Origin of the sequence: Microcoleus sp. PH2017_08_TRC_O_A, from assembly GCF_020738665.1 — a bacterium.
Classification (GTDB): Bacteria; Cyanobacteriota; Cyanobacteriia; order Cyanobacteriales; family Microcoleaceae; genus Microcoleus.
The window spans coordinates 1-57671 of record NZ_JAEQCE010000003.1 but is presented as its reverse complement, the minus strand read 5'-3'; the positions used below and the strand labels follow the sequence as shown (position 1 = coordinate 57671).

The 57671-nt window shown below is 45.2% G+C and carries 46 protein-coding genes, 1 tRNA gene and 2 pseudogenes (1 of these 49 running past the window's edge); 20 read left to right on the top strand and 29 right to left on the bottom strand.

The features are described from left to right. Positions 1-651: the 3' portion of a peptidoglycan-binding protein gene (locus JGK22_RS01535; RefSeq protein WP_293312200.1), read on the top strand. The gene continues 174 nt to the left of window position 1, outside the view; the window shows 651 of its 825 coding nt (coding positions 175-825); the start codon falls outside the window, past its left edge; the stop codon is at positions 649-651. A gap of 756 nt (positions 652-1407) precedes the next feature. On the opposite strand, the gene JGK22_RS01530 is transcribed toward JGK22_RS01535, so the two are convergent. From JGK22_RS01530 to JGK22_RS01520, 3 genes and pseudogenes are all read right to left on the bottom strand, one after another. Continuing rightward, positions 1408-3093, bottom strand: coding sequence for a DUF1565 domain-containing protein (locus tag JGK22_RS01530; RefSeq protein ID WP_293312198.1), 1686 nt, complete (start codon positions 3091-3093; stop codon positions 1408-1410). A gap of 269 nt (positions 3094-3362) precedes the next feature. Then, on the bottom strand, positions 3363-3497 hold the full coding sequence (locus JGK22_RS01525; RefSeq protein ID WP_293197830.1) for a hypothetical protein: 135 nt from the start codon (positions 3495-3497) through the stop codon (positions 3363-3365). A gap of 39 nt (positions 3498-3536) precedes the next feature. Continuing rightward, positions 3537-4720, bottom strand: a pseudogene (locus JGK22_RS01520) (RNA-guided endonuclease TnpB family protein). 100 nt (positions 4721-4820) lie between these two features. On the opposite strand from JGK22_RS01520, the gene JGK22_RS01515 reads away from it, so the two are divergent. Together JGK22_RS01515 and thiS are read left to right on the top strand one after the other, a co-directional pair. Then, positions 4821-5903: a thiamine phosphate synthase gene (locus JGK22_RS01515; protein ID WP_293175730.1), complete on the top strand. Its 1083-nt coding sequence runs from the start codon at positions 4821-4823 to the stop codon at positions 5901-5903. 99 nt (positions 5904-6002) lie between these two features. Further along, positions 6003-6215, top strand: a complete 213-nt coding sequence (thiS, locus tag JGK22_RS01510; RefSeq protein WP_293204540.1) for a sulfur carrier protein ThiS — start codon at positions 6003-6005, stop codon at positions 6213-6215. 56 nt (positions 6216-6271) lie between these two features. On the opposite strand, the gene JGK22_RS01505 is transcribed toward thiS, so the two are convergent. The 3 genes from JGK22_RS01505 to rplU form a co-directional block, all read right to left on the bottom strand. Further along, positions 6272-6442, bottom strand: coding sequence for a hypothetical protein (locus JGK22_RS01505; RefSeq protein WP_293204538.1), 171 nt, complete (start codon positions 6440-6442; stop codon positions 6272-6274). 187 nt (positions 6443-6629) lie between these two features. Further along, positions 6630-6908, bottom strand: coding sequence for a 50S ribosomal protein L27 (gene rpmA / locus JGK22_RS01500; RefSeq protein ID WP_293144521.1), 279 nt, complete (start codon positions 6906-6908; stop codon positions 6630-6632). 27 nt (positions 6909-6935) lie between these two features. Further along, a complete protein-coding gene (rplU, locus tag JGK22_RS01495; protein ID WP_293189767.1) occupies positions 6936-7328 on the bottom strand; it encodes a 50S ribosomal protein L21 in 393 nt (130 codons plus the stop codon). A 417-nt stretch (positions 7329-7745) separates the two neighbouring features. On the opposite strand from rplU, the gene JGK22_RS01490 reads away from it, so the two are divergent. Next, positions 7746-10661, top strand: a complete 2916-nt coding sequence (locus JGK22_RS01490) for a pentapeptide repeat-containing protein (RefSeq protein WP_293175724.1) — start codon at positions 7746-7748, stop codon at positions 10659-10661. 185 nt (positions 10662-10846) lie between these two features. Here JGK22_RS01490 and JGK22_RS01485 read toward each other — a convergent pair whose 3' ends face one another. From JGK22_RS01485 to glpK, 4 genes are all read right to left on the bottom strand, one after another. Beyond that, the gene (locus tag JGK22_RS01485) at positions 10847-11065 is read right to left on the bottom strand and encodes a hypothetical protein (protein ID WP_293175722.1); all 219 of its coding nucleotides are present in this window, start codon (positions 11063-11065) and stop codon (positions 10847-10849) included. A 191-nt stretch (positions 11066-11256) separates the two neighbouring features. Beyond that, positions 11257-11757: a DUF3122 domain-containing protein gene (locus JGK22_RS01480; protein WP_293175719.1), complete on the bottom strand. Its 501-nt coding sequence runs from the start codon at positions 11755-11757 to the stop codon at positions 11257-11259. A 51-nt stretch (positions 11758-11808) separates the two neighbouring features. Continuing rightward, positions 11809-12186 carry a c-type cytochrome gene (locus JGK22_RS01475; RefSeq protein ID WP_293175717.1) on the bottom strand — a complete coding sequence of 126 codons (378 nt, stop codon included), beginning with the start codon at positions 12184-12186 and terminating at the stop codon, positions 11809-11811. Between the two features lie 143 nt (positions 12187-12329). Continuing rightward, on the bottom strand, positions 12330-13817 hold the full coding sequence (gene glpK, locus JGK22_RS01470) for a glycerol kinase GlpK (protein WP_293312196.1): 1488 nt from the start codon (positions 13815-13817) through the stop codon (positions 12330-12332). Positions 13818-14153: 336 nt separating this feature from the next. Between glpK and JGK22_RS01465 the strand changes: the two genes are divergently transcribed. Further along, entirely contained in the window at positions 14154-14738 is a 585-nt protein-coding gene (locus tag JGK22_RS01465) for a DUF99 family protein (protein ID WP_293175713.1), read from the top strand. A 346-nt stretch (positions 14739-15084) separates the two neighbouring features. On the opposite strand, the gene JGK22_RS01460 is transcribed toward JGK22_RS01465, so the two are convergent. Continuing rightward, positions 15085-16293 (bottom strand): hypothetical protein, encoded by a 1209-nt coding sequence (locus tag JGK22_RS01460; protein ID WP_293276650.1) that lies wholly within the window; start codon positions 16291-16293, stop codon positions 15085-15087. 811 nt (positions 16294-17104) lie between these two features. Here JGK22_RS01460 and apcA point away from each other — a divergent pair. The 4 genes from apcA to JGK22_RS01440 all read left to right on the top strand — a co-directional run bounded on the left by apcA (position 17105) and on the right by JGK22_RS01440 (position 20443). After that, entirely contained in the window at positions 17105-17590 is a 486-nt protein-coding gene (gene apcA, locus JGK22_RS01455; RefSeq protein WP_265234273.1) for an allophycocyanin subunit alpha, read from the top strand. Between the two features lie 176 nt (positions 17591-17766). Continuing rightward, complete coding sequence (gene apcB / locus JGK22_RS01450) at positions 17767-18252, top strand: allophycocyanin subunit beta (protein WP_293144548.1); 486 nt, start codon at positions 17767-17769, stop codon at positions 18250-18252. A gap of 327 nt (positions 18253-18579) precedes the next feature. Beyond that, positions 18580-18783 (top strand): phycobilisome linker polypeptide, encoded by a 204-nt coding sequence (locus JGK22_RS01445; RefSeq protein ID WP_006634929.1) that lies wholly within the window; start codon positions 18580-18582, stop codon positions 18781-18783. A 439-nt stretch (positions 18784-19222) separates the two neighbouring features. Next, positions 19223-20443: an FtsW/RodA/SpoVE family cell cycle protein gene (locus JGK22_RS01440; protein ID WP_293211158.1), complete on the top strand. Its 1221-nt coding sequence runs from the start codon at positions 19223-19225 to the stop codon at positions 20441-20443. A gap of 73 nt (positions 20444-20516) precedes the next feature. Here JGK22_RS01440 and JGK22_RS01435 read toward each other — a convergent pair whose 3' ends face one another. Together JGK22_RS01435 and JGK22_RS01430 are read right to left on the bottom strand one after the other, a co-directional pair. Further along, positions 20517-20735, bottom strand: a complete 219-nt coding sequence (locus tag JGK22_RS01435) for a hypothetical protein (RefSeq protein WP_293175705.1) — start codon at positions 20733-20735, stop codon at positions 20517-20519. Positions 20736-20806: 71 nt separating this feature from the next. Further along, positions 20807-21460: a Crp/Fnr family transcriptional regulator gene (locus JGK22_RS01430; protein WP_293175703.1), complete on the bottom strand. Its 654-nt coding sequence runs from the start codon at positions 21458-21460 to the stop codon at positions 20807-20809. 535 nt (positions 21461-21995) lie between these two features. Here JGK22_RS01430 and JGK22_RS01425 point away from each other — a divergent pair. The 3 genes from JGK22_RS01425 (at position 21996) to JGK22_RS01415 (ending at position 25571) form a co-directional block, all read left to right on the top strand. Then, positions 21996-22154, top strand: a complete 159-nt coding sequence (locus tag JGK22_RS01425) for a hypothetical protein (protein WP_293175701.1) — start codon at positions 21996-21998, stop codon at positions 22152-22154. Positions 22155-22325: 171 nt separating this feature from the next. Then, positions 22326-23225: an Hsp33 family molecular chaperone HslO gene (gene hslO / locus JGK22_RS01420; RefSeq protein ID WP_293175699.1), complete on the top strand. Its 900-nt coding sequence runs from the start codon at positions 22326-22328 to the stop codon at positions 23223-23225. 276 nt (positions 23226-23501) lie between these two features. Continuing rightward, a complete protein-coding gene (locus tag JGK22_RS01415; protein WP_293312193.1) occupies positions 23502-25571 on the top strand; it encodes a hypothetical protein in 2070 nt (689 codons plus the stop codon). A gap of 29 nt (positions 25572-25600) precedes the next feature. On the opposite strand, the pseudogene JGK22_RS01410 reads toward JGK22_RS01415, so the two are convergent. The 3 genes and pseudogenes from JGK22_RS01410 to JGK22_RS01400 all read right to left on the bottom strand — a co-directional run bounded on the left by JGK22_RS01410 (position 25601) and on the right by JGK22_RS01400 (position 28650). Beyond that, positions 25601-26882 (bottom strand): annotated as a pseudogene (locus tag JGK22_RS01410) (transposase). Between the two features lie 346 nt (positions 26883-27228). After that, the gene (locus JGK22_RS01405; RefSeq protein ID WP_293175689.1) at positions 27229-27702 is read right to left on the bottom strand and encodes a TspO/MBR family protein; all 474 of its coding nucleotides are present in this window, start codon (positions 27700-27702) and stop codon (positions 27229-27231) included. 366 nt (positions 27703-28068) lie between these two features. Beyond that, positions 28069-28650, bottom strand: a complete 582-nt coding sequence (locus JGK22_RS01400; RefSeq protein ID WP_293175687.1) for a hypothetical protein — start codon at positions 28648-28650, stop codon at positions 28069-28071. Positions 28651-29002: 352 nt separating this feature from the next. Here JGK22_RS01400 and JGK22_RS01395 point away from each other — a divergent pair, with 352 nt between their 5' ends. After that, positions 29003-29317 carry a zinc ribbon domain-containing protein gene (locus JGK22_RS01395; RefSeq protein ID WP_293175685.1) on the top strand — a complete coding sequence of 105 codons (315 nt, stop codon included), beginning with the start codon at positions 29003-29005 and terminating at the stop codon, positions 29315-29317. 190 nt (positions 29318-29507) lie between these two features. On the opposite strand, the gene JGK22_RS01390 is transcribed toward JGK22_RS01395, so the two are convergent. Then, a complete protein-coding gene (locus JGK22_RS01390; RefSeq protein ID WP_293175683.1) occupies positions 29508-30362 on the bottom strand; it encodes a DUF1232 domain-containing protein in 855 nt (284 codons plus the stop codon). A 111-nt stretch (positions 30363-30473) separates the two neighbouring features. Here JGK22_RS01390 and JGK22_RS01385 point away from each other — a divergent pair, with 111 nt between their 5' ends. Then, positions 30474-31301 carry an SDR family oxidoreductase gene (locus JGK22_RS01385; protein WP_293204519.1) on the top strand — a complete coding sequence of 276 codons (828 nt, stop codon included), beginning with the start codon at positions 30474-30476 and terminating at the stop codon, positions 31299-31301. 175 nt (positions 31302-31476) lie between these two features. On the opposite strand, the gene JGK22_RS01380 is transcribed toward JGK22_RS01385, so the two are convergent. The 6 genes from JGK22_RS01380 to JGK22_RS01355 form a co-directional block, all read right to left on the bottom strand. Next, entirely contained in the window at positions 31477-32109 is a 633-nt protein-coding gene (locus tag JGK22_RS01380; RefSeq protein ID WP_293204516.1) for a Uma2 family endonuclease, read from the bottom strand. A 115-nt stretch (positions 32110-32224) separates the two neighbouring features. Further along, a complete protein-coding gene (locus JGK22_RS01375) occupies positions 32225-32653 on the bottom strand; it encodes an Imm1 family immunity protein (protein WP_293204513.1) in 429 nt (142 codons plus the stop codon). After that, entirely contained in the window at positions 32653-33048 is a 396-nt protein-coding gene (locus JGK22_RS01370) for a deaminase (protein WP_293204510.1), read from the bottom strand. The genes JGK22_RS01375 and JGK22_RS01370 overlap by 1 nt, the downstream gene beginning before the upstream one ends. Before the next feature lie 133 nt (positions 33049-33181). Then, entirely contained in the window at positions 33182-34444 is a 1263-nt protein-coding gene (locus tag JGK22_RS01365; RefSeq protein WP_293175675.1) for a SufS family cysteine desulfurase, read from the bottom strand. A 430-nt stretch (positions 34445-34874) separates the two neighbouring features. Then, entirely contained in the window at positions 34875-36428 is a 1554-nt protein-coding gene (gene lysS / locus JGK22_RS01360; RefSeq protein WP_293312191.1) for a lysine--tRNA ligase, read from the bottom strand. A 398-nt stretch (positions 36429-36826) separates the two neighbouring features. Next, on the bottom strand, positions 36827-37009 hold the full coding sequence (locus JGK22_RS01355; RefSeq protein ID WP_293312189.1) for a hypothetical protein: 183 nt from the start codon (positions 37007-37009) through the stop codon (positions 36827-36829). 163 nt (positions 37010-37172) lie between these two features. On the opposite strand from JGK22_RS01355, the gene tkt reads away from it, so the two are divergent. From tkt to JGK22_RS01330, 5 genes are all read left to right on the top strand, one after another. Next, on the top strand, positions 37173-39188 hold the full coding sequence (gene tkt / locus JGK22_RS01350; RefSeq protein ID WP_293312187.1) for a transketolase: 2016 nt from the start codon (positions 37173-37175) through the stop codon (positions 39186-39188). A gap of 417 nt (positions 39189-39605) precedes the next feature. Beyond that, complete coding sequence (locus JGK22_RS01345) at positions 39606-42302, top strand: PAS domain S-box protein (RefSeq protein ID WP_293312185.1); 2697 nt, start codon at positions 39606-39608, stop codon at positions 42300-42302. 50 nt (positions 42303-42352) lie between these two features. Next, positions 42353-42799, top strand: coding sequence for a response regulator (locus JGK22_RS01340; protein ID WP_293155910.1), 447 nt, complete (start codon positions 42353-42355; stop codon positions 42797-42799). A gap of 1031 nt (positions 42800-43830) precedes the next feature. Beyond that, positions 43831-45330, top strand: a complete 1500-nt coding sequence (locus tag JGK22_RS01335; protein WP_293175663.1) for an ATP-binding protein — start codon at positions 43831-43833, stop codon at positions 45328-45330. A 505-nt stretch (positions 45331-45835) separates the two neighbouring features. Further along, positions 45836-46924: a response regulator gene (locus tag JGK22_RS01330; protein WP_293175659.1), complete on the top strand. Its 1089-nt coding sequence runs from the start codon at positions 45836-45838 to the stop codon at positions 46922-46924. A 348-nt stretch (positions 46925-47272) separates the two neighbouring features. Here JGK22_RS01330 and JGK22_RS01325 read toward each other — a convergent pair whose 3' ends face one another. The 4 genes from JGK22_RS01325 to JGK22_RS01310 all read right to left on the bottom strand — a co-directional run bounded on the left by JGK22_RS01325 (position 47273) and on the right by JGK22_RS01310 (position 54689). Next, positions 47273-49879 carry a PAS domain S-box protein gene (locus tag JGK22_RS01325; RefSeq protein ID WP_293189780.1) on the bottom strand — a complete coding sequence of 869 codons (2607 nt, stop codon included), beginning with the start codon at positions 49877-49879 and terminating at the stop codon, positions 47273-47275. After that, entirely contained in the window at positions 49876-50271 is a 396-nt protein-coding gene (locus tag JGK22_RS01320; RefSeq protein ID WP_293175655.1) for a response regulator, read from the bottom strand. The genes JGK22_RS01325 and JGK22_RS01320 overlap by 4 nt, the downstream gene beginning before the upstream one ends. A 124-nt stretch (positions 50272-50395) precedes the next feature. Beyond that, positions 50396-51832 carry a response regulator gene (locus JGK22_RS01315; RefSeq protein WP_293175653.1) on the bottom strand — a complete coding sequence of 479 codons (1437 nt, stop codon included), beginning with the start codon at positions 51830-51832 and terminating at the stop codon, positions 50396-50398. Further along, positions 51825-54689, bottom strand: a complete 2865-nt coding sequence (locus tag JGK22_RS01310; protein ID WP_293204496.1) for a hybrid sensor histidine kinase/response regulator — start codon at positions 54687-54689, stop codon at positions 51825-51827. The genes JGK22_RS01315 and JGK22_RS01310 overlap by 8 nt, the downstream gene beginning before the upstream one ends. Positions 54690-55056: 367 nt before the next feature. On the opposite strand from JGK22_RS01310, the gene JGK22_RS01305 reads away from it, so the two are divergent. Beyond that, a tRNA-Arg gene (locus tag JGK22_RS01305) sits at positions 55057-55129 on the top strand. A gap of 273 nt (positions 55130-55402) precedes the next feature. On the opposite strand, the gene kaiC is transcribed toward JGK22_RS01305, so the two are convergent. Next, positions 55403-56965, bottom strand: a complete 1563-nt coding sequence (kaiC, locus tag JGK22_RS01300; RefSeq protein ID WP_293175649.1) for a circadian clock protein KaiC — start codon at positions 56963-56965, stop codon at positions 55403-55405. Between the two features lie 143 nt (positions 56966-57108). Further along, positions 57109-57423, bottom strand: a complete 315-nt coding sequence (gene kaiB / locus JGK22_RS01295) for a circadian clock protein KaiB (protein ID WP_265233654.1) — start codon at positions 57421-57423, stop codon at positions 57109-57111. Positions 57424-57671: the final 248 nt, after the last annotated feature.

Below are 57671 nucleotides of genomic sequence, written 5' to 3'. Positions count from 1 at the left end.
AAAGCCCGCGAAGTTCCGAGTTTACTCCTCGGCTGGAGTTTGTGCGGTTTATTGGCACTGGGCGCGATCGCCTCTACTCCTGCTAATGCACAGCTACCAACATCTGAACCAGGCAATAATAACAGCCCGATCGCCCAAACAGGTGCGATCGTCCGCCCCGCGCTCAAAATCGGCAGTCGCGGCTCAGATGTTACCGAACTCCAAGCTGCTCTTAAATTATTGGGATTTTATAACGGCGAGGTAGACGGGATTTTCTCGCAAAGCACCGCTAAAGCTGTGTCTCAGTTTCAGGAAGCAGCAGGCATCGCCCCAGACGGCATAGTCGGTAAAGATACTTGGAACCGGCTGTTTCCAGCGACTCCAGAGGCTAGCGTTGAAAAGCCGATCGCCAACGCTCCTGCAACCCCCGAAAACTCGGAGATTAGCCCTCAACCGCAGCCCACCAATTTTCCTGTTTTGAGAAGACGAATGCGGGGGCCGGCAGTCAGAGAGTTGCAAGAGCGACTGAGGGCCAAGGGATTTTTGCGCGCGAGTGCTGACGGCGTGTTCGGGCGCGAAACTGAAGTTGCTGTCAAGGCTGCTCAACGAAAATATCAACTACCAGCAGACGGCATTGTCGGCCGCGCTACTTGGGAAGCCCTGCTGCGTTGAGAGCAAACAAATCTTGCCGGATATGCACATTGGGAGATCTGGCGATCGTACAAATTGTTAATAATTGCTTTGGGAATTATTTCGGCGCATCAAAAACTGTCAACTTTAGTAAACAAAGTATTCTTAGGCGGGGAGTTGGTGTTAGTTTAAATACATGAGGGGCAGAAACCAAGCAGCACAAAAAACTTGGATAAAAAATTTGAATTAGAGAGTTTGTCCCGCTCGGCTCTAGTTCGCAGGCAACGCCTGAATCGTGTAGTTTATTAGCAGATAAAAGAAAGGTTGATATTGCGCTCGGAATTTGTGAAATAGCTTGAGGCGATTTGAGAAATCGACAGTTATCAAGTTAAAATTGCGATCGCACAATCAAACACAGAAGTCTGAATAGGCTCCGCTAATAGCTAGCTCCCTCGCAGAGCAGTTGCCAAAAAGTTCACCTTAGTAGTAGTTGTTTGCTGAATTTCAGCAGAGCTAAAAACCCACTTGAATCAATTTAACTCACAAATGTTTTAGGGTCTGGCATCCGATATGCTAGGCCCTAAAATAGTTGACAGTTGACAGTTGACAGTTGACAGTTGGTAGTGGACAGTTGACAAACTAATAGACCTCTTGCAAAAGTTCTTTTAATAAAATTTTGGAACGGGCAAGATGCCCGTTTCACAAGAAAAAACATTTTTTTTGGAACGGGCATCTTGCCCGTCCTAGTTATTTTTGGAAGATATCAACTGACAACTGACAACTGTCAACTGTCAACTGTCATTTGATATCTTCGATCCGAGCATTCAAGCCATTAGCGGTGAGAATTTGTAGCAATTCTTCAGCTTTTTCGCGTTCTTGAAAAACACCAGCTTGAATCACCGATCGCCCGTTGGTAAAAGTCCGAAAAGCATCGGGAACCAAAGATAGCATTTTTTGTCGATCGCCCGAACTCTCGGCATCCACCACAACTCGATACCGGAAACCTAAAGCAGAAGCTCGATCGACTGACGGCGAATTTTCGGAATCGGGCAGAGAATTCCCCCCTAAACCAGCGGGTACGTAGCCACCCCTTCCTAGAGGAATGTTGCGGCCCGGAACCGGCAATTTACCCTCGGAAGTAATCGCACTCGAACTATCAAAATTGGGCGGAATCATTGGTTGTTGTACCGAACTTTCTCGAACGGATCTAGCATCTGGATCGGGTACAGGAATTGCGATCGCCCCTGTTCCTTCAGCAGCAGCATCGGCGTTTCTCGGAGGAAGCAGAGGCCGCAACTGAGTGCTGGCGGGTGCCGGTCGCCTGGAAACTGGCGCTGGTGGCGCAATTGGCGCTCTTTCAACCCTGGGAGTTAATCGCCCGGGAGTGTAAGCAGGGAGAGAAGTTTCTGGGCCGCCGATACTCGAAGGTCGATCGACCCTTAGCTGCAAAGCAGTTCCCGCAATGGGTGGAGGCGGGCTAAAAGTTCCCGCCACATCAACCGATCCCGTTGTCCGATTGCTCAACAATTGATTGCCGTAAGCGGGGATTACTTGACCTTTCGCCGCATTGTTTATATCGTACTGGCCGTTATTGCGAATCACATTCCCCCCCGGTTCCGCCGAAGTTCCCAAATCTGGCAGAGCTCTGGATATCGCCACAATTCCATCTCGGCGATTGCTTTCGATATAATTGTTGCGAAGTATCGGTCTGGCATCAGCTTGCACCACCACGCCGTCTTTATTCCGAGTAATTTTGTTGCCGATTAACAAAGGCGAAGCGTTCTGGGCGACATTCACCCCAAATCCGGTGTCTTCAAACACATTATCTCGAACTTCCGGGCGAGACTCCCCAAAAATCGTAATCCCGTTAGCTCCATTTTTCGAGAAAAAATTCCCGCCAATCGTCGGCCTTCCAGTACCAACTACCGAAATGCCGTCGTGAGTGCTACCTGAAAAAGTATTGTTAACAACCGTCGGAGAACTCGATTCGATCCACAAAGCGTAACCGCGATAGTTGGTATTTGTTACCGTCACCCCGCTGAGTCCTGCCCCGTCTGCGCCTAAAATCGCGATATTTTGACCAGCCGAAGTCGGACTGATAAACTCTCCTCCGCCTTTGATGACAATATTTTGGCCGCGAGTGTTGGGATTTCCTTGAACAGTCACGCTGGGCCTGAGCATTAATGGAAATTTTTCGCCGCTTTGAGCGCTGTAAGTACCGGGCGCTAGTAAAATCGCGGTTTTCGGCGGGGCGACGCTGAGGGCGTAGGTGAGGGTTTTGAACGGCGCTCCATCGCTGCCATTACCTGCTGTGTCGCTGCCACCGCTGGAACTCACGTAGAGTATGTTAATGTCGCTGTCTGGCGCTTGGGAAAGTAGCTGCACGGAGCCAGTCTCGACAGCGATCGCCGAGGATTGAGGGTGGCAAAAAGCCGTGCTGGCAAAGACGAGGAGCAGGCAAGAACTTAAACTCTTGCTTGGCAATCGACTTTTTTTGCACTTGCTCTGTTTGGAATTTAGGATCATAAAAAAACACAATTTATCTTTGAGCCAAATTTCGCATCCCGTGTTTCGTGTCGGGTTTGCGCGATCGCAGTTTAATGTCACCCACCTGCTGGGGTTTTCTGCTGTTAATCTTTTGTTTTGTCCTGCTAACCTAACGGCTTTCCTCCGAAGTGTGGTATGCAGCTTCACGATTCCACTCTGATCAAGTTTGCTCTATTATGCTTTGTTTTCTTGAAATGCCATAAAACTTAAAAATTTGTCAAATTTAGATCGGTTGATGGCAGAATTAGGTCGATCGCCTTCACCACAATCTTGAGGGCATGGGAGAATGTAGCAGTTTGACCGCTAGCACTTAGTTTAATCAAGGTGGTTCTGATTGACATCCTCCCCGCCTTCTTAACGGCGAGGATTCCTAAGCATCACTACTTAGGTTTCTGCTTCTTCCCTTTGAGGGGTTTCGCACCAGCCTTAACAGATTTACTCTGTTCGGGTCTGACGGTCGCTCCACAGACTGATACGGCAAGTCCTGCCGCCAAAATGTTTTTTGCCGCATTGATATCTCGATCGTGGTGCGTTTTACACTGAGGGCAATCCCACTCCCTGATATTCAACGGCAGATTTTCAACGATGTGACCGCAATTGCCACACCGTTTTGAACTCGGAAACCATCTGTCAATCTTGATTAAAGTACGACCGTACCAATCGCACTTGTATTCAAGTTGCCTGACCAATTCACCCCAACTTGCATCGCTTATAGCTAGGGCTAGTTTCCGGTTCTTGACCATATTCTTCACAGCTAAATTCTCGACGGCGATGGTTTGGTTCTCGCGCACCAACCGCGTTGTTAACTTGTGAAGGTTATCTTTTCTTGCATCGGCGATTTCTTGATGCACTCTCGCTACTTTAATCCGTGCTTTGTCTCGGTTGTTTGACCCTTTGAGCTTTCGGTTTAAAGCTTTATGCGCTCTTCTCAACTTGCGATATTTTACCTTGAATCCTTTGGGATTGGCAATCTTTTCGCCCGTACTAAGAGCAAGTAAACTTGTAATGCCCAAGTCAATACCAACTTGATTGCCTGAAGGAGGTAACGCCTCAATCTCAACATCCACCAATAGAGAAACCGACCACCTGCCAGACGGGGAAAGCTTTACGGTGATAGTTGATGGTGTCGCACTCGTCGGCAATGTTCGGCTCCAGCGAATAGGCAATGCTTGCGCGCATTTTGCTAAATAGACTTGTCCATTCTTGAACTTAAATGCCGACTTGGTGAACTCTGCACTACCACCGTTTCGTTTTTTTTTAAGTTAGGATACTTTGCCCGCCCATCAAAAAAGTTAGTGTAAGCAGTTTGTAAGTGACGCAAACACTGCTGTAACGGTACGCAACTAACTTCGTTGAGAAAATCTAGTTCTTCAGTTTTCTTCCATTCTGTTAGCATACTAGAAGTCTCAGCATACCCTACTCGTTTTTGGTCTTTGTACCATGCCTCGGTTCTTACAGCCAAGGCACGGTTATATACTAAACGAGCGCAACCCATTGTCCGTCGCAACAAACTTTCTTGTTCCGGCGTTGGGTAGAATCGATAGCTGAAGGCTTTTAGTGTCATATTTACAGTCTAGCATTTCGATTGTGATATTACGCTAGACTCAATGTAAAATCTTTGTAAAGCCGTCGTAGAACGACGGGGTTTCTACCAATTTTTCTGAATGACCGAGAAACAAAACAGAACTTTACCGGCACAGCCAGCCCTCTGCCGGATTTTAGATGCAAATCTAGATCGATCGCGCGAAGGGTTGAGAATTATTGAAGAATGGTGCAGGTTTGGTCTCAACAGCGCCGATTTAGCCCTCGTGTGCAAGCAATTGCGCCAGGAATTGGCTTTTTGGCACACCCCAGAATTACGCAGCGCTAGGGATACGCCGGCAGATCCGGGTACGGAGTTGACTCACCCGCAGGAAGAACAGCGTGGCAGCATTCAGCAGCTACTGGCGGCGAATTTTTGTCGGGTGGAGGAAGCTTTGCGGGTACTGGAAGAGTACGGTAAAGTTTACGATCCGAATATGGGCAAGGCTTTTAAGCAGATGCGCTATCGAGTGTATACTCTCGAAAGTGATTTGCTGGCTTACCGGCGCTACCAACAGTTACTTCGATCGCAGTTATACCTTGTAACCTCCCCCAAATACAACTTTTTAACAATCGTGGAAGCTGCTTTGCAAGGCGGAGTGACGTTGGTGCAGTACCGCGACAAAGCCTCAGACGACGGGGTAAAGCTGGCGAATGTGCGGCAGCTTTGCGAACTTTGTCACCGCTACGATGCTTTGTTGATTGTGAACGATCGCGTGGATTTGGCGATCGCCGCGGATGCTGACGGCGTACACTTAGGACAGCAAGATTTGTCTGTAGCGGAAGCGCGCAAGTTGCTCGGCCCGGGACGGATCATCGGTAGTTCCACGACGAATGGCGAAGAAATGCAGCGAGCGATTGATGCGGGAGCAGATTATATTGGAGTTGGGCCAGTGTACGAAACTCCAACGAAGGCAAACAAGCCGGCGACGGGTTTGGACTACGTGCGGTATGCTGCTAGTAAGTCGCCTGTTCCTTGGTTTGCGATCGGCGGAATAGACATCAACAACCTCGATGAAGTATTGAATGCCGGAGCTCAAAGAGTTGCCACAGTGCGATCGATTATGGATGCAGAACAGCCTACTTTAGTCACGCAATTTTTCATCTCGCAGTTGATTCGGATGCAGAATTTGAAAGCTCAGAAAGCTTTGCAGGCGACAACCTAGGTTGATTGGCGATTTATCGGGCGGGTTTCGTGCACGAATTCTGTGGATAAAATATAATTTTTGTACAAAACCCGCCCTGAAACTGATAATATTTGAGTGATGACAAATCAAATTGCGCTGCAAGTTAACGGAGAAAATCGCAATTGTGCGATCGACACACCATTACCAAAATTACTAGAACAACTAGGATTAAACCCGCGCTTAGTAGCTGTAGAGTACAACGGCGAAATCCTGCACAAACAATTTTGGGAAACCACACAGATAAAAGAGGGCGACATCCTAGAAGTTGTGACAATCGTCGGAGGAGGCTAACAGGTACGTAGTTGGGCTTCAGCCCTCTTAAGGTACGTAGTTGGGCTTCAGCCCTCTTAAGGTACGTAGTTGGGCTTCAGCCCTCTTCCAGGTACGTAGTTGGGCTTCAGCCCTCTTCCAGGTACGTTGTTGGGCTTCAGCCCTCTTCCAGGTACGTTGTTGGGCTTCAGCCCTCTTCCAGGTACGTTGTTGGGCTTCAGCCCTCTTTCGACTTGTAAAAAAAGCAAATTACTAGCCTAACAACCCCATTTCTGGCTACGTACCTGAATTTGGAGGGCTAAAGCCCAACAACGTACTTAATTTGGAGGGCTAAAGCCCAACAACGTACTTAATTTGGAGGGCTAAAGCCCAACAACGTACTTAATTTGGAGGGCTATATATGAATTCCCAGGCAAAACCCAGGAAGGCATAGAATTAAACCGCGACAGCTTCAGGTGCAACCACAGGATAAATGCTCACTTTCTTGCGAGTCTTACCCTTTCTTTCAAAAGTCACCACACCATCAACCAAAGCAAACAAAGTATCATCTCTGCCGATACCAACATTATTACCAGGGTGAACCTTAGTGCCGCGTTGACGAATCAAAATGTTGCCAGCTTTGACAACTTGACCGCCGTACTTTTTGACACCCAGACGCTGGGAATTAGAATCGCGTCCGTTACGTGTACTGCCTGTACCTTTCTTGTGGGCCATAATGTCCTCAACTTTATTTACTATTGTTTATTCTGATTCAATTTCGCCGGTTTGGGGAGTTTCAACAACTGCTTGAGTCAAATCTCTCGCTGCCAAAACAACACCATTGACTGTAATAGAGTCAATCATAAAACGAGTTGTTTCTTGACGGTGGCCTTTTTTCTTCCGAGTTTTCTTTTTCGGCTTCATCTTGTAGACGAGGACTTTGCGGCCCCGGAAATGCCGCAGCACAGTTCCTTCTACAGTGGCATTTTCTACTAGAGGCTGGCCGATGTGAACATCGTCTTCGTGCTGGATCAGAAATACTTTGTCGATCGTGACTTTGGATTCAGCTTCGACGTGAAGCAGTTCGATGTCGTAGAAGCGGCCTGGTTCTACCCGAAATTGTTTGCCGCCGGTTTCAATGATTGCGTAAGTCATGGGATGGTTGTTGAGATTGCCGTACAGGTAGCTGAGTAGTCAGTTGACAGTTGACAGTTGACAGTTGACAGTTGACAGTTGTCAATTGTTAATAACTTTTGGCTGTGGACTGCTCTCCAGCTTTTGGAATGTCTTAACCTGATCCGAGCCGGATTTAGACAGACAATCTACAATTATTGCTGATTCGGGTATTTTTGTCAAGTTAAAACGCACTTGATATTTTCTGATTTGGGACTTACGCATCAAAACCAAAGAAACCGGGTTTTTTCGGAGATCCTTCGTTACAGCCGACATCAAGGGCAAAAACCCGGTTTCTGACCACCTGTGCATAAGTCCTATTTTATTTATTTACGGAATGTTTAGAGAGTTGAATGTAGAATTTCTCAGACTCTCTATTCTAAAGCGCGGCGGGTAAAAATGGCAAATCGCATATTTAAACTCTTAACTACTGATATTAAAGAACTGTGTTCCGCCGAAGCAGCCGAGGGAATCGGAGAAGCAGGAAAAGCAGCCGCAGAATTGGCGAAAATGTTCAAAGAACAAGGGCTAGATAATAGCAATTTGCTGCTAGAAGTTTTGAACTCTCCCTTAGCTCAAGTTGTGGGAACTGGATTGCCATTTGTCGGGATGGCGGCGAAACTGCTAGTATTTTTCATGGAAAAAACTCAAGAGCAGCCGACTTTAGCTGAGTGCATTTTCCTCGTCAGTCAGGCGGCTTATCTCGAAAGTTTTAAGGGATTTATTGAACAAGACGCAAGCTTGTTAAATCGCATCGGGCAAACTCCAGTTTCTGATAAAGTCAAACAGTTGCTTAAGAAACTGGCGGATTTGGAATTGAGCGATAAAGCAGCTAAAGAAACTGTGATTTGCTTCCGCGATTCGATGTTAGCTCAGGAATTTAACGCAGTGCTGTCACAGCGGCTGGAACAAGCCGGACTAGAAGGCAGTCAAGCTAAGATTTTGACAAAGAGAGTTGCTGCTAATACTCACCGTTATTTAATCGAAGCTTGGGCAGTTTCCGGCGATGCTATGAAACATCTCGGACAGCCTTCTTTCAGCGAATGGCGGGAGGAACAGCAGAAATATCACAGCATTGATAAATACCTGGAAGATCAGGTTGCTGATAAACCAAAAGAAAAAGTATTTGCTGAAGAGTTTACATTTAAAGATATCTACGTGCCGCTGAAGGCAAAGCCAATTGATAAAAATGGCGATCCTATTGAATATGCAGAAGCTTTCAATTTAGAAACTTGGGCTAAGCAATTGCTTGAGGATAAGGATAAACAAAATTTAGTGATGTTTGTCGAAGCTGGACCGGGACGAGGTAAAAGTGTTTTTTGTCGGATGTTTTCTGACTGGGTGCGGCAACATTTGCATCCAGTTTGGACGCCAGTGTTAATTCGATTGCGAGATATTCCCACATTGCAAAAGAGTTTTCGAGAAACCCTAAAAGATGCAGTTAATGCTGGTTTTGCTAGTGATGACGGCTGGTTGATGGATCGAAACACGCGATATTTTTTTTTCTTGGATGGCTTTGACGAGTTGCTGATGGAAGGGAGAAGCAGCGGCGGTTTAGAGCAATTTCTCAAGCAAGTAGGACAATTTCAACGGGATTGTGAGCAGAGTTCGGAAATGGGACACCGGGTTTTGATTACTGGCAGAACTTTAGCTTTGCAAGGGATTGAAAGGCAAATGCCAGACAACTTGGAGCGAGTCCAAATTCAGGTGATGAATGACGAACTTCAGCAACAGTGGTTGAGCAAGTGGGAAGCCCAATTTGGGGCAGAAAATACCTCAGCTTTTCAGCAGTTTTTGCAAGACGAATGCTGTCCAGAACAGGTAAAATCAGACTTGGCGCGAGAACCGCTATTGCTTTATCTGTTAGCCGCGATGCACCGGGACGGAAGGTTAAAAGTTGAGGATTTTAAAGGAACGGACAGCACTCAAGCAAAAATTTTGATTTACAACCAAGCTGTGAATTGGGTACTCACGGAACAGCGCTCTAAATGGCTCAATCGCAATTTGACAGAATTGGAAACAGAGGATTTGCGGCGCATCCTGACAGAAGCAGGGTTGTGCGTGGTGCAGTCGGGAGTGGAATCCGCTCATGTAGCGATGATTGAGGAACGATTGAAATCAGACAACTCGGTTAAAACTTTACTTGAAGAAGCACAAAAACAGATTGGCGATAATCCCCTGAGAAATGCTTTGGCGGTTTTTTATCTTCAGCAAGGCAGTAAAGACGGTTCTGTGGAGTTTGTACACAAGAGTTTTGGTGAATTTCTGTGTGCAGAACGATTGAAAGAAAGTCTGGAAGAGTGGACGGAACCGGGAAAGAAAGGTAGAGGATTTAATACTAAAGACTCTGATATGGACTGGGAGATTTATGATTTGTTGGGTTATGGAGCGCTGACGGAAGAGATTGTGGAATATTTGATGGGGTTGCTAACAACTCCGGCTGTTGCAGGGGAGGAAAGTCCGTTTCGCCCTGTGGAGTTATTCGAGCGTTTGGAAGATTTTTATCTGCGGTGGTGCGAGGGGGAATTTAGTGATGCGCCGCCGGAAAGTTTGCCTCAGAAGAAAATGCGCTTACTGCGAGAGCAATTGAAAACCCAAGATTTAGGACAACGACAAATAGATGTTTATGCTGGTTTGAATGTGATGATTTTGCTCTTTGAGTTGCACCGTTACGGTCAGGAGAAAGATGAATTAAAAGGCAAAATGGTGTTTTATCCTTGCGCTAAACTGAATGCTGAAGGTAAACTTGACGATGCAAGTCGGTTGTTTCGTATCATTGGTTATAGCTATTGTGTTGGGGATTTTGGTTTTTTCCAAACAGTTGGAAGATTCCTCAGTGGCGCAAACCTCAGCGGCGCAAACCTCAGTGGCGCAAACCTCAGCGGCGCAAACCTCAGCCGCGCAAACCTCAGCGGTGCAGACCTCAGCGGTGCAAACCTCAGCCGCGCAAACCTCAGCGGTGCAGACCTCAGCGGTGCAAACCTCAGCCGCGCAAACCTCAGTGGCACAAAGCTCGGCAACGCAGACCTCAGCCGCGCAAAGCTCAGTGGTGCAGACCTCAGCGGTGCAAACCTCAGTCGCGCATATCTCAGCCACGCATACCTCATTGGCGTAAACCTCAGTCGCGCAATCCTCAGTGGTGCAAACCTCATCGACACAATCCTCAGTGGCGCAAACCTCAGCTGCACAATCCTCAGCGATCGCACTTTTGGAGATATCCAATGGGATGAAAATACCAAGTGGGAGAATATTCGAGGTTTAGATATAACCGTTAATGTGCCAGAAGGGTTAAAGCAACAGCTAGGAATGCAGTAGAAACATTTTTCAAGGCTTGGCGGATCATTTTTATGAACAGGCAAGATGCCTGTTCCACAAAGAGTGGATTTTCTTGTAGGGTGGGCATCTTGCCCGCCCCTAAAAGGCTTATTGATATACGAAGATCGATCGCACTTAATTCTATCCAAAAGCGCGATCTACCCAAAAGCGCGATCGCACTTAACTCAAGCCACAGCAGCAGAACAGTTATTCGATCGCAATAATTCCAAAGCCTGCTGTCTTACCCTACCTTCCATCACCTCAGTTTGCAAGGTAATAAAAGCCTCAAAATCTTCTAAACCGTACTTAGTCATCTGCAACTGCTGGCGCAACAGTTCCTCGGCCTCAACCGTTAAATAACCCGTTTCCAAAGCTTTTCGGACAATTGTACTGATTAAACTCATAGTAATTTCACCCTGAAGACACGCACGTTATAAACAATGGAGTTTTATCACTTGACCAACTCTACATTGAGTTTGTTTCAAAATTACCTTGAAATACGGTTAAATCTACCTTAAGGCGTACTTGAGGGTAGTAGCTTTTGATACACACAACTCTAGGAATTTTAACTTTAGACCGGATAAAACAAGTATATTTACTTGGTATTTAACAACAGTCGCCATTCTCTGACACCAAAAGGAGGAACCAGCAACCCAGTTTCTTTTTCACCTTTCACAGGCAAACTCAACCTTAAAGGTTGATTGCTTTCCAGTTGTATAATTATTGATTTAAAATCATATTCTCCGACATTGATCGGCAAATCCGACTCGCTCCAAATATCCTTGGCTTTACCAATTTTGCGATCGCCCGCAGCAACAGTTAGCGCTACAGGATGCTGCAATTCTGTTCCGGGAAATCCTACTAATCTCAGGTTAAAGGAGTTTACCAATCCCGACTGTACTCGCTTATACAAAACCACTTGCCATGCTCTATCATGAGTGTCGCGCAGGCTTTGTACGGAGCGGAACATTACTCTGTCTGCTCTTTCTGGATATTTGTGAATTGAGGCGAAGGCGGGCGGGCTAATAGCTAGGATTAGATACAAGCACAAGCTAATAATAGTTATAATCTGGCGCCAAAAATCATTTTTTTTCATATTTAATACTTCCAACGAAGGTTCGGTTCGTAGTGAGGACTTTAGTCCTTCTTATTTCCAATCAGTTTCGGCTTGAGATAACACGTAGGCGGAAACATCAATAATTTGTTGTTCCGACAAACGATCTTTGTAAGCGGGCATAATGCCTTTACCGTTGGTTACTAAATTTGAAATATTGGCGATTGAATCCATGCCGTATTTTTTTAAGGCTTTTTGTTTCAAGTTTTTGCCGCGCCTGATAATGTTGCTACCGTTGATGTGACAGCCTGCACAGTTGGTGCTGAAGACTTCGGGGGCGGTTGCGGTTGGCGGAGTTGTCGCTGTATCTGCGATCGCACTTTGGGAATTAGTGGCAATTTCTGCAAATGCCAGTGTCAGTATTAATAGGATGAGGGTGAGAATTTTTTTTAAGTTATTTGGCGAAATCATTTATTTGCAATTTTCTAATTACTGCTAGATTTGATGATAGCACTAAATCCATAACCGGAACAGGCAAGATGCCTGTTCCACAAAGAGTTAATTTTTATTCTATTTGTGGGTAGGGCTTCTAGCCCGCCCGAAAGGCTATATATTCATTCTTCCCAGTCGAAGGTGCGGGTAACTGCTTTTTTCCAAAACCGATATTTTTGCTCCCGAAGTGCGATCGACATTTGGGGTTCCCAAATACAATCCACCGCCCAATTATCCCGCAATTCGGCTAGTTTGCTCCAAAAACCCACCGCCAAACCAGCCGCATAAGCCGCACCCAGGGCAGTAGTTTCCGCTACCACAGGCCGCACCACGGGCACTCCCAAAACATCGCTCTGAAACTGCATTAGCGTGTGATTTCCCACCATTCCACCGTCTACTTTTAAAGATAAAAGCTGCACCCCAGAATCCTGATTCATCGCATCCAATACTTCCCGCGTTTGCCAAGCTGTCGCTTCCAATACTGCGCGCGCAATATGTGCCTTAGTTGCGTAGCGAGTTAAACCTGCAATTACTCCCCGCGCGCTGTCTTGCCAATAGGGCGCGTAGAGTCCAGAAAATGCTGGTACAATGTAAACTCCGCCACTATCTTCGACGGTATTTGCTAATGTTTCTACTTCCGCAGATGTGTTGATGATGCCCAAGTTGTCGCGCAGCCACTGGACTAATGCTCCGGCGATCGCAATACTGCCTTCTAAAGCATACACAGCGGGCGATTCTCCCATCTTGTAGGCGACTGTTGTCAGCAATCCGTGGTTTGAAGGGACGATCGCCTCACCAGTATTCAGCAGCATAAAACAGCCCGTACCGTAGGTATTTTTCGCCTCCCCAACACTGAAACAAGTTTGCCCAACCAAAGCTGCCTGCTGATCTCCCAAAGCAGCAGCAATTGGAACATTATCTAACAATCCTTTTGCAGTGCCAAAAACGTGACTCGAAGGGCGAATTTCCGGCAACATCCGGCGGGGAATTCCCATGATTTCCAAAGTTTCCGCATCCCAATCGAGGGTTTGCAAATCCATCAGCATTGTGCGGCTGGCGTTGGTAACATCGGTAATGTGCGTGCCTCCTGTCATATGCCAAATTAGAAAAGAATCGACATTGCCAAAAATCGCATCACCTCGATTCGCCGCTTCCCGCAATCCAGCGATATTGTCCAGCATCCACTTAATTTTGGGGCCGCTGAAATAAGTTGCTAACGGTAAACCGCAGCGCGATCTAAATCGATCTTTGCCGTCAACTTCTGCTAAGCTAGTACAAATTTGGTGAGTGCGGGTATCTTGCCAAACAATCGCATTTCCGTAGGATTTTCCCGTATTCTTATCCCAAACAATAGCAGTCTCGCGCTGGTTGGTAATGCCGATAGCTGCAATATCTTTCGCATCGATATTACCGATTTCCAGGGTATTTTTAATTACGCTTTGGGTTCGCCGCCAAATTTCCTCGGGATTGTGTTCAACCCATCCCGGTTGTGGATAGATTTGCTGGTGTTCTTGTTGGTTGCTGCAAATTATCTGTCCCAGGCGATCGAATATGATAAATCTGGTGCTGGTGGTTCCTTGATCTATTGCTGCTACGTATTTTTGAGACAAGAGTTTAAAACCTTTTTAAGTAGAAGAGAGGGTTGACAGTTGACAGTTTAGGTACGTAGTTGTGCTTGGGCGCTCTTTATAATATTAGGCAAGAGTGCTAATATCGAAATTACGTGCCTTGCCCCAAACGCGAGCCGACCTTTGAGCGCTACTTTTGGTGGTTTTATATTTTATATATCCTATCTAATAATAAAACCACCCTACTTAATTAAAGTGGGAGCGAATTCAGGAGCAGCTTCATATAAAATTGATATTAGCGTTCGAGTCTTTAAAGTCTATGATAATATGTAAAAGTCAAATTAATGTCAAAATTTTTAGTTTAGGGAAGTCCCTGCTTTGAAACTAGCAGAATTGCTCAGACTCGATCGCACAATTAAGGTTATTGGCTTTGACGACGCTCCGTTTTCTCGTACCAGCAGTAGTTTGGTGTCGATCGCAGGCGTGGTCTGCGGGGGGACTAGATTTGAAGGAATGGTCTGGGGACAAGTCCTCCCAGACGGATTAGATGCCACCGACGTAATTTGTCAGCTACTGCTAGGAGGGAAATTTTTACCGCAATTGCATCTCGTTTTGCTTGATGGAATTGCTTTCGGCGGCTTCAATATTATTGACCTTCCCAAGTTAGCATCGCGGCTGCAAATTCCTTGCGTTGCTGTCATGCGCCGCCAACCAGATTTAGCTGCTGTTGAAAAAGCCCTCGGTCATTTCTCAGATTCGGAATACCGTTTAGAATTGTTGCGCCGCGCTGGCAAAATTTACGCTTTTGAACCTTTCTTTTTTCAAGTGTGCGGCGAACAACCGGAAGTAATTGCACTGGTACTCCAGCGTTTGACTGATACTGGTAAGGTTCCTGAAGCTTTGCGTTTGGCTCATTTGATTGGGGCGGCTGTGATTACTGGTGTTAGCGGTAGTTCGGCTTGAATTTATTATCGGCAATTTAATTTACCGCCATAAAAAAGGTTCGTAGTGAGGACTTTAGTCCGCATCATTTATTATAAAACAAAAAGGTTCGTAGTGAGGACTTTAGTCCGCATCATTTCTTAGAGGACAAAAAGGTTCGTAGTTAGGACTTTAGTCCGCATCATTTCTTAGGAATGAGAATTAAATAACTTACAATTTTAATTATTGTGGTATGGGCGTCCCGCCCGTCTATAAAGGACGGGCGGGACGCCCATACCACTTTTAAGAGTGTAAATTATTTAATTCGCGATCCTTAGAGGACTAAAGTCCTCACTACGAACCTATGGGGATACGGATTTAAGATTATTTAGCTTCCGACAATCTCGCCCTCAATTTCACCGAATTCGATTTTAATTCCCAAGGCCAAAGTTAGGGTACTTTCAGGTTCAATCATTTTCATGTCGCCTTGACTGTCTGTGGCCCACCAAGAGCGATCGCTCAAATTGATCAATCCCAAGGATAGCTCGTTTGGCGATCGAGAATTCACCAGCGCTACCACGCCGCTAGACGCCGTAGCCGTTAAACTCGGGATGTCAGAGGTGAATAGCTGAGTACCCGCAGTCAGAGGGATAACTCGACTTCCCAATGTCAGCAAAAATTGACCGTTGGCAAAAGCATTGGCTGGCGATGCTTGTGATAAAATAGTCGGCGTAACCCGAGCGGAAGTTGCAGTAGGCAAGTCAGAGTTTCCAACTGTAATTGTACAGTTACCGATTCTCTTTTGGTCGCCCGATCGCAAATAACTCACCGCCCCGCTATCAAAATTCTCGCAAACAATTTGACCCCCTTCCAATTGAAACCGCATCGCTAAAGGCGAAACATGAGGAATGTAGATAATAGACAAATTTTCATCGCTACCAAAAGTCACCGGTTCCGCACCAATAGTCAGAGTGCGATTGGTTCCGCTATCGTAACTAATTACCAGCCAAGCTTTGTTAAACAAAGTTTCGGCCACAACTAGCATAATTCCAATCCAAAAGCCGATCGCACCACAGCCAGCTAAACGGCCCGCCGTACCCGACAAAGTATAAGCAAACAGAATAAACAAACAACCGCCCAAAAGACCTCCCACACCGCCACCACCCGCGCCGCGCAGCATTCCTAAATTGGGAATGCGTTTAGAAAGTCCAAGTCCTAACAAACCGCCAGCTATTCCCCAGCAAATCACTCGCAATAGTTCATTTTCGCCGTCGCCAATCCCGCTAAAAATACCTTCAGCGATTGCTCCAGAAATAGCCCCCGCAATTACACCAAACAATCCGCCATTTTTTAAAGATTGTTTGATTTGGGGCTTGCCTTTGATATAGTAATAGTAGCCGAACATAATTGCAGTAGCAATTCCGCCGCCTACCAATCCAAACCAGCGAGATGTGGACAATACACTGTCAAAAACAGATGTTGAATCATTGAGATGGTGCATGAAAGGTTCAGTGATGAGATTGCCGGCGAAACCGCCGACAGCACCGCTAATCCCAAACTGCAAAGCTTTTTTTAGGGCTGATAGATTTCTTTTCACGGCGCACCTGGTTAAAAGTGAGAGTCGATCGATTTTGGATTTTAGATTTTGGATTTTAGATTTCACCGATGAGTCTGGAAAATTGCACCTTAATCTAAAATTTGGGTTGCTCCGCGTCCGAGTGTGGGAAACTTGTATCCGTTTTTGGACGAGAGTCAAATTTAGCTACAAGCTTAAAAGTCGCCATTTCCGATCGACACCTGTCACCCCTCAGTCTTCCGCACCTCTGTTTGACACAGAAGTTTTTTAGCCTCGCGCCGTCGCCTTCGGGACAAGCCGCTGAAGGTTCGATGGCTGTAATCCTTGCTGATATAAGATTTTAGCGATTTCTTGACTTTGAATTTTTAACGAATTAGACGCCACCGAGGGCCCAAAAATGAAAAGGAATGTTACAAACTATTACGGTAACACTCAGAATGTGAACATAATGCCTCAAAATACTTGCGAGAGGTAGTTGCGTTAGAGAAGCAATATCCTGACTAACTGCCGAACAGTCACTCGATCGCCACTTAAGGATCTGCTGCAATCTCGATCGTAGATTAAAGATCGCATCAATCATTTGTGGTATTCTAAGCGACAGGCTCAGTGCGGCCACAAAAAAACGCACCGGCGTGAAGAACGAGCGCCGTCAAACAGCGAAGGCAGACACCCGGTAACAACTTCAGCAGTTGCAGGCTGTGGAAAGTCCACCCTTCCCCGTCAAAGCTCCAGCCACCAGCGAAGCGAAAGGTACGGGATGAAAGCGCCCGAACGTCGCTAGTTCAACGCGGAGCAGTTCGCAATTGCAAAATATCCAGCGGGTACACACAAGATGAGTATCGTCACCAAATCAATCGTCAACGCAGACGCTGAAGCTCGTTACCTGAGCCCAGGCGAATTAGACCGCATCAAGAGCTTCGTCACCTCTGGTGAACGCCGCGTCCGCATCGCCCAAATTTTGAGCGAATCCCGCGAACGTATCGTCAAAACAGCCGGCGACCAACTTTTCCAAAAGCGCCCTGATGTTGTTTCTCCCGGCGGCAACGCTTACGGCGAAGAAATGACCGCAACTTGCTTGCGCGACTTGGATTACTACCTGCGTTTGATCACCTACGGAATCGTAGCTGGCGACATTACTCCGATCGAAGAAATCGGTATTGTCGGCGTCCGCGAAATGTACAACTCTCTCGGAACCCCGATTGCAGCAGTTGCCGAAGGCGTCCGCGCTATGAAAAATGCAGCTTCTTCGCTGCTCTCTGGAGAAGATGCTTCCGAAGCTTCCTCTTACTTCGACTACGTTATCGGTGCGATGCAGTAAAGAATTTAGGTTTTTGATTATAGATTTTTGATTGAACAATCGAGGGTTACTGATAACAAGCCAAAAGCTTTTGCAGATAATCAACTACTTGTAAATCTCAAATCCCCAATCCCAAATCTAAAATTCTAGCTCCAAAATTGGACTGACTCAGCCACTTTCTAGGAAACAAGACAACCATGCAAGACGCAATTACCGCCGTTATCAATACCTCTGACGTTCAAGGTAAATACCTGGACAGCAGCGCATTAGACAAGCTCAAGAACTACTTCGCTTCTGGTGAACTGCGCGTCCGCGCCGCTACCGCCATCAGCGCCAATGCAGCCACAATCGTCAAAGAAGCAGTTGCTAAGTCTCTGTTGTACTCTGACGTAACTCGTCCAGGCGGCAATATGTACACCACTCGTCGTTATGCAGCTTGCATTCGCGACTTGGACTACTACCTCCGCTACGCCACCTACGCCATGCTAGCTGGCGACCCTTCCATCCTTGACGAGCGCGTGCTCAACGGTTTGAAAGAAACCTACAACTCCTTGGGCGTGCCCATCGGTTCTACCGTACAAGCAATCCAAGCAATGAAAGAAGTCACCGCCGGTTTGGTCGGTTCTGACGCTGGTAAAGAAATGGGCGTCTATTTCGACTACATCTGCTCTGGCTTGAGCTAAATCTAAGGAAGAAGGAAGAAGGAAGAAGGAAGAAGGAAGAAGGAAGAAGGAAGAAGGAAGAAGGAAGAAGGAAGAAGATTTATTTCTTACCTCCTTTAACTCTTAACTTTTAACTTTTAACTTTTAACTTTTAACTTTTAACTTTGGACTTATTACCTTTAGCTTTGAAAGAAGTCAGGGAAATTGAGAGTGATTGCTAGACCGTCAAAGGCCAGTCGAGAACGCCCGACGAGTTTTAACGAGCTAGTTTTGACTCCTAACTCCCTGACTTCAATCTTTTTAAAATCCATCTAAAAATCTGTAAACCTACTCAGGAGTTTGTTTCCCATGAGAATGTTTAAAGTGACTGCTTGCGTCCCCAGCCAAACTCGCATCCGCACTCAGCGCGAATTGCAAAATACCTATTTTACTAAGCTCGTTCCCTATGACAACTGGTTCCGGGAACAGCAAAGAATTATGAAAATGGGCGGCAGAATTATTAAAGTGCAACTGGCTACCGGTAAGCCCGGAGCTAATACTGGCTTACTTTAAAATCCGAGAATGGATTGATAGAGGGGAAGAGGTCGCGATCGACCTCTTTTTTTGTTTGTTATGATTTTAGCTAGGCTGTTCCACATTAAAATTGGATATTTGAGGCGGGCTAGAAGCCCACCCCACAAGAGGTTGATTATTTCTTGACGTGCAATTTAAATGCTAATTAGCTGATAAGACTTATGCACTCGCCCACAAATAAACCGGGTTTTTAAATCGACATTGAGGGTTTTAAGCAAATATTTGGCTAAAAAACCCGGTTTTTGACCACCGCGAATTAAGCTGGCGTGCATCTGATGTTTACAATCTTGTTTCTTGAAATTCTTGTGGGGTGGGCTTCTAGCCCGCCCCCAAATTAAATTCAAATGCACAACAGCTTAACTAATGATAAAGTTCGCGAGCTCTTAAGCTCGCACTCATAACTCATAACTCATAACTAATGACTAATGATATTCGACGCTTCATTCCATTTTTTGACCCCAGCGCGTCGCAATGGGCTGCGGAGGCCCGATGGCTGCGGTGGCTGACTTTTTTGTGGCTGTTTGTAGGGCTGACAGCATTGTTTTCAGCTTCCTATCCCATTGCCAATTCCGAATTGGGAGACGGCCTTTACTATTTTAAGCGGCAACTAATCGCAGTGGCGATCGGGCTGGCGGGCTTTAACTTAATGGTTTACTCCCCCCTGCGTTACCTGATGAAAACAGCTCAGTTGGGAATTCTGGTGCTGCTGGGAGTGCTGTGGTTGACCTTAATTCCGGGAGTGGGAACCACAGTCAACGGCGCAACTCGCTGGATATCTTTGGGCCCGGTGCCGATTATTCAACCTTCTGAGTTAATTAAACCGTTTTTCGTTCTCCAAAGCGCCCGCATTTTCGGCAACTGGCCTCGATTAACAAACAAAGTTCGGTTTACTTGGCTGTTAATTTTCGGTGCGATGCTGTTGGGCATTTTGTTGCAGCCGAATTTAAGCACCACGGCTTTGTGCGGGATGACTTTGTGGTTGGTGGCTTTGGCGGCGGGCTTACCTTACTTGCAGTTGGGTGCAACGGCTATAGGGGGAATGCTGTTGGCGGTTTTAAGTATTAGTTTTAAGGAATATCAGCGCCGCCGGATTATGTCTTTTCTCAATCCTTGGGCTGATGCGATGCAGGATGGTTATCAGTTGGTTCAAAGTCTGCTGGCTGTGGGTTCTGGCGGGATTTGGGGCGTTGGTTTGGGGATGTCTCAGCAAAAGTTATTTTATTTGCCGATTCAGTACAGCGATTTTATTTTTGCTGTGTTTGCTGAGGAGTTTGGTTTGGTGGGAGGTTTCTCGCTGTTACTGATGTTGGCGGCTTACGCTACTGTGGCTTTGAGGGTGGCGATGCGGGCGCGGAATGCTGAGTCTCAGTTGGTGGCGATTGGGGTGATGGTGGTGATGGTGGGACAGTCGCTGCTGAATATTGGGGTGGCGACGGGGGTTTTGCCGACTACGGGTTTGCCGCTGCCGTTTTTTAGTTATGGCGGTTCTTCGATGGTGGCGAGTTTGTTGTTGTCGGGGTTGCTGATTCGGGTGGCTAGGGAGAGTTCTGAGGCTGAGGTGGTTTCTCTGGATGGACGGCGGGGACAGCCGTCCAAGCCGAAGTTGCGATCGACCAACGGCAATACACAAGCTGAGTAATTTGTCAAGTTATTTCCGCTAAAACAAGCCCATGAATAAGACGGTATAGACGCGGTTTCAACCGCCGTTTTATCTATTGCCGCCCGTCACCCTTATTTGGCGGTTCTTCTTGTTTTTCTTGAGGTTTAGCTGTGATATCAGTTAATTCTTTTTTGTCTGGTTTTGGTGTTTCTGGAGTTGAGTTAGCCATTGGTTTATTGTTTAAGTAGATGCACCGTTTAATTATATCTTTTTTGACTGCAAAGGTATTGCTGTAGATAGCGGGAGCAATATCGAGACCAACAATTCTCATGCAGTGGGGTTTGATAGCCAATACTCGAAGACTTTATGTAGAGTGTAGATGCGAATAGATAGATGTCGGTTCTAGACTGCTTGAGGGTTGCAGCCAAACAAATCGGAGGTGGACGCAAAAACACCTTTATTAAGTATTAAATGCCGATCGCCATCTCGACTGATTAACCCTTGCTGCTGCAATTTTCCCAACATTCGCGTTACCGTTACGCGAGTCGTGCAAATAGTATTAGCAATATCTTGATGTGTCAAGCGGATGCTCAAACGAGTTCCCTCAACCACAGGCTGACCGAAGTCCTGTTGCAATAATAGCAGAAGTTGATACAAACGGTCTTCTACTCGGCGCTGTCCGGCGATCGCCAAAATTGATTCCATTTGTCGCAGCCGCCGCACCATTTGAGGCAACAACTCGTGAGCCAATTGAGGAGAAGCTTCAATTTCCACCATAGAATACCACATCAAATAAACGTCTGATGTTGCCGTAGCTCGGTAAGTCTGCAAGGAAGTCAACCACAAACCGAAACACATCGAAGGCCCCACCCAACCCAAAAGTCCTTCTTCTCCGGTGGGATAAAGGGTACTCAGTTGTGCTAAACCTTGACAGACGCGCCAAAGGCCTTGGGACATTAAAGGAATGGTTTCGCCCTTTGCATAAAAATGCAAGTTTCGAGTTGCTCCTGTGTTATGCTGGACTTCCGCTAAAAGTGCTTTCGATGTTGGTGGCATATCCGTTATTTCCAGCTAAAAAACATTAGTGTGAGACCTAGCGATCTCACTCTAACCGACCCAGGTAAAGGTTAGGTGATCGTTAGGTTAGCGGGAGTATAAGCTTTATCTACATTCAAATTCTGTATCAACAATTACTCAAGCTATGAGTGTGACATTGCTCAGAGTATCGTCGGAATATGTAATTTAAATGCTCAATAGCTTAAATTTTAAACATTATTTGAATCCCAATACGGTTCAGTTAAGACTTTCAATATAGATAAAATAACGATCTATAAAATAGACTTTGCGATTGCTTTCCTACGGCTCAAGTTCATAAGATTGTTCCTTGCAACGACCAAAAAATACTAACCAAGCGTATTGAGTTAAATGCAAATTTGATATCACATACTCTTAAACTTTCAAGGTGATTAATTGAGCAATTTATTCAGTCTAAAAATCTAAAGCCATCTGCTTTCGACTTCGGGAATTACTTGCACATCATCAAGTTCGGTGACTGCTTCTTCAAATCTGAGCCAGCGAACAACAGCGGTAAATGCGTGACAGCGTGCAGGAATGTCCCGCGCGATCGAATATTCGCCAAAAACCAGGCGTTGCTGATTTACGGTATGAAAGGCTAAATATGCCAGTCATAGAAACCAGTATCGACAAAGCTTGGGGATTTTCAACTTATTTTTTTTCATACCCTGATTAAGCAACGCAATTTTTATATGATGAGAATAAAACGGCATTGCGTCGCAGCCCCCGCACCCTGAGGAGTCGTGAAGCTCGATCGCCCATACCCACCAACTCAACTGCTGCTATCTCTCGCGACAACCTTCTAAAATAGTTCCAGCAGTATCAAAAGACAAAAGTAAGGTTTTTCATGGCCGATCAATTAATTCGCGCTACAGCCGCAGATGGTGGAATTCGCGCTGTAGCCGTCATTACCACCCGCCTCACCGAAGAAGCAAGAGGGCGGCACAAGCTCTCCTACGTCGCTACAGCAGCCCTCGGACGCACAATGTCAGCAGGGCTGTTACTCGCTTCCAGCATGAAGCGGCCCGAATCGAGAGTCAACATTCGCATCAAAGGAGATGGGCCCCTAGGCGGACTTCTGGTTGATGCGGGACTTGATGGCACGGTTCGAGGTTATGTCAGCAATCCCTCAGTGGAATTGCCGCCCAATGCTAAAGGCAAACTTGATGTCGGCGGCGCCATCGGTGACGGCTATTTGTATGTGGTGCGCGACGCTGGATACGGCTTCCCTTACTCAAGTACGGTAGAATTGGTTTCCGGCGAAATTGGGGACGATCTGACTCACTATTTGGCAACCTCGGAACAGACTCCTTCGGCTCTGGTTTTGGGGGTGTTTGTGGGGGCGGCGGGGGTGCAAGCTTCTGGGGGCGTGCTGTTGCAGGTTATGCCGAAGGCGGCGACGGATGAAGAACTTGTGCAAACTCTAGAATCTAGGGTGACTGCACTGTCGGGCTTTACGCCGTTGCTACAATCGGGCAAAACGCTGCACCAGATTCTGGAAGAGTTGCTGGGTGATATGGGCCTGGAAATTTTCCCGGAAACTCAGATGGTTCGCTTTCACTGTGGCTGTTCGTTCGATCGAGTTTTGGGAGCTCTGAAAATGTTGGGTGAAGCCGAACTTCAAGACATGATCGAAAAAGATGGCGGGGCTGAGGCTACTTGCCATTTCTGCAATGAGGTTTACAAAGCTAACAGCGACGAACTTGCCGAACTGATCGGGGATTTGCGATCGAATTCCGGTTCTTGAGACGATAATGTGTAATTGGCTCTATTGAGTGCGAGTTGGGGATGACGGCCTTGACCAATTGTCAATTACGCATTATCAATTACCTAGATCGCGAAATTTTGATTTTGGCGGCTCCGGCGATGGCGTCCCGCCCCGCAAACTACGGCTCTTGCAGTGTTCCGCCTGCGGGAGATATGTCAAAGTGATGGATACATTCTATAGAGCAGTGGATATCAGCGATCGCAGTTTTAAAATAACTAAGACCGGCTGGTTGCTGTTTGTGGTGAGCGGAGATTTATGAGTCAAGATCGCAAAACACCAGGCCGTTGGTCTGCATCAGAATCCTTGGAGTCAAAAAAGGATACTTCCTCGCTAGTGCCAATTCCAGCCAGGAAAAATCGCGCTGAGCGACTTAAAGAAATCCGAGATTTGGTTACTTCAGGAAAACTGCCGGGAGGGCATCTGGAACAGCAGCCGAAAGAGTCTGGAGAAAACTCGCAACCGCCACGTGACCCCTATCGGCTGTGGCGCTTCTGGTCGAAGAAATGGCAGTTTTGGCTGGCGGTGAGTTTGCTGATGTCGGTGGGTATGGGGTTTGTGGCAATTTCGTCTTTGCTAAACCTAACCTCGCAGTCGAATTGCTCGAAGATTTTTTGGCCGACGGCTTCTGCTAACGATCGCTTTTTTTGCGCTCAAGAAGCAGCCAGCAAGCGGACGGCGGATGATTTGCTGCGCGCGATCGAATTAGTGAATGCTTTGCCCCAAGATCACCCGCTACGATCGAGAATTAACGGTCAGATCGATCGCTGGTCGCAGGATATTCTCAGGTTGGGAAATTCTAGTTTCCAAGAAGGAAAGCTGGATGAGGCGATCGCGATCGCCCGCAAGGTTCCTCAAGACGTTCCCGCTTACGCGACGGTGCGACAGCAGATTGAAAAGTGGCAGTCAACATGGAGCGATGCAGAGAAACTTTACCGCACGGCAGAAGACCACTTGCGTCAGGAAGAGTGGGGGCTGGCTTTCCGCCAAGCTACTCTGCTGTTGGATACGGGAAATACTTTCTGGGAATCGACGAAGTATGAGGAACTCACTAAGGTAATTCAGACGACAAAGGCTGAGGGTAATAAGTTGGTAAAAGCCAGGAATACAGCCTCGGAGGGAGGGCTGGACAATCTGGTGACAGGGATTAAGCTGGCTCAGGGCATCGATCAAAAGAGTTATTTGTATCAAGCTGCCAATAAGCTGATCGCGGAATTTAGCAAGAAAGTGATGGCGATCGCCCAAAAACGCTTGCAAGCAGGCGATTGGCAGCAGGCGATCTCGATCGCTAACAAGATTCCAGAGGCTGCAAATTTAAAGGAACAAGTACAGGATTTTAACGAGTTGGCTCAGGCTACGGCTCAGGCTTTGACCGGCTCTGTTGATGGTTTGTCTAAGGCGATCGATCTGGCTCAAAAGTTGAAAGACGGCCGCCCTTTGTACAAACAAGCTCAAGATTTAGTCGGCCGCTGGCAGCAAGAAATGGCTGATGTGAAAATTTTGGATTTGGCAAGTAGGCTGGCAGCGCCGGGAGGGGTCAAGGACTTGAGGGCTGCGATCGGCCAATTGCAAACAGTCCCGGAATCAAATCCCCGCTCTAAGGAAGCTCGGACTCAAATTGGTCGCTTGAGCCGTCAAATCGAACTGCTAGAAGACAGTCCCTACCTGCAAAGAGCTAACGATTTAGCGACTACGGGCGATCCAAATTCTCTGGAAGCAGCCGTAGCTCAAGCTTCTCGGATCGGCCAAGGAAGAGCGCTTTACGGGGAAGCTCAAACCAAAATTCAAGCTTGGATCGAGAGAAGACAGCGCCTTCAAGACCAGCCGTTTTTGGAGAGAGCTCAGCAACTAGCGGCTAGGGGGAATTTGACCGAGGCCATTGATATAGCCCGCCGGATTCGATCGGGACGGGTGCTATATGAGGAAGCTCGATCGAACATTCGGACTTGGGAAGCTCAATTGCAGGGCGAGCAAGGCTTGCAGAGCGCCCGTCAGGCCGCCCAAGCGGGAACTGCTGACTCCTTGCAAGCAGCAATTACGCTAGCCCTTCAGGTACCCGATACGAGTTCGCTCCGCTGGCAGGCTAGTGAGGCGATCGAGGAGTGGAGCCAGCGAATTTTGGCGATGGGTGTGGAACAATCGTCGTCGGATCTGGCTGGGGCGATCGCGACTTTAAAGAAAATTCCCTCCGGTTCTCGGGCTTTTGAGCAAGCGCGATCGCAAATCAAAATTTGGGAGGAATCGCTGAATCCTCCGGCTGCTGAGTCACCGACTGTGGCTCCCGAACCCCCGGAAACCGAGCCACCAAGCCGGTCTCCGAGCCGTTAGGCTATAGCTGGTAAAAGTATAGTCATCTATTACATGACATGGGAGGCATTGAGTCCCTCCCCTTTCGCTTTCACTTTGAGCGGATTAACCCGCCTCGGCTGAGCTACACAGCTCCCTATCAAGAGTGCTAAAAGCATTTGGGATTGCTTTTCTTAAGATATTATAAGACCCATTAACATCGGCATTAATCAATCGACCCAACGACGTTTTGTACAATCCTCTCTTAATTCGCGAACCGCTAAATGTGACATCCTGAGATCCAATATTTCCGTAGACAGGAATTGGATCTAAATTCAGAAAATTCGATTTGGAAGTATAGGATTCCTCTTGCTCTATTACCTTTATTCCAACCAATTCAGCTTTGTATTTCAACATTTCAATTAGCCGAGCATGAGGAATATTGACAAAGTTTTGATTGGTTCTCTTGCCTAAATTAATCTCATTTTTCCATTGTAAGTTTTTGCCAATTACTAGCATCCCTATCTTTTGTGATGCGAGCAGATTGATTATCTGGCGACTGGTATGATGCAAGTAATTATCAACTTTTTGATGGCGGCAACGAGTTAGGCGCCCAAGACGTGATGACGAGCAGCGGTTTCCTTTTAATTGAGATTGCAGTTGTGCTTTACGTTTGTTGTAGAATTGATTAATTGATTTGAGTGGTCGCCCGTTTATCAGTAAAGGGACAAACCCCGGCTGATTTGAAGTTAGCGCTACTAAATTATTCAATCCTAAATCGATACTACCTACTAATTCTTTTTTGTTTTCGATGGTGGGCTCCGGCTGAGTACAGGCATTGTAAATTACCTCAATTACATAGGAATCACATTTTGGCACTAATCTAATTTGACAAATTTTCTCTGGTTTGACCTGGGTTTTAATTAAAATATTAGTACCGGAAAGCTTGATAATTCCTTTCTTGAGTTCCTTGCTACTAATGGCTTGAATCGTATAGACTAGAATATTCCGACCCTTGACTTTATCTTTGTACTTCGGTAATTTCGGGCGACCGCTAAATTTTGTGGGGTTATTTTTGTAAGCTTTGACTGCTTCAAAAAAAGACTTCCAATTTTTGTCTAATATCATTAATATTTGTTGACTTACCTTGGCTGGCAATTCTTTGTATGCTTGATGAGATTTCATCAAACGATTCATTTCGTTGTAATTGATATAACCCCATCCGTAAACAAAACTTTGACGGATAATGTAGTTAGCGGCGTTATACAAATTTTTGGATTTAAAGGCTAGTACATCAATTTCAATAAAACGGTGTTCGGTGGATTTAATGATGTGTCTCTCTGCTAGTTGCATTTAGACTCTCCATTTTTTAACGATCGCTATAATTCTCGCTTGTTGACCTTCTGACTATATGATACTACCATTGCTTACTATTGCTTGCAAACTTAATGAAGTTTTATAATACCATTTTGGATTTGGGATTTTTAAGTTTTCCGTAAGGTGTGTCGCCATAGCCAATCTTCAAAAAAGACCGACAATCTAATAGCGACGCACCAGGGAGCTTCAACAGTTATAAGACAACCCTCAGTGTGAGATTGTCGATTGAATATAAAAATTGTTGATGGCGACACACCCTAAAAATCTTTCCCTTTTCCCTTTTCCCTTTTCCTTCTTCCGACTTCCCTCGGACTTCTATCAATTAAACATCCGCCGGATTGAGGTGCATCATCGCCCAAGTCGTGTAAGTGCCGATCGGACTCCAGAGTATGTAAGGCAGCAATAACAAGGTCGCTGATTCAGAAGCAGCCAACACGCTCAAAGCTAGCAGCACGCTTAAAATTGCGCCAGTTCCGCCGATTATCGTACCGACTTTGAGGCTCCTAACTTTGCACATAACCGACGTATAAGACATAGTTACTATTTCTAAAAGCAGGTACAAACCCATTCTCAACCAAGTCTCCTGAGTTCCCGGTGCTTGCTCCCAAACAATCACTGCTGACCAAGCTCCACAAATAAAAATTACTGTCCAAATTATAGGAATTGCTGCTTCAATTTTTAGCCATCTCGGACGCACTAATCGGTTGAACCATTGGATGTCACTGGTCGAAATTCTGTTAATCGCCAAAGCTACTATCAAGACGACTGCTCCAATTACCATCCATGATTTAATCATTTCTCTACCTTTAGCTAGATTAACTGTTTCAATTAAACCTATATTTTAGGTAATTCCGAGGCAAAGCACATCTCTCTCCAGTCTTAAATTGATAATTGCAAGGTAAATTAGGCTGTTCAACAGTTGACAGTTGACAGTTGACAGTTGACAGTTGGAGAGCGACCTCTACCTATAAGTCCTAGGAATGAAACAGTGAATAATTTTGTTTTATTTCTCCCTCGAAGGAGGAGGCTCTAAACCCATTCTTCTTGGTTAAAAACAGCAAGTTTATTGCCTTCACAATCCCGGAAACATAACCTAATTATGTAGGGTGCGCGACGCGCACCTTACCGCGACAAGTAGCGCTTAGCCTTGCAAATCAATCCGCTAGCCGAGCCGGTGATGGTGTTCTAATTCTAAACTAGAGTCATCATCTTTTCTGGGAACCAGAAGCGTATTTTCACTGCTCGGTTGCAACACAGCTTTAATTACTTGGAGAAAACGGTTGGGTTTTTTAGTTTGGCCGTTGAGTGTGCGACGATCTTTAACTTTTTGAGAAAGGTGTCGCATCACAGATAAATCGAGTTCATCGATGAAATGATCTGCTATACGTTCTCCCATTAAATCAATAGCTTCTGAATACTGATCTGTCAGCATTTCTATGGCATCGTATGCTTCATCAGCAACTTGACTTGCTACTGTTTTATTTTGATCCCCTGATGTCTGAGAATGGCTGCGGCGCCGGTCTAAAAGACTTTGATACTCAGCAACACTCATTCCCAAATTGTAGAGGTGATGGTGAGCGTGATCCATCAAATCTACTTCACTAGGATAGAAGAAACCGCGAGTGCTGTTGATGCCGTGCAGTTTTGCCCAACGCCGCAGAATAGTCTCATCTTGTAGTTGGTATCGCTCCAACATTTGAGCTGTATTCAGCTCCACTTCTGGCGTAACTTTGAAATCGCTCATCGGTAAATCCTCACTGGTGAATAGATGAATACACTTGAAACTTAAAATCAGTAGTTTGGGCGCAGTCTGAAATGACGATAAATCCTTTGACGGCATTCAGAGAAGTCTTGGGGGCATTTGCTAGCCGTCGATCGAGTCAGAGGATTTCAGGGTAGCGTAGTATTGGGCTTGGTCTCGATCGCATTCGGGAGCAACTGCACAGGGTTAATAATATAGCTGATTTGCTGTTTCAACAACCATTAAAAATAGTAAACTTTGCTTTTTTGGCTTGAATTGTTAGTAATTTTGAGTTATAATACTCACTGTTACCGTGCAATTAGTAATTTTAGTAGTTGCAAGCGAGATTCTTAGTATGCCTGTATACGATTATTTTTGTCCCACAAACAACCAGCAGTTAGAAGTTTCGCACAGCATGAACCTGGAAGTTTCGACTTGGGCCCAACTATGCGAGTTGGCTAAGTGCGAACTTGGGGATACTCCTGGAGATACTCCGGTACGCCGAATGCTGAGCGCTCCGAGGTTGATGAAGCCGACATCCGACACTGATTACAAAAATCAGGGCTTCAGCAAGTATGTGAAGCGAGATGAAGGGGTTTATGAAAATGTCACGGCTAAAGATGGTGAAAGCCGTATTATCAATCGAGAAGGTAAGCCGCTGAAAGACTGAGAATCCACAATCACTAAGTTCGTAGTGAGGACTTCAGTCCTTCTTAAAAGTTCGTAGTCAGGACTTCAGTCCTTCTTAAAAGTTCGTAGTGAGGACTTCAGTCCTTCTTAAAAGTTCGTAGTGAGGACTTCAGTCCTTCTTAATTTTTAAGTTTAGCAGGACTAAAGTCCTTACTACAAACCTGATAAGATTATTTACCAAACCAATCACTCATTTTCTGCTGTGCTTGTGCTTTAGTTTCAGCATTAATGTATACTGAAACAGTCGCTATCGCCGCCAGCAACACCCCCAAATCATCTGTAAATCCGACACCGACTAATATATCTGGAATCGCATCAACCGGAGATATAAAATAGGTCAAAGCTCCCACAACAACGGTTTTAGCCCAAGCCGGTACGTTGGGATTTTGAGCAGTGTAATAAAGCGTCAAAGCTTTTTCAACTACTTCTCGGCCAGCGCTTAAAGCAAATTTTTTAAGTTTTGCCCAAAAACTTTCATCGGAATAATCTGGTTGCGGATTGCTGAGGTTTATGGTGGTTCTTTTGGGGTCGATTAAATCGAGAGGAATGCCCTTATTTTTGAGCTGGGAAACGGCAGTATTAAATGATGCTGATGCTTGATTTTTTTTGGGCGCAGCCTCCTGTATTTGTTTCATGTCTGCGATGAATTCTTGCATGGCTTGAATTTGCAAATCGGAAACTGCGAGCATTTTTTTCGCGGATTGAATCGCCTCGCTTTCTGTGGGATGCAGGGTATTATTTGCCAAAGCAATGCCGATCAAAAAATACATGACTCCCAAGCGCAGCGGTTCTTTTGACTGACTGAGAGTTTGCAAACAGTCGCCCAGAGATGGTGGAGTCGCTGTGTAGGATTGGATTTGAGCCTTGGCTGAATCCGAAAACTTGTCTAAATTTATGGTTTTAAACAACAAATTTAGTTCGTCAATATCAACAGAACCGTCGGCGGCTGCGATCGCAAATAAAGAACCGTAAAAAGCTAAAAGTTCGGTTTCTGAAGATGTAGCAAAAATATCTTGTTCGGACATGATGCAACTGGGATCGCTCGCGACGATCTCGATCGTACCACAAACCTGACCTCGAATCTTCGCAAAAACCGGCAATAATCTTAGAGGCTAGGACAAAATGGAGAATTTTTGATGAAAGTTGCGATCGTCGGCTGCGGTTATGTGGGTACTGCGACAGCCCGACATTTACAAGGTAAGTCTGATTGTACCGTGACGGCGACAACTACGACGGCGAGCCGAGTTAGTGAATTGGAGGGTGTCGCCCAGCGGGTAGTTGTGCTTAAGGGAAATGATGCAGGTGCGATCGCGAGTTTACTGCAAGACCAAGATGCTGTTATGCTGTGCGTCGGTGCTCCAAATGCTGATGCTTATCGGGAAAGTTACTTAGAGACTGCGACAACTTTGGTATCAGTTTTACAGCAGATACCGACAGTCAAGCAGGTGATTTATACGGGTACTTATTCTGTGTACGGCGACTGTCAAGGTAAACTGGTAAACGAAGAATCACCCGTCGCGCCCGCCAATCCCAACGGTGAAATTCTCGCCGAAACCGAACGAGTTTTATTAGCAGCATCGAATCCAAACCTGCAAGTTTGCATTCTCCGTTTGGGTGGCATTTACGGGCCCGGGCGAGAATTAGTTAAAATCTTTGGACGTTGGGCTGGGACAACTCGTCCGGGCGCCGGGGAAGATGCGACAAATTGGGTGCATCGAGATGATATTGTTGGGGGATTGACCTTTGCATTGGACAATCGATTGCAGGGGATTTACAATTTAGTCGGGGATGTGTCGCTATCCAGTCGCGAATTAGTCGATCGCATTTTTGAAACTCACAATCTACCGAAAGCTACTTGGGATACATCTGTGAGCAGCGTGCGGCCTTATAATGCGAGGGTATCGAATCAAAAAATTAAGGCGGCTGGCTATCAGTTTATCCATCCTGAAATTAGTGAGTTTTAATTATCTAAATTTAGATCGTGTCCGCCGTTATAAAGTTCGTAGTGAGGACTTTAGTCCTCATAGTTTAAAGAGGACTAAAGTCCTTACTACAAACCTATTTTATCGTGCTACTGACTGCGGACACGATCTTGCCAACTCGCCACAATAAAAGCCAGTTTGTCCGTAATTCCTGATGCTATATTTTCCCTTTAACCCAAGTCCTAAAAGATTTCAGCAAAGCAATTTCCCCCATCGTTTGAGTGCGAGTGAAAAAAATAGCCATTTCCGCTGCTGATACAAAGGGAAAAGCAATACTAAAGTCGCGCTCAATATATTCTGTTTCTACCAACTGATAAAATTTCAAAACTCGCCCGTTATATAGCCAGAGTTCCGGGACTCCAAGTGCTGAGTAAATGGCAAACTTATTAATTGAACTGCTGGTAATATCTATTTCAATGGCTAAATCTGGCGGTGGGGCAGTTTCTAAGTCTAGTTCTTGCCTACCTCTAACTGCTGGTTCATTTGGGATATAATAACAGTTATCTGGTTCTATGCCTTTTTTAGCATTTTTGAGTTTGAGAGTAGTTGAGCCAGCACTTTTAATTTCAATGTCGAGTTCTTCTGCTAAAGCAATGATGAAATTACCGAAATTGCTCTTGTAGTTCTCATGTTCAAATAATGGCGCCATAATTTCCAGTCTCCCTTCATCGTAAGCTATGCGATAACCTCGCTTATCGCCTATTTCTTTGAGCAAGGTTTCAAAGGTTGACCAGCTAATATTTTCTAGCAGGGTTCTCTGTTCGGCTAAACTTGAAGTGGTAGCAATCATCTCAAAATCTCCTTGAGCTGAGAAAACTCTGGTTTTATTGTAGCACGGGCAAAGTTAGTTCCCAAAAAGCGTTCTTTTTTGAGCCGCGGATGCACGCGAATGAACGCGGGTTGTATTAAATCTTATTTGATGACACCGCTAATTCTTTCTCTTCTTCCCAAGACAGCGATTTTTGAAGTTCTCCTGATGCTGTAAATGTTTGGGCTGCCAACAGTGCAGTCTCTAAATTCACACACATTTTGGCGGAATAATTGCCTTCTTGTCCGCCGACAACTAGCTTTTCTATTGCATCTGGTTTTGATGGCTCTACTAAATTATAGAAGCTAACGTTATCAAAAGTTATGTTAACAATATATTTGCCGAATTCACCACCACCAATGCTCATATAAGACTCGTCATCTGCACCCAAGGTAACTAAAGTTTTAGTTTTCCCATTCAACTCGCGAATGGCTTGTTCTATTTGATTCCAAGTAGGACTTTTTATTAAATTACCTTCATCCTGGTTGCCAACCCAATTTTCTGCTGACAGGTTTAATACAAACATTATTGCCTCCTTGTATTTGGCGGTTTAATGGTTATTGTCTTACTTCCACTGGGAGTAATAATTTCTAATTCTTCTATATTTAACTGCCAAGCCATAGAGTTTACTCCACCTCTTAAGCCGCAGGCGGCACAAAGTTCACGATCGCAAATCAAACGTGCTTTACCTCCTCTAATTCCCGCATCGGCTGCTTGTTGAAAAGCATCGGCTTCAGCGTGGGTTTTGGTGATAGGATTGACATTAAAGGTTATTTGCCGACGATTGGGGTTGCTGCCAGAGTTGATGCCAAAAAAACTTTTACCCGCTATTTCTACTTTAGCTATGGTTGATTTATCGGTTTCGCTGCCAGCCGGTGGTAAACCTAGGCTTTGTCTATATGCACCTAGTTCATCTAACACACTTTATATTTTTGCCTTTCCTTTGGGTTGACAGCCCAATTTTACCATGTTACGTTCTGGTTTTGGGATTTGGGATTGCGAATCTGAGATTTATCATATTACTAGGGGGTGGGCAAAAGCCCACCTCACCAAATTACCCCATCATCTCACCAAAAAAGTCGATCGTCTCTTTCAAGGCTTTGACAAACACATCAATCTCCTCATGGGTATTGTAAAAATACACACTCGCCCGTGCAGTAGATGAAATGTTCAAATAGCGGTGCAAAGCTTGCGTGCAGTGATGCCCGGAACGAATCGCGACCCCCTCCGCATCCAACATGGTGGACAAGTCTTGAGGGTGAAGTTCTCCGGCGCTAAATGATGCTAGCGCTGCCCTACCTTCGCCGTTGCTGTCTGGTTGTGGCCCGTAGATTTTGATCTCGGGAATTTGCCGCAACTGTTGGAAGAGATAAGCCGTCAAGTCGGCTTCGCAAGCGTGAATCCGATCCATGCCTATGTTACTAAGATAGTCGATCGCAGCACCAAGGGCGATCGCCTCACCGATTGCCGGAGTCCCCGCCTCAAACTTGTGCGGCAAATCAGCATAGGTGGAATATTCGAGAAACACATCAGCAATCATCTCGCCGCCGCCGAAAAACGGAGGCATTTCTCTCAGCAAGTTTAGTTTACCGTACAGAAAACCGATACCAGTCGGAGCGCACATTTTGTGGCCGGAAGCAACCAGCCAATCGCAATCCATTGCTTGCACGTCTACTACCATGTGCGGCACGCTTTGGCAAGCATCAATTAAAACTTTGGCGCCGAAACTGTGGGCAATTTTGCATATTTCTTTGACTGGATTGATGCAGCCTAAAGTATTGGAAACGTGAACCACAGATACCAACTTAGTTTTGTGGGAAACCAGCGTTTTAAACTGTTCCAAATCAAACTCGTAAGTTGCAGTCAACTCTACAAACTTTAACACCGCACCAGTTTTTTGAGCAATCATTTGCCAGGGAACGAGATTGCTGTGGTGTTCCATCACCGACAGGATAATTTCATCTCCCGCTTGCAGATTGCTTAAACCCCAAGAATAAGCAACTAAATTAATTGCTTCCGTGGCGTTGCGAGTGTAAACAATTTCTTGTCGCGATGCTGCATTGATAAATGCTGCAACTTTGTCTCTCGCACCTTCGTAAGCATCAGTTGCTTTGGCGCTGAGAGTGTGGGCGCCGCGGTGGACGTTGGCATTGTATTGTTCGTAGTAATCGCGCCAAGCGTTGAGTACAGCTAGGGGTTTTTGGGAAGTCGCTGCGTTGTCTAAATAAATTAGCGGTTTACCGTTGACTTTTTGCGTCAAAATGGGGAAGTCGGCGCGAACTTTTGAGGCTAGAGTTTTTTCTTGAATAAGTGTCATATTTTCTGAGTTAACAATGAGAAGTTATTTTTTTGCAAGATTAGGGCGCAATTCCATTTTAAACGATTTTTTGCATCAATAGGTACGTTGTTGGGCTTTAGCCCTTTTTATATATGTCTAAAGAGGGCTAAAGCCCAACAACGTACTTTAATTAATTCCGCTTTTTGGCTGCGGACTGAAGTCCGCACTACAAACGAATCTTACTGCGGTTAATTGATCGGACACGGCTTTGAGGGGGAAAAGTCAATTTGGATTTTGGGATTTGAAAATCCAAAAGCCTTTCGAGTCTAACTAGAGCTTTTCTCTAAAAGATGAGGTATGACTGACAGCTTATATAATACACTAAGAGGGCTAAAGCCCAACAACGTACCTCACCTATCTGAGAAGGGCTATAATCTTGATAAATCAAGACACCACCTACAAAATTTGACTAATCTTTCACTGGCCGCATTGTCGGGAACATTACGGCATCTCGGATGCTTTGAGTATTAGTTAAAAGCATCACCAATCTATCTACGCCGATGCCCATTCCCGCACAATTCGGCATTCCCAAAGATAGCGCTTGGATGAAGTCTTCATCCATGGGATGCGCTTCGTCGTCGCCTGCATTTTTCTGCGCTAGCTGTTCTTCAAAGCGCTTTCTTTGCTCTTTCGGATCGTTCAATTCTGAGAATCCATTTGAGTATTCTGTGCCATTAATAAATAGCTCGAAACGTTCGACAAATCCCGGTTTGCTGCGGTGTCCTTTGGCTAAGGGACTGACTTCGACGGGATAGTCGATGATGAATGTCGGTTGAATTAGTTTGGGAACAACTAATTTGTCAAAAACTGCGTACAAGACGTAGCCTAAACTTTGTTGTTCTAACTTTGACAGATGCAGTTCTAGCTTGCTTGCAGAGCCGATCGCACTTTCCAAGTCCAAACTGTCAAAATCCAGCCCAAACTCGTCTCTGACAGCTTCCACCATCGTTTTAACTTGCCAGTGTTTCCCGCTGAAACCGGGATATTTGTCGCTGTAGTCGAACTTGCGCTCTAAACTGATGGTTTCTCCCTGATTTTCAATTTCCACGACATCTCCAAAGACAGCCGCCGCCGCAAAACACATCACATCTTCGACAACTGTTAAAATGTCGAACACATCTGCATAGGCTTGGTAAACTTCTAAGGAGGTAAACTCGGGATTGTGAGTGCTGTCAATACCCTCATTTCTAAAGGCTTTTCCTAGTTCAAATACTCGCTCGAAGCCGCCGCAAATAGCTCTTTTTAAGAACAATTCCGGTGCCACTCGCAAATATAAGTCTACTTCCAAAGCATTGTGGTGCGTAATGAATGGCTTAGCAGCAGCACCGCCGTAAATAGCTTGCAGCGTTGGCGTTTCTATCTCGTAAAAATCTGCTTTCCAGAGATAGGAACGGATACTTTGTACGATGCGGCTACGCACCATGAAACGGTTGAGCGCATCTTGGTTGCTAGCCAAATCCATTTCGCGGTGGCGGCGGCAAACTTCGGGGTCGTTAATGCCGTAATAAGCATCGGGAAATTGGATTGTAGCTTTTGATAAAAGGGTGAATTCCCGCACTAAAATAGAAAGTTCTCCCCGTGGCGTGCGGCAGCCAATACCTTGGACGCCGACAAAATCGCCGATATCAAGCAATTTTTTAATTTGTTCAAAGCTCAAACCGACTTCACCGGTGACGATTGCTTTCTCGATTTTGAGTTGAATTTTGTCTGTGGCGTCTTTTAAATCGATGAAACCAATTTTGCCGCTGTCTCGCTTGGAAATAATCCGGCCTGCTAATCGCAGGGAAATTTCTTCGGGATCGCTTTCTCCGTTGGCGAGTTCTTTTCCCGGCTGACTAAATATTTCGCGAACTTGTTGGGCTGTGTGCGATCGCGCGTAGGATTGGCTAGGATACGGTTCTATGCCTTGCGATCGCAGTTCTTCTACTTTTTGACTGCGGACTTCGGCTTCACTCAGAGTCATTACTTATTGCCTGGTTAAAATTACCAATATCTTACATCTTGCACTATTCTCGTGCTGGCGCTCCGGGCGGGCTCGCCTGCTCACCCCACCAGAAAATTCACTCTTTGTGGGACAAGCATCTTGCCTGTTCCTGACCAAGCTGCAAAATGTGAGAAACACTAGACTTTATCATAACCGCGCAACAGGGATGAATTTTTCAAACAACTAAGATACACTTGCGATCGTCAGGCGTGCCTTAACTGTTGACTAACATCTGCGATCGCAACCGCCACATCCGGCGCAGACGTAAATAATCTCACAAAAAAAAACTAAACTCCTTACAGATAAACGGTTTGATTCCCACTCTCAACTGCCAACTGTCAACTGCCAACTGCCAACTGCCAACTGCCAACTGCCAACTACCAACTGCCAACTGTCAACTGCCAAAGCGGGCGAAACCTTAAAAAATTAAGTTGTCTGTCGATCGCAAGTGGTGAGATGATATGTAGTGCAGCCTCACGGCAGTTCCACAGAAACTGAACAGCAGAGACGCGGGCGATCGAACTCGACTCATCGCACCTCTGCCACAATCGACCACACATATCATGTCCGGTCGATCGATCGTACTATTTGGGTCGGGGCGGGTTTACTAAAACTCTGGTTTTCATTGGGGATTATTGGTGAACCCGCCCCTACAAGAATTACGATCGATTGACCCGATATGATATCACACACACTCTCTCTTAACATATAAAAACCAGAATTATGGCTGTTGCAACTCAATCACTCGAAGAACTCTGCATCAACTCTATCCGCTTTCTCGCCATCGATGCGGTAGAAAAAGCAAAATCAGGACACCCGGGACTGCCGATGGGCGCTGCTCCTATGGCCTTCGTGCTGTGGGATCGGTTTATGCGGTTCAACCCCAAAAACCCCAAGTGGTTCAATCGCGATCGCTTCGTCCTCTCGGCCGGCCACGGCTGTATGCTACAGTACGCCCTCATGCACTTGACCGGCTACGATAGCGTCAGCCTCGACGACATCAAGCAATTCCGTCAGTGGGAATCCAAAACCCCCGGACACCCAGAAAACTTTGTCACCGAAGGCGTAGAAGTTACTACAGGCCCTCTGGGACAAGGCATTGCTAACGCCGTCGGTTTGGCAATGGCAGAAGCTCACCTCGCTGCCAAGTTTAACAAGCCCGGTAACACCATTGTTGACCACTACACCTATGTCATCATGGGTGACGGCTGCCACATGGAAGGCATTTCCGGCGAAGCTTGTTCCTTGGCTGGACACCTCGGACTCGGCAAATTAATTGCCCTGTACGATGACAATCACATTTCCATTGAAGGCGACACTAGCTTGGCCTTTACTGAAGATGTCGGCAAGCGTTTTGAAGCTTACAACTGGCACGTCATTACAGTAGACAATACTGCTCTAGACAACGATACTAACCTAGAAGCAGTTCACAAAGCTATTGAAGAAGCGAAAAAAGTCACGGACAAACCGTCCATGATTAAAGTCCGCACCATCATTGGTTACGGTTCTCCCAACAAGCGCAATTCTTACAGTTCTCACGGTGCTGCTTTGGGTACCGATGAAGTGAAAGCAACTCGCGATTTCTTGAAGTGGGAACACGCACCGTTTGAAATTCCTAGCGATGCTTTGTCACACTTCCGCAAAGCAGTTGAACGCGGCGCTCAATCTGAGCAAGAATGGAATCAAGCTTTTGCTGATTATAAAGCAAAATATCCCGCAGAAGCAGCGGAATATGAGCGCACCGTTGCTGGCACACTTCCCGAAGGTTGGGATAAAGTTCTCCCGACTTACAAGCCGGAAGATAAGGCAGATTCCAGCCGGAATCATTCTGGAAAATGTTTGAATGCTTTGGCTGCTGTCCTACCTGAATTGATCGGCGGTTCCGCTGACTTGGCATCTTCTAACATGACTTTGCTCAAGGGTGAAAAAGATTTCCAAAAAGGTCAATACGAAGGACGCAATCTGCGGTTTGGTGTGCGGGAACACGCTATGGGCGCGATCGCCAATGGTATGCTCCTCCACGGTGGCTTAATACCTTACTGCGCCACATTCTTGGTATTTGCCGACTATATGCGCGGCGCAATTCGCCTCTCCGCACTCTCCGAAGCCGGAGTCATCTATGTCATGACTCACGACTCCGTAGCCTTGGGCGAAGACGGCCCCACCCACCAACCAGTCGAAACCATCGCTTCCCTGCGCGCCATCCCCAATTTATTGGTAATGCGCCCTGCGGATGGAAACGAAACATCCGGTGCTTACAAGGTGGCAGTTGAAAGCCCCAAACGCCCCACTTTGATGGCTTTGTCTCGTCAAAACTTGCCCAATTTGGCCGGAAGCTCGATCGAAGGAACAGCCAAAGGCGCTTACATTTTGTCCGACGACGGCGGCACTCCCGACATCATTTTAATCGGCACCGGTGGCGAAACATACCTCTGCGTTGATGCCGCTGAAAAATTGCGCGCCGCAGGCAATAAAGTCCGCGTCGTTTCGATGCCTTGCTGGGAATTGTTCGACTTGCAAGATGCCGCTTACCGCGAATCTGTACTACCAAAAGCTGTTACCAAACGGTTAGCAGTTGAAGCAGCTTCTAGCTTCGGCTGGGGACGTTATTTGGGTTCCGAAGGCGACAGCATCAGCATCGACACCTTCGGCGCTTCTGCACCAGGCCCCGTTGCTCTAGAAAAGTTTGGCTACACCGTTGATAATGTCGTAGCTAAGGCTAAAGCGCTGTTGGGTTAATCAATAGCAGCAGCATAATTTTGGATGGGGCGGGCTTGGGGCTCGCCCCTTTTTTTATGGGTGAAGGAAGAAGGAAGACGGAAGAAGGAAGACGGAAGAAGGAAGAAGGAAGACGGAAAAAGATAAAACTTCAACCCGCGGAGGCGGGTTTTGTTTGTGTAGCCGCGAATGACCTTCGCCCGGTCTTCTGTAGATTTTTGAATTTTGAGATAACTTATAAGTTATTGGGTTAAATTTTCCATTCCCCATTACCCATTCCCAATTACCAATTACCAATTCCCAATTCCCAATTCCCGATTCCCCATTACCCATTTCTTTATCATGTGGACTGTTTTAAATAACCTCTTATTCATCGGGAATTACATTCCTCACGGCCACTGTTACCTTTGGCAGCGAGAGCTTGTCGCGCTGCATATAGTGTCAGACTCGATAATTGCCCTGGCATACTATTCAATACCCCTATCCCTAATTTATTTTATCAGTCAGCGAAAAGACTTGCCATTTCGCAACATTTTTTGGCTGTTTGCCGCCTTTATTATCTCCTGCGGTACTACTCATGTAATGGAAGTTTGGACGCTTTGGCATCCTGTTTATTGGGTTTCTGGCTGTCTAAAAATGATTACCGCCGCGATTTCTGCTTACACGGCTTTTGCATTAATTCCTTTAGTTCCCCAAGCATTAACTCTTCTGAGTCCAACTCAATTAGGGATGATCGATCGCATACTGCAACAAGAAATCATCGAACGCCGAGAAACAGAAGCTCGCTATCAAACCTTAACTGAAGCTTCGCCGGTGGGAATATTTTATGCAGACGCTATAGGAGATTGCTTGTATGTCAACGAGCGCTGGTGTCAAATTTCGGGAATGGGCTGCGATGAAGCTTTGGGTAAAGGGTGGTTCCAAGGCATTCATCCAGACGACCGCCAGCGGGTTTTTGACCAATGGTACAGCGCCGCTGCCGAGAAATTGCCGTTTAAATCTGAGTACCGCTTTCAAGGCATCGATCGCACTAAAATCAGTTGGGTATTCGGTCAAGCTGTCGGTCAAGTCGGAGAAAATGGGAAGGTTAAAAGTTATGTTGCTACTATTACTGATATTACAGAACGCAAGCAGGTAGAAGAAGAAAATCGACTGCTCAATGAAACTCTGGAGCGTCGAGTAGTCGCTCGCACTGCTCAAATTGAAATTTACAACCACAAATTGCAAAAAGAAATCGCCTACAGACAAAAAATTGCGTTCACTTTGTTAGAATTGACGCAACTGCAAAATGCAATTCTTAATAGCCCTAACTACACAATTATTTCTACCGAACCAGACGGTACGATTAAAACATTTAATCTGGCAGCCCAGAAACTTTTAGGCTATTCCTCCGAAGAAGTGGTGGGAAAATTTACGCTAGCAATCATTCACGATCCTGTGGAGGTCGGCAAAAGAGCAGAAATTCTTTCTCAAGAATTGGGAGTAAAAATAGAGCCGGAGTTTGAGGTTTTTGTTGCCTGGGCGCGTCGGGGAATAGCTGACGAAAATGAATGGAGTTACATTCGCAAAGATGGTTCGCGGTTTCCGGTACTGCTGTCTGTGACTGCCTTATTTGACAACAACGGAAATATTAACGGTTTTTTGGGTATCGGTCAGGATATTAGCGATCGCAAACAAGCTGAAAAAGATTTCCGCGACCTCACCATTGCCCTGCAAAATGCCGTGGAAGGCATTTCGCGACTGGACATTGAGGGACGCTACGTCAATGCTAACCGAGCTTACGCTCATACCTGCGGTTACGAACCCGAAGAAATGGTCGGTATGGAATGGATACTCACCGTACATCCTGATGATATTGAGATGCTAATCTCAGCTTATGAGGAGATGCTAATTTCTGGCAAAGTAGACGTGGAAGCTAGAGGAGTCCGGAAAAATGGAACGTTTTTTTACAAGCAAATAACTCTGGTAAAAGCTTGCGACGCCCAAGGGACATTTAACGGTCACCACTGTTTCATGAAAGATATCACCGATCGCAAACTAACTGAAAGAGCCTTGCAGGAAAGCGAATTCAAGTACAGACAAATAGTTGAATTAGCAGAAGAAGGTATTTGGGTAATTGACAGCAATTCCCTCACGACTTATGTCAATCACGCAATGGCACGAATGCTTGGCTATAGTGAAGTAGAAATGTTAGGTAGACCGCTTTTGGATTTCACGGACGAACCGGAAAGAACATCAAATCTCTATCCTGTGGATTGGCGCCAGCAAGCTATTGGTGAAAAACGTGAAGTACAACTAAAAACTAAGGAGGGTAAAGATGTTTGGACTTATATTTCTACCAGTCCAGTATTCGACAATCTGGGGAATATGCTGTCTTGTTGTGCGTTGGTTTACAACATTACAGGCCGCAAAGAAGCAGAGGAGCAAATGCTGCAACTTACAGAAGATTTGAAGCGTTCTAACGAGGAACTAGAACAATTTGCTTATGTGGCTTCCCACGATTTGCAAGAACCGCTCCGAGCCGTTACCAGTTACACTCAATTACTCGCCCAGCGCTATCAAGAAAATTTGGACGATCGCGCCGATAAGTATATTAATTATATTGTTGACGGCGCGACCAGAATGCAACAATTGATTAATGATTTGTTGGCGTATTCGCGACTGGGAACGAGGGGTCAGGAGTTTGAGCCAGCCGACTGCAATGCTGCTGTCAAGCAAAGTTTGTGCAATTTGCAAATTGCGATCGCCGAAACAAAAGCTGTCATCACCTGCGACGCGATGCCAACGGTGATGGCAGATGAATCTCAACTGGTGCAATTATTCCAAAATTTGATCGCCAACGGCATCAAATTTTGCCGCGAAGACATCCCGTTCATTCAGATCGCTGCCCAAAGGCAAGAGGGCGAATGGCTGTTCAGCGTCCGCGATCGGGGCATTGGCATCGATCCTGAGTATGCCGATCGCATTTTTATCATTTTTCAACGCCTGCACGGACGCCGCGAATATTCCGGTACTGGCATAGGTTTGGCGATGTGCAAGCGGATTGTGGAACGCCATGGCGGGCGGATCTGGGTGGAATCTCAGGAGGGAAAAGGAGCGACTTTTTACTTCACTATTCCTATAATTAATAGCTGAAGGGTCAAAGTTCAATTTTTTTTTCCTCTAATCAAAAGGATACGCCAGTTATGAGCGATCGAAGCACTGTTAGACCCGTTGAGATTCTGCTGATTGAGGATTCGCCCAGCGACGCCGATTTGGCAATAGAAGCCTTCGGTCAGGGTAAAATATTGAATAACTTACATTTTGTGGAGGATGGAGTTGAAGCAATCAAGTTTTTACACAAAACAGCACCCTACCTGGGCGTACCCCGTCCTGATTTAATTTTGCTGGATTTGAATCTGCCCAAAAAAAGTGGCGTTGAAGTGCTAGAAGAAATTAAAACTGACCCTAATTTAAAATTAATTCCTGTAGTGATTCTCACCACTTCAGCAGCTCCGGAGGATATTGCCAAGTCCTACTCGCTCCACGCCAACTGTTACATAACTAAGCCTGTAGACTTCGTACAATTTACTAAAGTAGTCAGGTTAATTGAGGAATTCTGGCTCGCAGTCGTCAAACTTCCTCTAAATTAAACAACAGATACTTTGCTGATGGCCAATAGAAAATTTTTTCAACTTTTTGAAATTCGGTATAGGAGGATTCACCCAGCAGTCCTGATATCGGTAAAAAATGCAAATGTAGGCTAACTGCAAACCCCAGAGCCATTTCTCATGCCAGAATCGCAAATAGTATCACTTGGCTAGAAAAAGTCTGGCAAAAAGCATTTTTTTCACAAGTGGCATAAGAGTGGAAGATGGAGTTTGATACTCCCCATGCCTAAAGGCGAGGGGATTCTTGAAGAAACCATAATCGGATCTACAAAGGCGCTATCAATTCGCCGCTACTCGCTCAACTTGAATTTCTTCAAGCATTGCGTATACTTTAGTTTTTTTTGCTTTCAGAGTCCATCACTAGCCAAAAGTTACGGTACGCTCAACAACCAGCCTTTTGTTTGCCCTTTAACTATTCCGAATCAAGTCGGATATGTCCGTTGCCGGGATTGCACCGTACTAGGTTGTTTCAACACGTAGATGGTTATTCCTACTCAATCTTCTTAATCATAACATCAATTTTCGATATGTTTCATTGATCGATAGTTCGGACAGTTTTTTAACGACTCTGTAAGCGTTACAGACTAAGCCCTGGCATTTTTAATGATTTTTTGAAACGAGCGGGCTAGACTTAAAGATTGAAAAAATAGTCAGCCCTATAGCCATCAAGGGTTTGAGATACTCGATCAGATCTAAAACTGTCCTTCGTATTGATTGATGTATGTAAAGAAATATTGAAGGCGGTTGAAACCGCTACCGACTTGGATCCGTGTCGTTAGCCCGGGGCTTGCGTTTCGCTCTTCGGTCAGCAAGGATTTTTTTCCAGCCAGAAAGTTTGTAGTGGGCGTACCCCGTCTTGATTGCATTATGCTTGACTTGAATTTGGCTAAATAAAGTGGTTTGGAAGTGTTACCAAATAATAATTTTCAAGTTGCAAATGGCAGGGTCAAGAAAAAAAGTTTAAGCTGAGATTGATACGCCGTGAAAATGTTACAGCCAAAAACCTCTAAGCTATGTGGATTAAGATTCTGTTAATAGAAGACAATCCCGCTGATGCTGATTTGCTTGCAGAACTTTTAGAAGTATCTGGGGGCGTTCAGTGGGAACTCGTGTCTGTTGAGTTCCTGCATGAGGCGATCGCCCAACTGTCCAAACAACACTTTGATATAGTATTGCTCGACCTTTCTTTACCCGACAGCCGCGGTTTGGAAACCCTAACTCGCCTGCGAGAAGTTGCTCCCGATACAGCAATGGTGGTAATGACAGGCTTGGACGATGAGGCGATCGCCCTAGAATCAGTTCGCTTGGGAGCTCAAGATTACATTGTTAAAGGTCAAATTACTACTCCATTATTAGTGCGGACTATCCGCTACGCGATCGAACGATCGCAAACATTCCAAATGCTGCGGGAAAGCGAGCGGCGTTTTCGGGCGATTTTTGACTCTTCCTTTCAACTCACCAAGCTGCTGACTCCCGAAGGAGTCGTGCTGGAAGTCAACGAGACAGCCCTCGATTTTGCCGGAGTGCGATCGCAAGATATAGTCGGCCGCCCGATTTGGCAAATGGTGATTTGGCCTCAAACCCGAAATTTTTCCGAACAACTGCAATTTGCGATCGCCAAAGCCAGCCGCGGCGAGTTTTTCCGCAGCGAAATCGACTTGGTAGGCAAAAACGGCCAAATTGTCACAGTTGATTTCTCACTCAAACCTGTTAAAAATGAGACAGGACAAGTTTTGCTACTCATTGCTGAAGCCCGCGACATTAGCGATCGCAAACGCGCAGAAGCTGAAATTCTCAAAGCCCTCGCACGAGAAAAAGAACTTTCCGAACTGCGAGCCAAATTTGTCACCATGGTTTCCCACGAATTCCGCACCCCCCTGACAACCATCCAATTTTCCGCTGGATTGCTCCAAGATTACAGCGCTAAGTGGTCAGAAGAAAAAAAATCTACTCATTTTGTGCGGATTCAACTAGCCATCAAACGCATGACAGAGTTATTAGAAGATATCCTCGTAATTGGCAAAATAGAAGCAAACACCTTACCATTTCAACCGATTTCCTTAAACCTCGAAAAATTTTGCCGTCAACTCGTAGAAGAACAGCAGCTCAACGATAGCAACCAACATCCGATCGCCTTTATACATGAAGGCGGCAACTGCGACGCTCAAATGGATGAAAAACTGCTGCGGCAAATGTTGGGAAACGTCCTCTCAAATGCCATCAAATATTCCCCCGCCGGCAGTTCAGTTTCCTTGCGACTAAATTGTCAAAACGGCAAAGCTGTTTTCCAGGTTCAAGACCAGGGCATCGGGATTCCCCAAACCGATATAGAGCGGATCTTAGAAACTTTTTACCGAGCTACAAATGTCGGCACTATTTCAGGAACAGGTCTCGGTTTAGCAATTGTGAAAAGAGCCGTGGAACTTCACGGCGGCAAACTGGCGATCGAGAGTCAAGAAGGAAAAAGCACAACTTTCACTATTACCTTACCTTTAATTTGTGCTAGCCAATAAGCTGCTGCGCCAGAGAGAGAGAGTGCGAGAGGGGAAGACGAGTTGATTAATGTTAATAGTTCATTCAAATATATAGCGGTTCTCATAAAGACGAGGTATGTCACATTCTGCTACGATCGTCGGATTGATAACACACACGCGCCCAGAGCCTCTTTACCGGAGTTTAACCTCAGAAAGCTTGGAAGCATCTCAGTTTTGGAAAAAGCATTTTTTTTACAGTGCGAGCTCCCGACAGCACTACAAATACAGAACTGAGATGCTCCCGAAAGCTTATAGGAAAGAAACTATCGATTACCAATTACCCATTACCAATTACCCATTACCAGACATACATCATTTTTTGGATAAAGGTTATACAATTTAAATGCAGTACAGCTTCACGACTAAATTATCAACTATAAGTATCCGCCACTTAACGCTCAGTTAACAACACAAACAAACAAATTTGTCAAGTATCCTCACACAGATTTTTTGCAACAACTACTAACGAAAAGGAGCAATAACCGTGGCAAAGATTTTAGTAATAGAAGACGAAGAATCGATTAGAGAAAACATTTTAGAGTTACTGGAAGCCGAGAATTTTGAAGGCATTGGAGCGAACGACGGTAAAGTCGGTATCAAATTGGCGATCGCACAAATCCCCGATTTAATTTTGTGCGACATGATGATGCCGGAAATTGACGGTCACGGCGTCCTCAAAGCTTTGCGTTCCGACCCCATAACTGCCACAATTCCGTTTATTTTCCTCACAGCCAAAGCCGATAAAAGTGACATTCGCACTGGCATGGAAATGGGAGCAGACGATTACATTACTAAACCTTGTACGCCACAAGAACTGCTAAAAGCAATTGCTATTCGACTTGATAAACAGAAAACAATTAGCAAGCAATCTCAAAAAACCCTAGACGAATTACGCATTAATATTAGTATGTCGCTCCCCCACGAATTGCGGACTCCTTTGAATGCTATTCTGGGCTTTTCCGAGTTAATTTTGTCAGAATATCAGGTGTTCGAGGATTCAGACATCTTAGAAATGATCGGTCAAATTAACACTTCAGGTCATCGCTTATATCGGCTGATTCAGAACTTTTTGCTGTATGCAGAACTTGAGATAGCAGGCACAAATCCCGAACTGCTAAAAGAAATGCGCTGTAGCCAATTTAGCTGCGTACAATCTTTGCTCACTCAAAAAGCGCTCCAGCAAGCGAAACAGGTGAATAGAACAGATGATTTAAAATTAAATTTGCAGGATGCGTCGGTAGCTATTGATTCTATGAGACTTACAAAAATTGTTGAGGAACTGCTGGACAATGCCTTCAAATTTTCTTTAGAAGGAACGCCAGTTTTATTAAGCACTTTCGTGGAAAATGAGACTTTTATTCTGTCTGTCAAAGACCAAGGCCGCGGCATGACTCCCGATCAGATTGCACAGCTAGAAGCTTACAGGCAGTTCGATCGCAAACTTTACCAACAACCAGGTTTGGGATTGGGCTTGGCCATTGTTCAACGCCTAGCAGAATTGCACGGAGGAAAATTTAAAATAGAAAGTTTGCCACAGCAAGAAACAATAGTTTCCGTTTCCCTGCCAATCTAAACAATTTTAGATTTTATATTTTAGATTTTAGACTTGGGGATGATTTACTAAATCGGGGTTGGGATCTTCCCTAAAGTTACATTATTTTGGGAAAAAGTAAACCAGAATTATGGTATTCTAGATTAAAATTGCATATTTAAATCTAGAATACCCATCTCCCCCTCTCCCGGGAGCATCTCAGTTTTGTATTTATAGTGCGAGCTCGCAAGAGCTCGCGTATTGTACAATACGCGAACTCTTGCGTGCTCGCACTCAAAGAAAAAATGCTTTTTATAAAAATGATATGCTCCCCATTCTTCCCCTCTCCCCCTCTCGAACATAACAGACAATCTCTCCGGCGAACAAAGCTTATGCAGGAGCGATCGCCCGTTTCACACATCGGTGCATATAAATTTGAGCTACCTTATCCCCAGGATTGACTTGCAAGCACGCCGAAAACAATCTTGTAGCTTCGAGAAATTTGTCACTATTGTAGAAAACCAAACCTTGCTCAAACATTGTCTTTGTATCTAACTTTTTCTGCCGCAACTCGGGCGGATCGGCCGTAAATATTTCATAAACCGTTACCATGCGCGATTTGCCTTTGACTGTAACGCGATCGATCAACCTAAAATCATAAACATCATTTAACTGTACAAAAGTATTGTGAGTAATTAACATCGAAACTCCATACTCTTTCGTCAAACTTTCCACGCGAGAAGCTAAATTAACCGCATCGCTAATCACCGTGCTATCCATCCGATTTTGCCCCCCCACCGTGCCTAACATCAAAGAACCCGTATTGATGCCAATGCCAATTTGTAGCGGCGCGCGATCGGGCCGACTGCGACTCATATTATACTCGTTAAGCTGCTGTAGCATGGCAATTCCAGCTTTCACCGCATCGTCCGCACTGCCATTAAACAGCGCCATAATTGCATCGCCAATGTATTTATCAATAAACCCAAAATTTTCAGTAATTGCAGGCTCCATCCGCGACAAATAAGCATTAATAAATTGAAAATTTTCTTCAGGACTCATCTGTTCTGAAAGAGCCGTGAAATTCCGAATATCTGAAAACAACACCGACATTTCTTTCTGCACCTGATCGCCTAATTTTACATCCAGAATACTTTCATATCCCAGAAAGTGTAGAAATTGGTGCGGCACAAACCGCCCGTAAGCATCTGTTAATTTTTCTTCCGCTGCTAAAGCCTTTTGCAGCTCATCTGTGAAGTTGCGGCGCTCGGTTTCTACCTCTTGACGCTCTGTGATATCTTGAAAAACTGCGATCGCGTAAACAATATTTTTCCGTTCGTCGTAGATTGGAGTCGCCCAAATCTCGATCGGCACAATCCTCTCCGGGCGGTGAATTTCTGCATCATCAGAGTGCACCACTTCCCCCCCCAGCGCCCGCACAATCGGTTGTCTCTCGCTTGGATACAGCTCATTAGTTCCGGCGCAGTAAGTTTGATAAACTTCCGGCAAAGTGCTAGGAATAACATCAGAAACCAAGCCTTTGCCAAGTATTTTCTCAGCCCAAGAATTCATGTAACAAGGTTTCCCAATACCATCAACCACAAATATACCCACCGGCACCGCTTCCAGCAATTGAGTCAGCCGATTTTCGCTTTCTAACAGTGCTTCATTGAACTTTTCTTCAGCTATCAAAGCTTTTTCCAAATCATTCGTAAACTTCAGGCGTTCCGCATCTACAAGTCTTCGCAAAGTAATATCCTCAGCAAAACCCTGGTAGTAAAGCAGTTCACCCCTAGCATCAAAAACAGTACGTGCATCCTCAGAAATCCAGATAATACTGCCATCTCGGCGGTAAACTTCCGACTCAAACTCAGACACAGTACCGTACTGTTCCATCAACGCAAAAAACTCTTGACGGCGGTGCGGTTGCACGTACAATTGCCGCTGAATCTCATTAACACTTGCCATCAATTCTTCAGGGGAATCATAGCCGTAAATTTGAGCGAGAGCAGGATTAGCGCTAATCAAAGTTCCGTCAGGTGCAGTCTGAAAAATACCTTCGAGAGCATTTTCAAATATCCGGCGATACTTCTCTTCAGCTTGCACCAGCGCTGCTTCAGCTTGCTTGCGTTCCGTAATATCAGTAAAAGCAATAATCCCGTAGCAAATATCCCCGAGAGAATCATAAATAGGAGTCGCCCAACTCTCCACCGGAATAACCTTATTACCAGTCCGAATTTCTACACCCTCAGTCCGCACACTTTCGCCCCGCAGCGCCTGCATAATTGGCAATTCTTCCACAGGACATCTCTGATTAGTTCCGGCTTTATAGAATTGATAAATTGCTGCTTTCTGCTCCGAATTAATATGGGGTACAGTGCCTTTCCCAAATACATCCCGCGCCTTTTGATTAGCATAAAAAGATTGACCGTTCGCATCAAGCACGCACACGCCCAACGGCATCGCTTCCAGGTATTGCGTCAACCGACTTTCGTTTTCGTGGAGTTTAGCAATCAGCATCGCCTGCTTGCGGTTTAATCTTGCCAACTCCTGATTCATTTCCTGAAGTTCTATTTGTTTTTCAGCTAATTGTTTATCTTGAAAATATCTGTAGATTGCCTCAGTAACAGTTAATTTTAAATCATCGGTTTGCCAAGGCTTAGGTATGTATCGGTACAATTTAGCATAATTAATAGCATTGGCTACCGCCTCCAAATTAGCCTGCCCCGTCAGCATAATCTTGAGAGTTCTCGGCGAGATGGCATGAACGCTTCTCAATAGCTCGTCTCCTTTCATATTCGGCATGATATGATCGGAAATAATCAAAGGAACTTCATACTGTTCTGCTAAAAGTTCAGACAGCAATTCCAAAGCTTCTTCGCCGCTTTGGGCAGTTTCAATTAAATATTTATCTTCAAAGGCTTTTAGCAGGTCTATTTCCAGACTATCGAGTATAGTCTGCTCATCATCCACACAAATAATCACAGGTTTTTTCATAACTTTGCTAGACCAGACTTAATCGCTTCAATTAATTCTTGATTTTGCCAAGGTTTTTGTATAAAAGCATGAAGATTGGCTTGAGATTTTGTGCGTTCAATTGCTTCTTTGTCCGCTTGTCCTGTCAGCATAACTGTCACAATCTGCGGATATTTTTGATGAATTTTAATCAGCAACTCATCTCCTTTCATTCCAGGCATCAACCAATCAGAGACAATAACTAGAATGTTAACCTCATCTTCACACAGCTCTTCAATAATCTCCAGTGCTTCGGCAGCACTTTCAGCAAATTCGCAAAGATATTTACCCTTAAATGCCTGTTGCAGTTCAATTTCCAGACTTTCCAACACCGCTACTTCATCGTCAACACACAAAATTGCTGGTTTAGACATCGCTAGTTTCCTCCTTTCGTCTGGCAGGGTGAACCCGGATGGGCAGCACGCCGTTTTCCAAATTCTACATTCCGCGCGCCTAGACTGCAAATTTTTAGCCCCAGATTTCAGTCTGGTGTTTTACCTACTCAATTAAATTAATCGGCAAAGACACTGTAAATGCAGTTTGACCGGGCACTGACTCCACATCAATTGTACCCTGATGTTTTTTAATGATTTTTTTGACAATATCCAATCCTAATCCGCTGCCTTCTCCCGCTGGTTTGGTCGTAAAAAACGGCTCAAAAATTTTCGGCAAAATCTCCGGTGAAATTCCAGCGCCACTGTCGGTAATTTTTACGGCAAAGTTGGTATCTTGCTGCAAGGCGTCAATTGTTAAAGTTCCTTGATTGTCCATCGCTTGTAAGGCATTGTGAATTAAATTTGTCCAAACTTGATTGAGTTCGTCTGGATAACACAATACCGGAGGCAATTGAGCTTGATAGTTTCTGACGATTTCTACACCTTGTTTTAGCTGGTTCTGATAAAGAGTTAATACAGTTTCAATTCCATCAGTGATATTCACTTCTAGTTTATCCCCATGCACATCGTAACGCGCATAATTTTTGAGAGCAAAAACGACTTTTGCAGCGCGTTCTGTAGCGGTAGCGATGGTTCTGGCGCTTTTTTGAATACTAGCAAAATCGTAGGCGGTTTTGATAATATTTTCGCTGTCAGGGTCTTTGAGCAACGGCACGAATTCTTGCACATTTCCTTGCAATCCGATATTGACTAAAATGCTAGCAAGGCTGTCAGCATTATCAATCCCTTCCGCATCTAGTTGCTGCTTCACGCCTCTTTTAAATTCCCGTTTTTCTCGCGTAGATAAAGAGTAAGTTTGTTGGCGGGAACTGTACATTAAACTCAAAAAATCATGCTGGCGTTCGGCAGACAGTTCTTTAAAAAAAACTGGCAAACTGTCGAGATTGTTATCCAAAAAGCCGGTAATATTCCCAATAGACGATCGAATCGCCCCTAGCGGCGTATTAATTTCGTGAGCAATGCCTGCAATCAGTTGCCCTAAGGCAGCCATTTTTTCCGATTGAACTAATTGCTCCTGAGTTGCTTGCAGTTGCTCTAAAGTGATTGTCAGTTCATCGTTTTTCTGTTTGAGTTTTTTTTGCAACTGGCACATTGCTAAATGGGTTTCTACTCTAACTAGCACCTCTTCCATCTGAAAGGGTTTGGTAATATAATCTACTCCGCCTACAGCAAAAGCTTTAACCTTATCTAGTACGTCATTTATCGCGCTGATAAAAATCACCGGAATGTCGCGAGTGCGTTCATCAGCTTTGATTTTTTCGCAAACTTCATACCCGTTCATTTCGGGCATCATAATATCCAGCAAAATCAAATCGGGAGGCATACCTTGTGCGGCCGAAAGTGCTAACTCGCCGCTCGGTACGGGGCGGACTTTATAGCCCTTGCCATTCAAAATTCCGGCTAGCAGTCGCAAATTCGCTGGGGTATCGTCCACTACTAAAATATTACCGGGAGGGGTACTAGGAATGTCATTATTCATGTGAGCTTGCTTGAGAGATTAACTTTAAAACTTTGTCGTACTCGAAATTTTCTATACAATTGGCGATCGCAGCAGCAGTTACTGTATCCTTTAATCTAATTTGGTCGATCGAACTCTCAATGAAATCCATATCCACTTTTAGTATGGCCAGCTTTAAATCAGCTACCAGCGACTCAGGCAATTTAAGGAAGTCAGCCGCAGTCATTTCGCGATCGCGCTCTTTGACTGCCGATGAGTTAGCTTGCCCCGGATCTTCATAAATATAGCGTACTCCGATATGTTTGTGCATAGCATCGAAAATATCGGCTTCCCGGAAAGGTTTCCGCATAAAAGCATCGCAGCCCGCCGACAAAATTACAGCCCGTTCTTCCTCCAAAACGCTCGCAGTCAGCGCAATAATAGCAGTAGCTTGACCTTTAATAGTGCCTTTAATGTATTGTGTTGCTTCGTAGCCGTCCATCACGGGCATTCTCATGTCCATCCAAATTAAATGCGGCTCCCAATTGTCCCAAATCTCAATAGCTTCTTGACCGTTAGTAGCTTCTTTCAGTTCAAAACCCAGAGGATTGAGAAGCTTAATCAACAGTTGGCGGTTGAGCAGTTTATCATCTACTATCAAAATTCGATAGGGGTGTTGGTTGGGTTCCAAGGCAATCACATTGCGAGTTTGTTTTGGGATAGAAATATCAGCCGCCTCCACCGCAATAACTTGAATATCAAACTGAAAATTAGTGCCCTTCCCAACAGCAGAATTGACGCTGATTTCGCCACCCATTAATTCCACAAATTTGCGGCTGATTGGCAATCCCAAGCCTGTACCTTCTTGGGAATCTTTGCCTGTCTGGGTTTGCACGAAAGCTTCAAAAAGATTGTCTAATTCATTGGCAGCAATACCTGGGCCAGTATCTTCGACTTCAAAATGAATAAAGAAGGATGAGGCAGAAGTTGAACCGTCATTGTGGCTTTTATAACTCGCATTTTCTGACAAAGTTAAATGTGGAGATTTAATGTTATTACTGACCTCAATTCCTGTATTTTTGTAGGTTTTTGATACAAGATTATTTACTGATTTTTTCTCTCGGTCTTGGCTGATTAAATGCTTGCTAGCTCTGACACAAACACCGCCATATTCTGTGAATTTAAGAGCGTTATTTAGCAAATTAATTAATATTTGCCGCAATTTTAACTCGTCAGTTTCTACGTATTGCGGTAAGTCGGGACTGCGATCGAAAACTAACTGCAAATGCTTGTCGTCTGCTTTGAGTTGAAACATATCGTCCAAGTCGTGTAGCAGGCGATAGAGGTCGAATTTTTTGGGATTGAGGGTGGTGCGCCCCGATTCAATTTTAGATAAATCGAGCACGTTATTAATCAGGGTGAGCAGGTGTTCTCCGCTGCTGCTAATTATGCTAAGATTTTCTTGGTGTTCTCGGGATAGGGTTTGGCTGCGAGTCATCAGTTGGGAAAAGCCGAGAATTGCATTGAGGGGCGATCGCAATTCGTGACTCATGTTAGCCAGAAAGGCACTTTTAGCTTGATTGGCTACTTCCGCCTTGTCCTTGGCTACAGCCAATTCGGCAGTCCGCTCTTGCACTCGGTGTTCTAAAGTTGCAAAAGATTGTTGCAGTTGTTGAGCCATGCTGTTAAATGACTTGGCTAATTCTCCCAATTCGTCGGAACGTTCGCTTTCTACTGTGGTGTCCCATTCGCCTTTAGCAATATTTTTAGCTGCTGTATTTAAGCGCAAAATTGGATTTGTCACCCACCGAGAAGTCTGAATGCCGATAACTACAGCTATGGCTAAAGCTGCCAAACAAAGCCAAATTGTCATGCGAGTATTGGCATCGATTTGTTCGGTGAAATCTGCTTCAGGAACAACTACCACAATCAGCCAGTCCAAACCTTTGCCGTCTTGGAAAGGTAGGACTTTTACAAATTGTCGCTTGCCGTCTATTTCAAAATTTAAGATATAGGAAGTTTTAATTTCCTTTAATTCCCGAAAACGAGCTGCTACATATTTAGCTGTAGCTTGAGTCGAGGGGTCAACACTCTCTTCTGCTTTAAACAGTTCTTTTTTATTATCTTTGGTACGGAATGGTTGTTCGGCTGTTGAAGTTGCGAGTAACGTACCATTTCTTTCGACAATAAATGCTTGACCGGATTTGCCGATCTTGAGACTGTTTAAAAATATTCCAATATGGTCGAGACGCAAAGCAGCAATTAATACTCCTTCTAGCTGGTTGTTATCGTATACAGGTTGGAGTGCGCTGAGTATTAATGTTGGTTCAAGAAACGAAATATAAACTGAGCTCCAAGTTGGTTTGCCGACATTAGCTGCATTTTGGTACGAAGGATGTTCGCGGATGTCAAATTTTTTGACCATTGCTGCTACGGTAGTGCGATCGCCTGTATTGTTAGTATTGTATGAATAAAAATCAAAGCCAGTAGATTTGCCTGACATATTAATCATGAGAGGGCCAGTTGAGAGTTTTTCTCCGGTTCTATAGTCTCCCTTGTTGTTAGCAATAGATGTAAAATTTATATAAGGATATAATTGTACTTGTCGCCAAAGATATTTCTCCCAATCTGATAAATTTTCCATGTTTAACAAGCCCAGTTTGACAGTATCGAGCTTGCTTTGATTGATTTGATGGGGAGTAGTCAGGTAAACTTGCAGGTTTTGCTCGACACGCAAACTCACCTCGCTCATTAACTGAGTGGCAAGATTATTAACTGCTTTTTGTCCGTTTCTAAAGGAGAGATATCCTACGAGTCCCACGGCTGCGACGATTTGCAGCACAAATGGAACTATGAGAACAGTTCTCAGCGATAATTTATCTAACATTTTATCAATCATAAGATTCAGAGGTTTGGTGAACTTAGCCTAGAACCGTTCTTGGAGAGCTTATCTTAACAGCAGCGCCATCTACTACCTACTAGCTAGAGGAAATTGATGCGGGCTGTATTAGCTGTGGTAGACGCTGAACCGCGATCGAATGTGAGCCTAATCTTTGCTTAGATTAAAGTATATTATTTTACCCATTGTCCTATTATTTTGAGGATAATTGTCAAAATTTGCCGTCTCAGGCTGCGAGAAGTGCCTGATACACGATACGCGCGGGCGAGTAGAACCCGCATCGGCCCAGCGGTTTGGAGAGGGTCGATCGAATTTGCTCGATCGACTAGCCATTTTCGACAAGACGTGTTATACTCGAAAAAGTCGAGGGCACGTAGCTCAGTGGATAGAGCATCAGGTTCCGGTCCTGAGGGTCGGGGGTTCAAATCCCTCCGTGCTCACTGAAATTAATAAAAAGATCGATCGTTCGCGATCGATCTTTTTTATGACCAATGTTCAACAGTTGACAGTTGACAGTTGACAGTTGACAGTTGACAGTTGGAGAGCGACCTCTACCCAGAAGGATGAGGATTGGAGTAATGAATAGTCTGATTTTAATTTCTCCCGGGCTTGGGGCTTTCAATCAATTATTTCTGGTAAAGGAGTTCTGGCTGTGCGGGCGATTTCAGAACACAGCAGCGCGCACCGCACACCCTACAACAGACTGCCGATTGTCAAATATCGTCATCGTTTTGACCTTGCACGCCCTGGAGAATCCGCGATAACTCACTCTTCTCATTAACCGAAATCCGAGTTGGAGAACCGCTGATTATCCGTTCGTAGCCACGGAACGAATCTTTAATTTGTGGGCCTCTTTCAGTAATCGTGTATTCTCGAATTCCTTTGTCGTGCCACGAACCGCGCATCTTAAACACATTAATTGCCCGCGACATTTCGCCTCGAATCTCTACATACTGAAGCATGATAATCGTGTCAGTAATTGTAGAAATATGGGAGTCCGTAATCGAATGAGAACCCATAAACTGGTCGCTGGTATTCGTAAAAAAGCCGGTGATTTCTTCCTGCTTCGCAAAACCAGTCACCCCAATCACAAATTGTCTGAAAGCATTATTGCTGACACCCCTAGCTAGGGCTGAAAGCGAGTCTATGGCAATTCGAGAAGGTTTGAACTCAGCAATTTCTGATTTAATCGTCTGCAAGTGGTCTTCCAAGCCCGCAGATTCGGGGTAAGTACACAGCAGCTTCAGCAGTCCTTTGTGTTCCATTTCCTCAAAATCAATGCCCCAAGAATAAGCATTGCGGAACAACTGAGCTCGCGACTCTTCATAGGCAAAAAGTAGTGCCCGATTGCCGTTCATACAAGCATTCTGCAAGAACTTGCTTACCAACAGCGTTTTGCCGGTTCCCGTCGCACCGGTAGCCAAAATAATCGAGTCTTTAAAGAAACCGCCGCCGCACATCTCGTCGAGAGTTTTATCGCCGGAAGAAACCCGCACGTTAGAAGACTTTTGAGTTAATCGCATGGCCCCCAAGGGGAAAATATTAATACCATCATTGGTCATAGTAAAAGGATATTCACCCTTCATGTGAGTTGTACCGCGCAACTTCAAAATTTCGATGGTGCGGCGGCGGCGTTCGCCTTCCAAGACGTTGCGAACAATCACGACATTATCCGACACAAACTCTTCCACTCCAAACCGCGCCACCGGGCCGTATTCTTCAACCCGTTCGGTAGTCATAACTGTAGTTGCGCCTACTTGTTTGAGGCGCGCAACTAAGCGAAAGATTTCTCGGCGCACCACAGATGCAGCTTCGTACTGCTGAAATACGGCTGTTACTGAATCTATAGAAACGCGCTTGGCTTTGTACTTGCGAATGGCGTACTGAATTCGCTCGATTAAAGCAGATAAATCAAAGTTTCCCACAATATCCTGACCTTCTGGATCGGGGGAAGCATCTAAAATAAATAGCTTGCCTTCATCTATTAGCCGTGCCAAATCCCAACCGAAACTGCAAGCATTTTTAATAATATCTGTCGGAGATTCTTCAAAAGTTACGAGGACTCCAGGTTCGTCAAAATGGATGATTCCGTTATATATAAATTGTACGGCAAATAAAGTTTTTCCCGTTCCTGACGTGCCGCTGACTAGGGTGGTTCTGCCGATCGGCATTCCGCCGTGACTGATGTCATCGAAACCCTCAATCATCGTGCGAATCTTTTCAACGCCTGCCGTTACCAATCCTTCTGGTTGCACCGTTTGACTAATTTCATTCATGTCGATTTTTGTCAACTCTCAGTATTCTTTATTTCTCACTCATTAACCCAGCCCATGAGTCTTTATACCCAGCTTGTAATTTGGGTTCTTGCTCAATAACTAATGACTGCTGACTGCGGATCAATGACTGTCTTCTGATTATCTTATGAATTCAGGTCTTCTTCGCGAAGTTCTTCATAGAGCAAATCTAATCCTATCAGAACTTTCTCGCGATCGGACAAATCGCCGATAATTTTTCGCACCGGCGGCGGCAAGATTTTCGCCAGGGTGGGGGTTGCTAGAATTTTGTCCTCTTCTGCTAGCTGAGGATTTTTGAGAACGTCTATGACTTTCAGGGCGTAGACTCCTTGAAATTCCTGTTCTAGGATGTCTTTTAGGGTTTTCAAAGCTCGCACTGAGTTCGGAGTATTCCCGGCAACGTATAGCTTCAGAATGTAGGTTTTCTTCAGAGGACTCATGAACTTTTTAAATGTTGAGTATTAGTTGTCAGATGTTAGTTGTAGTTGTTATTGGTCTTGAATCCGCTGTTCTTTGTTATTTTATAATAATTTCAGCGTCACGATCGCGCTGCCGGCTGTCTTCTCCTTTCTAGTTTGTTAAATTTTTCCGGCGTTGCTGAATCAGGGTATGAGACGAGAAAAAATGCGAGATTGGAGCCGAAAATGATTTCTGGGATTTTGATTGGGAATTGGAACATCTCCAAATT

Coding starts and splice junctions, on each gene's coding strand:
- JGK22_RS01515 (WP_293175730.1), top strand. CDS start 4,821: ATGACCGAGAAACAAAACAGAACTTTACCGGCACAGCCAGCCCTCTGC.
- JGK22_RS01375 (WP_293204513.1), bottom strand. CDS start 32,653: ATGTTTGTATTAAACCTGTCAGCAGAAAATTGGGTTGGCAACCAGGAT.
- tkt (WP_293312187.1), top strand. CDS start 37,173: ATGGCTGTTGCAACTCAATCACTCGAAGAACTCTGCATCAACTCTATC.
- thiS (WP_293204540.1), top strand. CDS start 6,003: ATGACAAATCAAATTGCGCTGCAAGTTAACGGAGAAAATCGCAATTGT.
- JGK22_RS01340 (WP_293155910.1), top strand. CDS start 42,353: ATGAGCGATCGAAGCACTGTTAGACCCGTTGAGATTCTGCTGATTGAG.
- JGK22_RS01355 (WP_293312189.1), bottom strand. CDS start 37,009: ATGTGTGGTCGATTGTGGCAGAGGTGCGATGAGTCGAGTTCGATCGCC.
- JGK22_RS01435 (WP_293175705.1), bottom strand. CDS start 20,735: ATGAGAATTGTTGGTCTCGATATTGCTCCCGCTATCTACAGCAATACC.
- rpmA (WP_293144521.1), bottom strand. CDS start 6,908: ATGGCCCACAAGAAAGGTACAGGCAGTACACGTAACGGACGCGATTCT.
- JGK22_RS01440 (WP_293211158.1), top strand. CDS start 19,223: ATGACTAATGATATTCGACGCTTCATTCCATTTTTTGACCCCAGCGCG.
- JGK22_RS01415 (WP_293312193.1), top strand. CDS start 23,502: ATGAGTCAAGATCGCAAAACACCAGGCCGTTGGTCTGCATCAGAATCC.
- JGK22_RS01405 (WP_293175689.1), bottom strand. CDS start 27,702: ATGATTAAATCATGGATGGTAATTGGAGCAGTCGTCTTGATAGTAGCT.
- lysS (WP_293312191.1), bottom strand. CDS start 36,428: ATGACTCTGAGTGAAGCCGAAGTCCGCAGTCAAAAAGTAGAAGAACTG.
- JGK22_RS01390 (WP_293175683.1), bottom strand. CDS start 30,362: ATGTCCGAACAAGATATTTTTGCTACATCTTCAGAAACCGAACTTTTA.
- JGK22_RS01310 (WP_293204496.1), bottom strand. CDS start 54,689: ATGATTGATAAAATGTTAGATAAATTATCGCTGAGAACTGTTCTCATA.
- JGK22_RS01385 (WP_293204519.1), top strand. CDS start 30,474: ATGAAAGTTGCGATCGTCGGCTGCGGTTATGTGGGTACTGCGACAGCC.
- JGK22_RS01485 (WP_293175722.1), bottom strand. CDS start 11,065: ATGAGTTTAATCAGTACAATTGTCCGAAAAGCTTTGGAAACGGGTTAT.
- JGK22_RS01395 (WP_293175685.1), top strand. CDS start 29,003: ATGCCTGTATACGATTATTTTTGTCCCACAAACAACCAGCAGTTAGAA.
- JGK22_RS01325 (WP_293189780.1), bottom strand. CDS start 49,879: ATGAAAAAACCTGTGATTATTTGTGTGGATGATGAGCAGACTATACTC.
- hslO (WP_293175699.1), top strand. CDS start 22,326: ATGGCCGATCAATTAATTCGCGCTACAGCCGCAGATGGTGGAATTCGC.
- JGK22_RS01490 (WP_293175724.1), top strand. CDS start 7,746: ATGGCAAATCGCATATTTAAACTCTTAACTACTGATATTAAAGAACTG.
- JGK22_RS01445 (WP_006634929.1), top strand. CDS start 18,580: ATGAGAATGTTTAAAGTGACTGCTTGCGTCCCCAGCCAAACTCGCATC.
- apcB (WP_293144548.1), top strand. CDS start 17,767: ATGCAAGACGCAATTACCGCCGTTATCAATACCTCTGACGTTCAAGGT.
- JGK22_RS01335 (WP_293175663.1), top strand. CDS start 43,831: ATGTGGATTAAGATTCTGTTAATAGAAGACAATCCCGCTGATGCTGAT.
- JGK22_RS01480 (WP_293175719.1), bottom strand. CDS start 11,757: ATGAAAAAAAATGATTTTTGGCGCCAGATTATAACTATTATTAGCTTG.
- JGK22_RS01475 (WP_293175717.1), bottom strand. CDS start 12,186: ATGATTTCGCCAAATAACTTAAAAAAAATTCTCACCCTCATCCTATTA.
- JGK22_RS01365 (WP_293175675.1), bottom strand. CDS start 34,444: ATGACACTTATTCAAGAAAAAACTCTAGCCTCAAAAGTTCGCGCCGAC.
- rplU (WP_293189767.1), bottom strand. CDS start 7,328: ATGACTTACGCAATCATTGAAACCGGCGGCAAACAATTTCGGGTAGAA.
- JGK22_RS01425 (WP_293175701.1), top strand. CDS start 21,996: ATGCGTGACAGCGTGCAGGAATGTCCCGCGCGATCGAATATTCGCCAA.
- JGK22_RS01400 (WP_293175687.1), bottom strand. CDS start 28,650: ATGAGCGATTTCAAAGTTACGCCAGAAGTGGAGCTGAATACAGCTCAA.
- JGK22_RS01380 (WP_293204516.1), bottom strand. CDS start 32,109: ATGATTGCTACCACTTCAAGTTTAGCCGAACAGAGAACCCTGCTAGAA.
- JGK22_RS01525 (WP_293197830.1), bottom strand. CDS start 3,497: ATGTCAATCAGAACCACCTTGATTAAACTAAGTGCTAGCGGTCAAACT.
- kaiC (WP_293175649.1), bottom strand. CDS start 56,965: ATGAATGAAATTAGTCAAACGGTGCAACCAGAAGGATTGGTAACGGCA.
- JGK22_RS01320 (WP_293175655.1), bottom strand. CDS start 50,271: ATGTCTAAACCAGCAATTTTGTGTGTTGACGATGAAGTAGCGGTGTTG.
- JGK22_RS01430 (WP_293175703.1), bottom strand. CDS start 21,460: ATGCCACCAACATCGAAAGCACTTTTAGCGGAAGTCCAGCATAACACA.
- JGK22_RS01315 (WP_293175653.1), bottom strand. CDS start 51,832: ATGAATAATGACATTCCTAGTACCCCTCCCGGTAATATTTTAGTAGTG.
- kaiB (WP_265233654.1), bottom strand. CDS start 57,423: ATGAGTCCTCTGAAGAAAACCTACATTCTGAAGCTATACGTTGCCGGG.
- apcA (WP_265234273.1), top strand. CDS start 17,105: ATGAGTATCGTCACCAAATCAATCGTCAACGCAGACGCTGAAGCTCGT.